Origin of the sequence: Paraglaciecola sp. 2405UD69-4 (assembly GCF_047525415.1) — a bacterium.
Classification (GTDB): domain Bacteria; phylum Pseudomonadota; class Gammaproteobacteria; order Enterobacterales; family Alteromonadaceae; genus Paraglaciecola.
This window is the reverse complement of sequence record NZ_JBLIXM010000005.1, coordinates 173,015-230,685: the sequence shown is the minus strand read 5'-3', so window position 1 is coordinate 230,685 and position 57,671 is coordinate 173,015. Positions and strand designations below refer to the sequence as shown.

Annotated in this window: 50 protein-coding genes (2 of these 50 running past the window's edge); 33 read left to right on the top strand and 17 right to left on the bottom strand. The window is 40.1% G+C overall.

Features of this window, described 5'->3' with window-relative positions; all coding sequences use genetic code 11:
- Positions 1 to 442, bottom strand: partial view of an Lrp/AsnC family transcriptional regulator gene (locus ACMUMK_RS16360; protein WP_414702220.1) — the 5' portion only. The gene continues 59 nt to the left of window position 1, outside the view; the window shows 442 of its 501 coding nt (coding positions 1-442); its start codon is at positions 440 to 442; the stop codon falls past the left edge of the window.
- A gap of 184 nt (positions 443 to 626) precedes the next feature.
- Between ACMUMK_RS16360 and ACMUMK_RS16355 the strand changes: the two genes are divergently transcribed.
- The 8 genes from ACMUMK_RS16355 (at position 627) to ACMUMK_RS16320 (ending at position 9,088) form a co-directional block, all read left to right on the top strand.
- Positions 627 to 1,916 carry a purine-cytosine permease family protein gene (locus ACMUMK_RS16355; RefSeq protein WP_414702219.1) on the top strand — a complete coding sequence of 430 codons (1,290 nt, stop codon included), beginning with the start codon at positions 627 to 629 and terminating at the stop codon, positions 1,914 to 1,916.
- A complete protein-coding gene (locus tag ACMUMK_RS16350; protein ID WP_414702218.1) occupies positions 1,917 to 3,497 on the top strand; it encodes a hydantoinase/oxoprolinase N-terminal domain-containing protein in 1,581 nt (526 codons plus the stop codon). It abuts the gene before it with no gap.
- Entirely contained in the window at positions 3,494 to 4,579 is a 1,086-nt protein-coding gene (locus ACMUMK_RS16345) for a DUF917 domain-containing protein (protein ID WP_414702217.1), read from the top strand. The genes ACMUMK_RS16350 and ACMUMK_RS16345 overlap by 4 nt, the downstream gene beginning before the upstream one ends.
- A 79-nt stretch (positions 4,580 to 4,658) precedes the next feature.
- A complete protein-coding gene (locus tag ACMUMK_RS16340; protein ID WP_414702216.1) occupies positions 4,659 to 5,156 on the top strand; it encodes a DUF4442 domain-containing protein in 498 nt (165 codons plus the stop codon).
- Positions 5,157 to 5,326: 170 nt separating this feature from the next.
- Positions 5,327 to 5,701, top strand: a complete 375-nt coding sequence (gene maoP / locus ACMUMK_RS16335; RefSeq protein ID WP_414702215.1) for a DUF413 domain-containing protein — start codon at positions 5,327 to 5,329, stop codon at positions 5,699 to 5,701.
- A 203-nt stretch (positions 5,702 to 5,904) separates the two neighbouring features.
- Complete coding sequence (locus ACMUMK_RS16330; protein ID WP_414702214.1) at positions 5,905 to 7,623, top strand: acetolactate synthase 3 large subunit; 1,719 nt, start codon at positions 5,905 to 5,907, stop codon at positions 7,621 to 7,623.
- Positions 7,623 to 8,120, top strand: a complete 498-nt coding sequence (gene ilvN / locus ACMUMK_RS16325; protein WP_414702213.1) for an acetolactate synthase small subunit — start codon at positions 7,623 to 7,625, stop codon at positions 8,118 to 8,120. Before ACMUMK_RS16330 ends, ilvN begins: the two co-directional genes overlap by 1 nt.
- A 371-nt stretch (positions 8,121 to 8,491) precedes the next feature.
- The gene (locus ACMUMK_RS16320) at positions 8,492 to 9,088 is read left to right on the top strand and encodes a hypothetical protein (protein ID WP_414702212.1); all 597 of its coding nucleotides are present in this window, start codon (positions 8,492 to 8,494) and stop codon (positions 9,086 to 9,088) included.
- Between the two features lie 72 nt (positions 9,089 to 9,160).
- Here ACMUMK_RS16320 and ACMUMK_RS16315 read toward each other — a convergent pair whose 3' ends face one another.
- Together ACMUMK_RS16315 and ACMUMK_RS16310 are read right to left on the bottom strand one after the other, a co-directional pair.
- Positions 9,161 to 9,736, bottom strand: a complete 576-nt coding sequence (locus ACMUMK_RS16315; protein ID WP_414702211.1) for a thymidine kinase — start codon at positions 9,734 to 9,736, stop codon at positions 9,161 to 9,163.
- Between the two features lie 127 nt (positions 9,737 to 9,863).
- Positions 9,864 to 11,798, bottom strand: a complete 1,935-nt coding sequence (locus ACMUMK_RS16310) for a putative bifunctional diguanylate cyclase/phosphodiesterase (RefSeq protein ID WP_414702210.1) — start codon at positions 11,796 to 11,798, stop codon at positions 9,864 to 9,866.
- A gap of 427 nt (positions 11,799 to 12,225) precedes the next feature.
- Between ACMUMK_RS16310 and lpxL the strand changes: the two genes are divergently transcribed.
- Both lpxL and ACMUMK_RS16300 read left to right on the top strand, forming a co-directional pair.
- The gene (gene lpxL / locus ACMUMK_RS16305; protein WP_414702209.1) at positions 12,226 to 13,158 is read left to right on the top strand and encodes an LpxL/LpxP family Kdo(2)-lipid IV(A) lauroyl/palmitoleoyl acyltransferase; all 933 of its coding nucleotides are present in this window, start codon (positions 12,226 to 12,228) and stop codon (positions 13,156 to 13,158) included.
- A 26-nt stretch (positions 13,159 to 13,184) separates the two neighbouring features.
- Positions 13,185 to 13,802, top strand: a complete 618-nt coding sequence (locus ACMUMK_RS16300; RefSeq protein ID WP_414702208.1) for a toxin co-regulated pilus biosynthesis Q family protein — start codon at positions 13,185 to 13,187, stop codon at positions 13,800 to 13,802.
- 49 nt (positions 13,803 to 13,851) lie between these two features.
- Here the strand turns inward: ACMUMK_RS16300 and glnE are convergent, their stop codons facing one another.
- Positions 13,852 to 16,764 (bottom strand): bifunctional [glutamate--ammonia ligase]-adenylyl-L-tyrosine phosphorylase/[glutamate--ammonia-ligase] adenylyltransferase, encoded by a 2,913-nt coding sequence (gene glnE / locus ACMUMK_RS16295; RefSeq protein ID WP_414702207.1) that lies wholly within the window; start codon positions 16,762 to 16,764, stop codon positions 13,852 to 13,854.
- Positions 16,761 to 17,090 (bottom strand): GIY-YIG nuclease family protein, encoded by a 330-nt coding sequence (locus tag ACMUMK_RS16290; RefSeq protein WP_414702206.1) that lies wholly within the window; start codon positions 17,088 to 17,090, stop codon positions 16,761 to 16,763. Before ACMUMK_RS16290 ends, glnE begins: the two co-directional genes overlap by 4 nt.
- Before the next feature lie 129 nt (positions 17,091 to 17,219).
- Between ACMUMK_RS16290 and trhA the strand changes: the two genes are divergently transcribed.
- A complete protein-coding gene (trhA, locus tag ACMUMK_RS16285) occupies positions 17,220 to 17,864 on the top strand; it encodes a PAQR family membrane homeostasis protein TrhA (RefSeq protein ID WP_414702205.1) in 645 nt (214 codons plus the stop codon).
- A gap of 108 nt (positions 17,865 to 17,972) precedes the next feature.
- Complete coding sequence (locus ACMUMK_RS16280) at positions 17,973 to 19,016, top strand: XrtA/PEP-CTERM system-associated ATPase (RefSeq protein WP_414702204.1); 1,044 nt, start codon at positions 17,973 to 17,975, stop codon at positions 19,014 to 19,016.
- A 424-nt stretch (positions 19,017 to 19,440) separates the two neighbouring features.
- Here the strand turns inward: ACMUMK_RS16280 and ACMUMK_RS16275 are convergent, their stop codons facing one another.
- On the bottom strand, positions 19,441 to 20,289 hold the full coding sequence (locus ACMUMK_RS16275) for a LysR family transcriptional regulator (RefSeq protein ID WP_414702203.1): 849 nt from the start codon (positions 20,287 to 20,289) through the stop codon (positions 19,441 to 19,443).
- A 145-nt stretch (positions 20,290 to 20,434) separates the two neighbouring features.
- Here ACMUMK_RS16275 and gcvT point away from each other — a divergent pair, with 145 nt between their 5' ends.
- The 9 genes from gcvT to ACMUMK_RS16230 all read left to right on the top strand — a co-directional run bounded on the left by gcvT (position 20,435) and on the right by ACMUMK_RS16230 (position 32,769).
- The gene (gene gcvT / locus ACMUMK_RS16270; RefSeq protein ID WP_414702202.1) at positions 20,435 to 21,514 is read left to right on the top strand and encodes a glycine cleavage system aminomethyltransferase GcvT; all 1,080 of its coding nucleotides are present in this window, start codon (positions 20,435 to 20,437) and stop codon (positions 21,512 to 21,514) included.
- 55 nt (positions 21,515 to 21,569) lie between these two features.
- Entirely contained in the window at positions 21,570 to 21,956 is a 387-nt protein-coding gene (gene gcvH, locus ACMUMK_RS16265; protein WP_414702201.1) for a glycine cleavage system protein GcvH, read from the top strand.
- Positions 21,957 to 22,097: 141 nt separating this feature from the next.
- Positions 22,098 to 25,004, top strand: coding sequence for an aminomethyl-transferring glycine dehydrogenase (gcvP, locus tag ACMUMK_RS16260; RefSeq protein ID WP_414702200.1), 2,907 nt, complete (start codon positions 22,098 to 22,100; stop codon positions 25,002 to 25,004).
- 830 nt (positions 25,005 to 25,834) lie between these two features.
- Positions 25,835 to 26,497: a TetR/AcrR family transcriptional regulator gene (locus ACMUMK_RS16255; protein WP_414702199.1), complete on the top strand. Its 663-nt coding sequence runs from the start codon at positions 25,835 to 25,837 to the stop codon at positions 26,495 to 26,497.
- Between the two features lie 4 nt (positions 26,498 to 26,501).
- Positions 26,502 to 27,584, top strand: coding sequence for an NAD(P)/FAD-dependent oxidoreductase (locus ACMUMK_RS16250; RefSeq protein WP_414702198.1), 1,083 nt, complete (start codon positions 26,502 to 26,504; stop codon positions 27,582 to 27,584).
- A gap of 80 nt (positions 27,585 to 27,664) precedes the next feature.
- Positions 27,665 to 28,528, top strand: coding sequence for a carotenoid biosynthesis protein (locus tag ACMUMK_RS16245; protein WP_414702197.1), 864 nt, complete (start codon positions 27,665 to 27,667; stop codon positions 28,526 to 28,528).
- Positions 28,529 to 29,116: 588 nt separating this feature from the next.
- The gene (locus ACMUMK_RS16240) at positions 29,117 to 30,454 is read left to right on the top strand and encodes a hypothetical protein (RefSeq protein ID WP_414702196.1); all 1,338 of its coding nucleotides are present in this window, start codon (positions 29,117 to 29,119) and stop codon (positions 30,452 to 30,454) included.
- A 604-nt stretch (positions 30,455 to 31,058) separates the two neighbouring features.
- Positions 31,059 to 31,427 (top strand): hypothetical protein, encoded by a 369-nt coding sequence (locus ACMUMK_RS16235; protein ID WP_414702195.1) that lies wholly within the window; start codon positions 31,059 to 31,061, stop codon positions 31,425 to 31,427.
- A gap of 19 nt (positions 31,428 to 31,446) precedes the next feature.
- Entirely contained in the window at positions 31,447 to 32,769 is a 1,323-nt protein-coding gene (locus ACMUMK_RS16230; RefSeq protein WP_414702194.1) for a hypothetical protein, read from the top strand.
- 117 nt (positions 32,770 to 32,886) lie between these two features.
- On the opposite strand, the gene nhaC is transcribed toward ACMUMK_RS16230, so the two are convergent.
- The 4 genes from nhaC to ACMUMK_RS16210 all read right to left on the bottom strand — a co-directional run bounded on the left by nhaC (position 32,887) and on the right by ACMUMK_RS16210 (position 37,878).
- Positions 32,887 to 34,305 (bottom strand): Na+/H+ antiporter NhaC, encoded by a 1,419-nt coding sequence (nhaC, locus tag ACMUMK_RS16225; RefSeq protein ID WP_414702193.1) that lies wholly within the window; start codon positions 34,303 to 34,305, stop codon positions 32,887 to 32,889.
- A gap of 378 nt (positions 34,306 to 34,683) precedes the next feature.
- Positions 34,684 to 34,932: a DUF2960 family protein gene (locus ACMUMK_RS16220; protein WP_414702192.1), complete on the bottom strand. Its 249-nt coding sequence runs from the start codon at positions 34,930 to 34,932 to the stop codon at positions 34,684 to 34,686.
- A gap of 475 nt (positions 34,933 to 35,407) precedes the next feature.
- Positions 35,408 to 35,791 carry a hypothetical protein gene (locus ACMUMK_RS16215; protein WP_414702191.1) on the bottom strand — a complete coding sequence of 128 codons (384 nt, stop codon included), beginning with the start codon at positions 35,789 to 35,791 and terminating at the stop codon, positions 35,408 to 35,410.
- Positions 35,792 to 36,153: 362 nt separating this feature from the next.
- Positions 36,154 to 37,878, bottom strand: coding sequence for a diguanylate cyclase (locus ACMUMK_RS16210; protein WP_414702190.1), 1,725 nt, complete (start codon positions 37,876 to 37,878; stop codon positions 36,154 to 36,156).
- Between the two features lie 489 nt (positions 37,879 to 38,367).
- Here ACMUMK_RS16210 and ACMUMK_RS16205 point away from each other — a divergent pair, with 489 nt between their 5' ends.
- From ACMUMK_RS16205 to ACMUMK_RS16190, 4 genes are all read left to right on the top strand, one after another.
- Positions 38,368 to 39,174: a hypothetical protein gene (locus ACMUMK_RS16205; RefSeq protein ID WP_414702189.1), complete on the top strand. Its 807-nt coding sequence runs from the start codon at positions 38,368 to 38,370 to the stop codon at positions 39,172 to 39,174.
- 103 nt (positions 39,175 to 39,277) lie between these two features.
- Positions 39,278 to 40,633 (top strand): amidohydrolase family protein, encoded by a 1,356-nt coding sequence (locus ACMUMK_RS16200; RefSeq protein ID WP_414702188.1) that lies wholly within the window; start codon positions 39,278 to 39,280, stop codon positions 40,631 to 40,633.
- 109 nt (positions 40,634 to 40,742) lie between these two features.
- Entirely contained in the window at positions 40,743 to 41,510 is a 768-nt protein-coding gene (locus tag ACMUMK_RS16195) for a hypothetical protein (protein ID WP_414702187.1), read from the top strand.
- A 231-nt stretch (positions 41,511 to 41,741) separates the two neighbouring features.
- Positions 41,742 to 42,485, top strand: a complete 744-nt coding sequence (locus ACMUMK_RS16190) for a class II aldolase/adducin family protein (RefSeq protein WP_414702186.1) — start codon at positions 41,742 to 41,744, stop codon at positions 42,483 to 42,485.
- Positions 42,486 to 42,542: 57 nt separating this feature from the next.
- On the opposite strand, the gene ACMUMK_RS16185 is transcribed toward ACMUMK_RS16190, so the two are convergent.
- From ACMUMK_RS16185 to ACMUMK_RS16160, 6 genes are all read right to left on the bottom strand, one after another.
- The gene (locus ACMUMK_RS16185; protein ID WP_414702185.1) at positions 42,543 to 43,190 is read right to left on the bottom strand and encodes a hypothetical protein; all 648 of its coding nucleotides are present in this window, start codon (positions 43,188 to 43,190) and stop codon (positions 42,543 to 42,545) included.
- A gap of 33 nt (positions 43,191 to 43,223) precedes the next feature.
- Positions 43,224 to 43,898: a HupE/UreJ family protein gene (locus ACMUMK_RS16180; RefSeq protein ID WP_414702184.1), complete on the bottom strand. Its 675-nt coding sequence runs from the start codon at positions 43,896 to 43,898 to the stop codon at positions 43,224 to 43,226.
- Positions 43,888 to 44,379, bottom strand: coding sequence for a DUF6644 family protein (locus tag ACMUMK_RS16175; RefSeq protein WP_414702183.1), 492 nt, complete (start codon positions 44,377 to 44,379; stop codon positions 43,888 to 43,890). Before ACMUMK_RS16175 ends, ACMUMK_RS16180 begins: the two co-directional genes overlap by 11 nt.
- Positions 44,380 to 44,389: 10 nt before the next feature.
- Positions 44,390 to 46,078 carry a DUF6152 family protein gene (locus tag ACMUMK_RS16170; RefSeq protein WP_414702182.1) on the bottom strand — a complete coding sequence of 563 codons (1,689 nt, stop codon included), beginning with the start codon at positions 46,076 to 46,078 and terminating at the stop codon, positions 44,390 to 44,392.
- A 215-nt stretch (positions 46,079 to 46,293) separates the two neighbouring features.
- Positions 46,294 to 47,784 carry a diguanylate cyclase domain-containing protein gene (locus ACMUMK_RS16165; RefSeq protein WP_414702181.1) on the bottom strand — a complete coding sequence of 497 codons (1,491 nt, stop codon included), beginning with the start codon at positions 47,782 to 47,784 and terminating at the stop codon, positions 46,294 to 46,296.
- Between the two features lie 192 nt (positions 47,785 to 47,976).
- Positions 47,977 to 48,750, bottom strand: a complete 774-nt coding sequence (locus ACMUMK_RS16160; protein ID WP_414702180.1) for a polysaccharide deacetylase family protein — start codon at positions 48,748 to 48,750, stop codon at positions 47,977 to 47,979.
- 218 nt (positions 48,751 to 48,968) lie between these two features.
- Here ACMUMK_RS16160 and ACMUMK_RS16155 point away from each other — a divergent pair, with 218 nt between their 5' ends.
- Both ACMUMK_RS16155 and ACMUMK_RS16150 read left to right on the top strand, forming a co-directional pair.
- The gene (locus ACMUMK_RS16155) at positions 48,969 to 50,018 is read left to right on the top strand and encodes a YHYH protein (RefSeq protein WP_414702179.1); all 1,050 of its coding nucleotides are present in this window, start codon (positions 48,969 to 48,971) and stop codon (positions 50,016 to 50,018) included.
- A 72-nt stretch (positions 50,019 to 50,090) separates the two neighbouring features.
- Complete coding sequence (locus tag ACMUMK_RS16150; protein WP_414702178.1) at positions 50,091 to 50,576, top strand: hypothetical protein; 486 nt, start codon at positions 50,091 to 50,093, stop codon at positions 50,574 to 50,576.
- 57 nt (positions 50,577 to 50,633) lie between these two features.
- Here the strand turns inward: ACMUMK_RS16150 and ACMUMK_RS16145 are convergent, their stop codons facing one another.
- Entirely contained in the window at positions 50,634 to 51,545 is a 912-nt protein-coding gene (locus ACMUMK_RS16145; RefSeq protein WP_414702177.1) for a LysR family transcriptional regulator, read from the bottom strand.
- A 255-nt stretch (positions 51,546 to 51,800) separates the two neighbouring features.
- On the opposite strand from ACMUMK_RS16145, the gene ACMUMK_RS16140 reads away from it, so the two are divergent.
- The 6 genes from ACMUMK_RS16140 to katG all read left to right on the top strand — a co-directional run.
- Positions 51,801 to 52,181 carry a DUF4260 domain-containing protein gene (locus tag ACMUMK_RS16140; protein ID WP_414702176.1) on the top strand — a complete coding sequence of 127 codons (381 nt, stop codon included), beginning with the start codon at positions 51,801 to 51,803 and terminating at the stop codon, positions 52,179 to 52,181.
- A 221-nt stretch (positions 52,182 to 52,402) separates the two neighbouring features.
- A complete protein-coding gene (locus ACMUMK_RS16135; RefSeq protein ID WP_414702175.1) occupies positions 52,403 to 53,005 on the top strand; it encodes a chromate transporter in 603 nt (200 codons plus the stop codon).
- A gap of 30 nt (positions 53,006 to 53,035) precedes the next feature.
- A complete protein-coding gene (locus ACMUMK_RS16130; protein WP_414702174.1) occupies positions 53,036 to 53,935 on the top strand; it encodes an EamA family transporter in 900 nt (299 codons plus the stop codon).
- A complete protein-coding gene (locus ACMUMK_RS16125) occupies positions 53,919 to 54,881 on the top strand; it encodes a GlxA family transcriptional regulator (protein WP_414702173.1) in 963 nt (320 codons plus the stop codon). Before ACMUMK_RS16130 ends, ACMUMK_RS16125 begins: the two co-directional genes overlap by 17 nt.
- 358 nt (positions 54,882 to 55,239) lie before the next feature.
- Positions 55,240 to 57,111: a GGDEF domain-containing protein gene (locus ACMUMK_RS16120; protein ID WP_414702172.1), complete on the top strand. Its 1,872-nt coding sequence runs from the start codon at positions 55,240 to 55,242 to the stop codon at positions 57,109 to 57,111.
- Between the two features lie 326 nt (positions 57,112 to 57,437).
- On the top strand, positions 57,438 to 57,671 hold the beginning of the coding sequence (gene katG, locus ACMUMK_RS16115; RefSeq protein WP_414702171.1) for a catalase/peroxidase HPI. Its footprint extends 1,926 nt past the window's final position; the window shows 234 of its 2,160 coding nt (coding positions 1-234); the start codon lies at positions 57,438 to 57,440; its stop codon lies beyond the right edge, outside the window.

Genomic DNA, 57,671 nt, shown 5'->3' with positions numbered 1-57,671 from the left:
AAATAACACGAGTTTTAAGTCGCTTTATGCCGAGTTTTGGATCAGAGCTAAGTGCGTTGCACGCTTGGTTCAGTGCTTTTATATCGGGAAAACAAGTAAAAGAAATATAATCAATATCATCACTCACCCGCACGCAGTCCATGAACTCGGGAATAGGCGTAATTGCTTCTTCAAATGCGGCTCTTCCAGTAACGGTATTGTCCTCTAGTTTAAACTCAACGTAAGCCAAAACATGCTCGCATAGCCTGTCTAGGTCCATTTCAGTCTGAAAATTGACAAAATATCCTGCCTCTTTCAAGGCCTTCGTTCTTTGAAAGCAAGCACTAGGCGATAGTGCAACTGCATCAGCAAGTTCTTGATTAGATAGATCGGCATTTTTATGCAAGGTCGCAAGTATTTTTTTGTTGATGGTATCTAGTTTTATGTTTTTTGATTTTTTCATGCTGGCAGTTAGTCGATACAAAATATCATTTTGATACAACTAGATAGATAAAGACAATGTTTAAATTTTGCCTAGCTTTTCAATAGAATATTTTTTAACAGATGCCTTAAGATAGATGGTGAAAAAGGTGCATTATATTTTCTAGTCTCTGTTGTTTGTTCCCAATCATAATTAAGGCGATATTTTGGAAAATCAAAATGAATATTCACAGGTAGCGGTAACTAAGGAGCAACTTGTTTCTTGGCCTAGAGTGGCTGCTGTTTCTATTATGGTGGCATTTTCTTTACCCACCTTTATTACAGGTATTGAGGTCTATCAAGGATTAACGGTTTCTGACACTGTCTGGGCGCTTATGATTGGCTCAATCATACTAACTGTGATTGGTGGCGTTATGGGAGCTATTGGCGCAAAAACACGGCTGAGCTCTTATTTATTGGTAAGACTAGCATTTGGCGATAGAGGAGCTGGCATAGTTAATTTGGCCTTTGCATTGTCCTTAATTGGCTGGTTTGGTGTGAATATCGACTTGTTTTCAAGTGCTGTCAGTCGGCTCGCATTGGATATATTAGGCATCTCGATCCCCGATTGGCCAATAGAGGTTGTCGCTGGGGTGTGTATGACCATCACGACTATTTTCGGGTTTAAGGCAATCAATCTATTGGCGTCACTCATGGTCCCAGTATTAGTGGTGGTAACGGCAATGATGTTTTGGTCGGCCCATAGTCAATTAAGCTTAAGTGGCTTTTTAAGCCTTGATAAGACGGCGACAATGAACCTCAGTGAAGCAGTTAGTGCGATTGTTGGTGCCATCATTATCGGTGCAATTATTCTCCCTGATATCACGCGTTTTACTAAACATTGGACGGGTGGTGTATATACTGCCTTTTGGGCATATATGGTGGTTGAACTGCTGGTGTTATTGGTGGCGGCTTTTGCTGCAGCAGCTATTGGACAAACGGAAATACTAGATTTGATGCTAGCTTTAGGGCTTGGCTTTGGGGCATTTGTCATCGTTATTGCTGGAAGTTGGTTACTTAACTCCCTGAATTTATATAGTACTGTACTAAGTGTGCAGGCTACTTGGCCAAAGGTAACGGGTCGTCTTTATACCTGTTTGTTCGGTATCGCGGGTATAGTTGCGGCATTTTTTGATATTCTCGATTTTTTTATCACTTTTTTATCTTTTTTAGCCGCAATATTTGTACCTGTATCCGGGATTATCATAGTTGACTTTCTGTTTGTAAGACGAGAGTTCTATCAACTTAGCTCATTAGATAAAAATGTAACATTCTCTCCATCCGCGTTTATTGCTTGGTTATTGGGAGCAGTCATTGCCGTGTTTAGTGAGTCAGAATTTATTCCTGCCTTGACCAGTATCACAGTACTGGATGCTGTATTAATCTCTGGAGCCGCTTATGCTTTGTTATGCAAATTTTTGCCTGCTCCTATTATAAATGAACAAGGAGAGGCCTAAATGCATATAGGTATAGATGTGGGCGGGACGCACACCGACGCAGTTTTGATTGCTGGGGATGAAATATTAGCTAGTACTAAGTCTCTAACCTCAGCAGATATAGTTACAGGTGTCGTTAATGCCCTTACTAAGGTGTTAGAAGACGGCGCGGCCACTGGTGTGCAAATTGACGCAGTAATGATAGGTACCACACAGTTTACTAATGCGGTAATTGAGCGCAGAGAACTGGCAGAAGTGGCTGCAATTCGAATTGGTTTGCCTAGTGGAGATGGACTACCACCAATGGTTGATTGGCCAGCGGACATAAAAGCTGCGGTTGGAAATCATGCTTATATGCTGCCAGGGGGATACTTGTATGATAACTGGCCACTAGCAAAATTTGATGATGGAAAGATTAATGATGTCCTCCATGATATTAAAAGAAAGGGCTTAACCCATATTTCTATCGCTTCTGCGTTTTCTCCGATGAATCCAGAGCCTGAAATATTTTTAGCGAAAAAAGTAAAAGAAATTATTCCTGATGCTCGAATAACTTTGTCTCACAATATCGGTCGTTTAGGTATATTGGAGCGAGAAAACGCCTCCATTTTAAATACTGCTCTTCTATCATTTGCTGACCGAGTAGTTGACGCTTTTTGCCTCGCAATTAGCAAGTTAGGTATGCAATGTCCTGTTTTCATTAGCCAAAACGATGGCACCTTAATGAATGCCAATTATGTTAAAAAATATCCAGCCCTGACCTTCGCATCTGGACCAACAAACTCGTTAAGAGGTGCATTTAAGCTCACCGGTTTGTCAAACGCTATTGTGGTTGATATCGGCGGAACCACTTCTGATATTGGTGTGTTACAAAATGGTTTTCCACGAGAATCAAGCGCTATCGTTGATATTGGTGGTGTAAGAACGAATTTTAGAATGCCAGATATAAACGCCATTGGCCTAGGTGGCGGCAGTTTAGTGAGCTCTGATGGGTTAACAATTGGGCCTCAATCAGTTGGTCATAAATTAGTGGATGATAGTTTAGTGTTTGGTGGTGATAGGTTAACAGCAACGGACTTGATTGTGGCTGCAGGGGGCAGTGATATAGGTGATAAAACTAAAGTCAGTCATTTGTCAGAGGCACTTGTTGAAAATGGAAAAAAGACTATTACCGAAATGCTCGACCGCGCCATAGATATGATGAAATTAAATAGTGAACCCGTGCCAGTAATTTTGGTAGGTGGGGGCGCTGTATTAGTCCATGTGCAGCTAAGTACAGCCTCAGAGATACTCAGACCTAAGCATGCAGAGGTGGCGAATGCTATAGGTGCATCCATTGCAAAAATTAGCGGTGAGAGTGAAAAAATGGTGTCTTATCAAAATGTGTCGCGGGAAGACGCGATAGCCCAAGTAACACAAGAAGCAAGTAAGCGAGCTATTGCAGCAGGCGCTAGTGAAAAGTCTATCGAAACGGTTGATATAGAAGAAACGGCTATTCCCTATATGGATGGATCGAGTACTAAATTAAGAATAAAGGTTATGGGAGACGTCGCTGCCTTAAGCACAGAACAAAATATTAAAGCTCAGGAGTATGAATCATGAAATTAGACGGATCTCACCTAGACGATTTAGCCCTTGGCGCCGTGTTTTTAGCCACAGGTGGAGGCGGCGATCCTTACGTTTCCAAGTTGCTAACCTCCTTGGCTTTTAAAAAATATGGCCCTGTTACTTTAATTGATGTGCAAGATTTAGATGACGATGCACATATAGTTACTATAGGTGGAGTGGGAGCGCCAACAGTAGGGTTAGAGCTGTTACCTTCGCATAATGAAGCTTTTGAAGCTCTAGTGGCTTACGAAAAGCATACCTCTAAAAAGGTCGATGCTTTGGTGTCCTTCGAGATTGGTGGCGGTAATTCGTTAGTGCCAATCCTAGCTGCTTTGGCTAAAGGGATTCCAGTTATTGATGGAGATGGCATGGGAAGAGCCTTGCCAGAGGCTCAAATGATGACTTACGCCATATGTGGCGCATGTCCAACACCCGCTATTGCTCTTGACTATGAAGGCAATGTTACTTCCTTTACAACCCAAGATACCCATACCTACGAGCGTCATATTAGGGGGCTAACCCAAGCTTCCGGTGGCATGATGTTAACGGTTGAGCACCCTATGACTGGTGCATTTTTGAAACATGCGATTATTCCCGGAACTATGAGTTTTTCTGTAAAGTTAGGGGCTTTACTAAGAGAAAATAGAGGCTCGGCTGACTTGTTACTGGCCCCTTTAAAAGCACTATTTAAAGAGTCGGTTTATGGTGAATGTCGTCTTTTGTACACAGGTAAGGTGACAGACAAACAAAACTCAATTGTGGGTGGCTTTGATGTGGGAGAGGTGAGTATTACCTCATTTGATGAGCAGCAAGCGCAAATGAACATCAGTATCAAAAATGAATATTTGGTTGCTAAGTTGGGCGGGAAAGTAGTCGCAAGCGTGCCAGATTTAATTGTAATTGTAGAGTATGAAACCTCTAACCCTATTAATGCTGAAAGATTAAGGTATGGACAGAGAGTGGCGGTATTTGCAATAGGTTGCCCAGCGTTCTACAGAAGCTCAAAAGCTTTAGATGTGGTTTCGCCAGCTTGCTTTGGATTTGATTTGGATTATGTGCCTTTGGCAGATATCTAAAGACTAGGTTTGCGTAAAGTCATTGCTTTTGCGGTAATACAAACCCATAATTGAACTGGTCTAACCAGAGGTGTGAGTCATGACAAGTATTAATCCGTTGAGAAAATTCGTAGATAGTGTCAATCAATATCCAACTTGGGTGAGCGCTAAGCTTATGACTTGGGTATTTAGGCATAAAGTTAAACTAGCAGGTACAACGGGGATTGAGGTGCTGCACACAGATGGTAAGTCAGCTACTTACAGGCAAAAAAATAAGAAAAAAGCCCAAAATCATATTGGTAGTGTTCATGCTGCTGCAATGGCCCTACTCGCTGAGTCTTGTACTGGATTCTTAGTTGGAATTAACTTGCCAGAGGATAAGTTACCACTAATTAAAAAGATGGATTTAAATTATGTAAAGCGAGCCACAGGCGACATGATAGCCGTAGCGAGCTTAACTGATGAGCAAATCAATTTAATGGCTACATCAGAAAAAGGCGAGGTAACTGTAAAAGTGTCAGTGCAGGATGCAACCGGCATAGAGCCAGTAATTTGTGAAATGGTTTGGGCATGGGTTCCAAAACGCGCTAAACCCTAATTACATCTTTCAAAATGTCATAAAAATTTAACTGGAAAGACTATTTTAATAGTTGACAGATTTTTGATTTAAATTATAAAGCAAGATACGAGGCTTAGTGTTTAGCCTCGGCTAAAATTTGCCCCTTTTTAAACCAATTATTTAAATGATTTTGATAGGTGTAGCTATCTATGACAAAACTTACCCGAGAATCTCTAGTAAACCGATTGTATAACGATCCTAAAAACTATCCATATGGCTTTTCCCGCTCAGGGGATTTTTCAATAAATGAAAGTAAAGCATTAGCTCAATATGGCGCACTTATCGCGGCTTTAGTGGATGGTAAAATACAACCAAGTACTCCAGAAGATGAGAGTTTTTTGGCTTGTGCTTTTGGTAAGCAAGCCCCAGAGACTCTAGCTGAAAAGGCTTGGGTAAAATACCAGAAGCGTATTAATCGCCCTAAGCTTGGTAATATTTATGGTGGACATAGGTCATCCGTTGAAATAGACGGTGAAAGTAGTGATGAGGACGACGATATTTCTATAGAATTAGATGATGAATAAGGTTATCCATCTCTGAATTTTTAGAATAATGTAAAATCATCCTAAAAAATCTGGTTTTTTAATATGCATTGAAATATTTATCCTAATTTTTGGGTATATAGGGATATGTATCTCACTTTTGCTGGTTTGGCTGTTTATTCTTTCTAATTGCTCACGTATAGTGCCTGCTTGATTTAATAACCTATTTTTTAGGAGATTTCGTTATGGAAATGATGTCAGGCGCTGCAATGGTTGTGCGAGCGCTTAAAGACGCTGGAGTTAAACATGTATTTGGTTATCCAGGTGGCTCTGTACTAGATATTTACGATGCTTTATACGTCCAAGATGATGTTGAGCATGTCCTAGTCAGACATGAGCAAGCAGCTGCTCACATGGCAGATGGTTACGCTCGTTCAACTGGAAAAACAGGTACTGTTTTAGTAACTTCTGGTCCTGGTGCAACCAATACTATTACCGGTATTGCTACTGCTTACATGGACTCAATTCCACTAGTCGTACTATCTGGCCAAGTACCGACTATGCACATTGGCGAAGATGCATTCCAAGAAACAGATATGATTGGTTGTTCAAGACCTATCGTAAAGCACAGTTTTCTAGTTAAACGCGCAGTAGATATCCCTGCTGCAATCGCTAAAGCTTATCACATAGCCAACAGTGGGCGTCCAGGTCCTGTTGTGGTTGATCTGCCAAAAGATATTGTTAACCCGTTAGAAAGTCATCCATATGAGTTTCCTTCTTCAGTGGAGTTACGCTCATATAACCCTACTTTGAAGGGCCATAATAAGCAGGTTAAGAAGGCTATCGAAGTGATGACAACAGCGAAGCGACCTGTAATGTATGTGGGTGGTGGTGCTGTGGCGTGTGAAGCGTCAGCTGCCGTTACTAAACTAGCCGAAACATTAGGTTGCCCAGTGACTTCTACTTTGATGGGGTTAGGCGCTTTTTCTGGTGTACATCCTCAATCCGTTGGCATGCTAGGTATGCACGGTACGTTTGAAGCGAACAAGACCATGCATAATGCTGATTGTATTATTGCATTGGGCGCGCGTTTTGATGACAGGGTAACTAATAACGTTGCTAAGTTCTGTCCAAATGCAACCATAGTTCATGTTGATATTGACCCAACTTCGATTTCTAAAACCGTTGCTGCACATATTCCGGTTGTTGGCTCTGTTGATAGAGTATTAGAGCAGTTCTTTGAAAAGCTAGAAGAGTTTGATTCTCAAGGGCAAGCAGAACGTTTGGCCGACTGGTGGCAAGAGATTAATCAGTGGCGTGCTAAAAAGTGTCTAGATTTTAAAACTGATGAATCGCAAATTAAGCCTCAAGAAGTCGTGCAATCACTTTATAAGCACACTGGTGGTGATGCATACATCACATCAGATGTAGGTCAGCATCAGATGTTTGCGGCTCTTTATTACCCCTTTGCTAAACCACGCCGTTGGATTAACTCTGGTGGTGCCGGAACTATGGGATTTGGTTTCCCCGCTGCGATGGGCGTGCAAATGGCTCACCCAGAAGCGGTTGTAGCTTGTGTCACAGGTGATGGTAGTATTCAGATGAATATTCAGGAGCTAGCCACTTGTTTACAATACAATATTCCGGTGAAAATCATATCTATTAATAACCGTGCATTAGGTATGGTACGCCAGTGGCAAGATATGATTTACAAAGGGCGCCATTCTCACTCATATATGGATTCATTACCTGATTTTGTAAAATTGGCTGAAGCTTACGGCCATATTGGGATTAGGGTTGATAAGCCTGAAGAGTTAGATGATGCCATGAAACGCTGTTTTGCTGAAAAAGACAGATTAGTATTTATGGACATCAGAGTAGATCAAAATGAACACGTATATCCAATGCAAATAAAATACGGTGCTATGGATGATATGCGTTTAAGTAAGACGGAGCGTACCTAATGAGAAGAATTTTATCTGTATTGATGGAAAACGAACCTGGTGCTTTGTCTCGTTTGGTTGGTGTTTTTTCTCAGCGTGGCTATAACGTTGACTCTCTTAGCGTAGCCCCGACGGATGACAAAAGCTTATCCCGATTAACCATAGTGACAGAAGCTGACGATAAGGTTATTGAGCAAATAACCAAGCAAGTGCATAAGTTGATTGATGTACTAAAAGTATCTGAGCTATCTGACGGTGTGCATATTGAGCGAGAGCTGATGTTAATTAAAGTTGCCACTCGAAATGAGTCAGTGAGAGCGGAAATTAAACGTAATGTTGATATTTTCCGCGCTCAAGTAGTTGATGTTGATACTTACAATTACACTATTCAAATTACAGGTACTAGCGACAAGTTGGATGCGTTTTCTCATACTTTGGGTCAATGTACTGAAATTATTGAGGTGTCTAGATCTGGCGTATGCGGTCTAGCGCGAGGTGAAAAAGCCTTAAGACCTTAGTTTTTTCGCTACAATTTTGTAATTTAAAAAGCCCGAAAGGGCTTTTTTTGTTATTAAACTACAAAAAACTTTCAATTTGATATGAAATTAACGTAAAAAATTCTCGTTTTTGTAAGTTAATTACAATATTTTAGTATTTTAATTGAATATGCATATTCTTTAATTGAATAATGGGTTTGTATTATTTTCTTTTAAAACAGTGGCTTAGGTCTTTTATTGTATTTGTAATTCATTAATTTACAAAATGTTAAACTTAGTTGCACAGAAATAAAACAACATTTTTCTGTAATTTAATTACAATTTGTTCATCGAGTTGAGACACAGAGCTCAGCCAACCAAATTATATGATTAAATTTACTAAGGAAATACAAATGAAAAAGTTACTTATCTCTGCTGTTTTATGTGCCACTACTCTATCTTTTACTGCAACTGCTGCTTTAAAAACCTCAAATAACTTGAGGTTTGTAGGCGACACTGAGTACGCCTCTTTATGTGAAGCTGCTGCAACTAATAATATCGACGCTTTTAAAAGCGATGTAAGACAACATGCTTTCAACTTAGGTAAGTCTCAACACAATATGTTAAAGCTTTTAAAAAGCTCAGAGAACTTCCAATGTGATGGACAAAGCGTATCTGAATTCGCCCAGTCTCGTGGTGCTGCAGATGTGGCTAGCTATATCTCAGGTGATTACGCTGGGCAACAACTAGCATCTGCTGACAAATATAAGTTTGTTGGAGACTCAAGCTATAAAAACTTTTGTAAAGCAGCGGTTACTAATAACGTTCAACTATTCAAAACTGCTTTATCTAGCAAAGTGGGAAGTCTTGGTGCTTCAAGACAAGAAGTAATGGATACTATTTTAGAAGCTGACAACATCACTTGTGCAGGTCAAAGCTTGACTGAATTTTTTGAAGCTCGCGGTGCTAGTAGTGTAATAAGCTACATTGCAGACAAAGTATCGAACTAAGCATTATCCGTAACTAGTTCTTCAAAAAAAGCAAACAGTGCGAGCTGTTTGCTTTTTTGTTTGCCCTAAGCGTTACCACACTAACTCAGCAAAGTGTTTTCTGCACATTGATTCGTATCTGTCATTACCACCGACTTCAACCTGCTCACCTTCTTTAACTGCTTGGCCATTTTCGTCGATTCTTACAACAAATGCCGCTTTTCGGCCACAGTGGCATATAGTTTTTAACTCAATTAACTTGTCTGCCCAAGCTAATAAATATCGACTACCCTCAAAGGTTTCTGCAAGAAAATCTGTGCGTAAACCATAAGCCAGCACTGGAATATTCATATTATCGACTACATAAATAAGCTGCTGCACTTGTTGCTTAGTTAAGAATTGCGCTTCGTCTATAAATAAGCAATCAATTGGTTTTTTTTCTAACAGTGCTTCAATTGTTTTTTGAATGTCTGTTTGCGGCGTGAAAAGGTTCGCACTAGATTCTAAGCCAATTCTTGATGCTACTTTACCTTTCCCAAATCTATCGTCTAAGGCTGCAGTGAATATTTCAGGGCGCATACCTCTTTCAGTGTAGTTATAGGCAGATTGTAGTAAGGAGGTTGATTTACCAGCATTCATAGCTGAATAATAAAAATACAGTTGTGCCATAAGGGGATCTCTTCGCAAAACTATTTTTGCGTTAGTTATTATTGAAATAGAGTCGTATTACTGAGGCAAAAATTAGGGGGCCTAAACTTGCTCAAATACCTTTGGGGCTTTTATTGTGAGGTAAGGTCTACTTAGTAATTAAGGTGTTCGCTTTATCGCTTTGCCAGCTGGCAAGTGCATCGCTTTTCATAGGTTTAGCAAAATAGTAACCCTGCAAATAGTCGACCCCCATACCAGATAAAGCAATAGCTTGCTCTTTGGTTTCCACACCTTCTGCTATGGTTTTGCACCCTAATTCCCTAGCAATAAATAAGGTTGCCCGTATGATTGCTTCGCCTTTACCTTCAATATTGTCTACAAAGGTTTTGTCGATCTTAACAAAATTTACAGGCAGGGTCTGTAGTTGCGATAAAGATGAATAGCCAGTACCAAAATCATCGATAGATACAGCGATGTTACGGGCACGAATTTGTTCAAGTTGTTGTAAAATAAACGCTTGTTTTTCAACAAATGTAGATTCAGTTACTTCTAGGTGTAATCTTTCTGGCGGTAGTCCACTAGTTTGTAAGCAATTGTCCAACAGGCGTAAAAATCCTTTATCCATAAGCTGGATCACCGATACGTTTACTGAAACCGCAGCGTCTGGTGTGTCTTGCCAATGAACGGCGTCCATGCAAGCTCGGTTTAACACCCAAGCTCCAATTTCTTTAATTAGACCGGACTTTTCTGCTAACGGAATAAACACATCTGGGCCGATGAATTTACCATCTAGATCCCATCTCAGTAGAGCTTCAAAAGCCCAGCAGTCATAACCTTTTGCTTTTTGAATGGGTTGGTAGCACAAATATAGCTGTTTTCTCTGTATAGCGTGCTGCAGGCCTTCTAAAATGGTTTGCGATGCTAATATCCGATTTTTCACATCATTTGAAAACAATTGAGGTTTATTATTACTCGACTGTTTTTGTTCGCACATAGTGAGGTCTGCAAGTTGGATTAACTCTGTTGCAGATTGGCTATCATTTGGTGCCATTGCTATCCCAATGGATGCAGTTAAATGAATTTCATTTCCATGGACGTAAATAGGTTGGGAAATACTGCGGGTCATGGCTTGGGCTATGGCCAAAGCGGTAGTTGAATCGCTGTAAGGTAAGGCGACTAAAAACTCATCGCCATTCCAGCGACCTGCTCTGTGGTTTTCTGAAAATGCAGAGATTCTTTCTGTCACTTGTATTAGCACACTATCGCCAACTTGATGGCCCATAGTGTCATTGATATTCTTAAATCCTATTAAATCGATAAAAAGTAGTGCTAAAGGTCTATCTTTTTCAATAGCTTGGGTGATTAGCGTTTCTAAATTTGTTGTAAATGCCTTACGGTTATCTAACTGTGTCAGTGAATCAAGGTTACTCAGGTTAGATACTTCTTGGGTTCTTGCTTCTATTTGTTGTTCTAAGCTAAGGTTTACCTGATTGAGAGCTTCTGTGGTGTCAGTTAATTCAAGGTTTATTGCCGCATAGCGATCTTTTTCTTTTATGAGTTTAGTCACTAACTGCTGATTAACATTCTTATTATATATTGCTTGAGCGGTGAATCGAGAATTTCGAATACTGTATATCACCATGACCAAACAATAAGAAAGGCTTAGGGTCCCTAAATATAGTTTGTGCTCTTGTTCAGATAAAATACCTAGTATTGCTATAGGTATCAGTAATATCCCTGAATAGCTGATAGCAATAAAGCGACTAGCCGAAAAAACAGATGCAGAGGCTCCAGCTAAAGAAGAAAGGATAACAATGACGTATGTAAATTCAGCTATTTGCATACTTTCGATAAACAATATGGCGTACATTGACCACATCAAAGCGGTTAATACTGTACCTACCGCGTAGCGCTGAATGCCTAAAAGACCTATGTCAGAGCGTTTGGTATTCTGAGGTTTCCATAAAATGGTATCTCCTAGTCGGCAACCCAGTATCGTAATCATACCGAATAGCCAGTATAGCTTTTCTTCGTTTAAGGTCTCTTGCCCAAACAGTACTATTAGGACAATACTAGCTGCCATGTTAGTTAATATGCCTAAAACACCATTGCTATATAAACTATTTGCTGCATCCAGCTGTAGCCTTTGTTGGAGTGATGTGTCTGTGTTGATACCAAAGCCCTTTTGTAAAAACCTATGATAATTTTAAAGTTCTATAACATTAAGATAAAAGTAACAGTTTGACTGTTGTTTTGTACTTACTTGATACAACTTTAGTCTAATTTTTTTGGCGTAAAATCTATTTTAGCAAGGGTTAGTATTAATCCCCATAACTAATTTAAGTTTGTTACTTATTATCCTGTTATAAGGCTAATTTTTATTATACATAATTGTATAATTGCAACTTTTTGAAGTGAGTTAAATTTTCTATTATTTGTTGTCACTACAGCTATGGAAGTAGGTTAAAATACTAAGATACGTTGTATTTGAAATTGTAAAGAGGTTAGCTTTGCAGCAGAAAAAAGTGGTCGCCCCTGAGTTTGAACTTTCTTTTTTAGGACCTAAATATTGGCCAACTTGGTTCAGTGTTATTTTTTTATATTGTATTTCGTGGTTACCTTATTCTGTACAAAAGCCAATAGGTAAGCTTTTTGGAAAAGTGTTAAAACTAGTAGCTAAAAAACGCTACTTGGTTGCTAAACGTAATATTGAATTGTGTTTTCCTGATTTAACGCCAGAGCAAAGAGCGCAAATGCTCAAGGAAAACTTAGATAATGCCGGCATGGCTTTACTAGAGACTGGCATGGGATGGTGGTGGCCTGATTGGCGCGTAAAGAAAATGGTTGAGTACGATGGCGTAGAATTGATTGATGAGATCCATGCCAAAGGAAAAGGTGTTTTAGGATACGCAATTCATAATATGAACATTGAGTTTGGATGCCGAATGTTAGGAATTGAAAAACCATCGGTGGTCTTTTATCGCAAACACAACAACCCGTTAATGGAATACATGCAATACCATGGAAGAAATCGGGCCAATAAATACATGATCCACAAGCGCAATGTAAAGGGGTTAATACAAGCGCTAGACGAAAAAGAGTTGTGCCTGTACTTGCCAGACCAAGACTATGGCCGTAAAAAGTGTGAGTTTACCCCGTTTTTTGCTGTCCCAGAAACAGCCACAACAACGGGTTCTTTGCTGTTTGCAAGCAGCGCAAATTGTGAAACTGTTTTTTTCGTTTCTATTAAGACTAAAACAGGTTACAAAGTAAAAGTCCTACCTGGACTGGAGAATTTCCCTTCAGGTGACGATAAATATGATGTAGCCCGTATAAATCAGATGGTAGAAAAAATGATCATGTTAGCGCCAGAGCAATATTTATGGATGCATAAACGTTTTAAAACTCGTCCTAATGTTGATGATCCATCTTTATACGATTAGAAAACAACTAAGAGTTTTTGATAACCATGGGTAAAACAAAAAAGTCGTCTAGTTCTTTATTTTGGCTTAAGCATGTTTTTCTTGCTATTGGGATACTTGTTATAGCCGGAATAGTGCTTTTTATGCAGCAAACAAATTTGAATCGAGTAAAACCGGAAGGGGATACTGGTGGCAAGTCAATTGAAGAGAATATGAGTAACTTTTATGCCGATTACCGTCTCTCGTCTCGCCACCCTAAAGAAGATGAGTTAGGAGATTTTGTTATAGAGGTGAATACCTCTGAAAAGCCACTGAGTGAACGTTTGAAAAAAATGGAGAGCCTGCAGAAGCCCATCTCTAGCCGTTGGGAAGGGGAGTACAAACACCGCACATTTAAAGTAGGCAGCACCTTAAGAACCGCTATTACAGATTATGCCCAGTCTGAAGGGATGCAGGTAATATGGGAGCTTGATAGAGACTTTATTGTAAAACATCATTTCCAGCTGGATGATTCAATATTAGGGACACTAAAAATGATCGCTACTGCCATCGATGCTGAGTTTGATGGTGAAGTAAAAGCCTTTATGTGTCCCAAACAAAGATCATTAGTTATTACCGCTAAAAACAGTGACTTTTTAACACAGCAATGTACCAAAGCGAGATAATATTAAATCCATTAAACATTTGGCTGAGTGCCTAATTACTTGTTGGAATTCATATAAGTCGCTGTAGATACTTATCCCAAATTCTTTCTACGTTAGCTTGATGCTCGTTAAGCTCAGTAGTCGTTGCAGCCCACTTTTCATTTTGTAATGCTAATCTATGTGTCGTATTTCGATAGGTTAGGTAAGCATCTGTGAGTTGAGACGCTTCCTGCTCTGTTAACAAGCCAACCTTGCTAAGGGCTGCAAACAGGTTAATGTTATCTGTCCAGTTTGCTAATTTTGCATGCTCGGCAGTATGAGCCAACACCATAAATTGGGTAATAAACTCAATGTCGGCTATGCCACCTTTGTTCTGTTTTAAGTCGAGTTGTGTGGCATTGCCTGTTGCCAAGTGCTCACGCATTTTTTCACGCATTTGCACGACATCTATGGCCAGCTCTTTGATGTCTCGTTGCCGAGAAAGGGTATCAAAACGTATTTCACTAAACTGGGACTTTAAATCGCTGTCTCCATAAATGAAGCGAGCTCTGCACAAGGCTTGATGTTCCCAAGTCCAAGCATTCTCCAGTTGATAACTAGCAAATCCATCAATATGACATACTAATAACCCGGCATTGCCAGAGGGCCGTAATCGCATATCGACTTCGTATAACAAACCTAAGCCTGTTTTTATGGTGAGAATGTGCATGATCCTTTGCGCTAATTTAATATAGAACTTAATGGACTCAATTGGCTTTTCACCTTGGGTATCTAAATTTCCAGCACAATTATGAACAAAGACTAAATCTAAGTCAGAACCATAACCCAGCTCCCATCCCCCTAATTTTCCAAAGCCAATAACAGCAAACCCTTTATTGTGCATTGCTAAGGGGCCTTTTATTTGGCAAACCGGGGCTCCATGCTTAGCTACAACTTGCACCCAGGCTAAATCTATTGCCTGACACAAGACTGACTCTGCTAATTGTGTTAGATGGTCACTAACCTTTGTGATAGGTAACACGCCCGTGATATCAGCTGCCGCTATCTTAAGTTGTTGACTGAGTTTAAATTGTCTTAAGGTTTCAAGTTGTAGCTCTAAATCTTCTGGTTCAACACGTAAGAGTGTTTCTCTTAATAACTCTTGATATTCCTTCAATTGAATTGGTTGATACAATTCAGCAGGATTAATCAGTTCGTCAAGCAGTAAAGGAAAGCGGGCGATTTGTGCCGTTACCCAAGGGCTTGCAGCACATAATTTTATAAGGTGGGTTAACGCACCTAGGTTTTCTGATAATAATTGTAGGTAGGCGGTACGGCCCATTATTGAGGTAAATACCAGCAACAGCCTTTGTAATAATGCTATAGGATTGTTACCGTCACTTTTTTGCAATACAAGATTGAGCACAGATGGCATCAATTTATTTAACGTATCTAGGCCTCTTTGTCCCACCCGCTTTTTAACTAAATTAAGCCTAAAATCTGTTAATTCTTTATTAAGTGACTCACTGAGTTCCAGCCCATCGCCATCTTGGGAGGCCATATTCCAATGCTCAAGTAAGGTGTGTACTTCTTTGTTATCTAGCTCTAGTAACCACAGGTCAACGGCTACTTGATGGTGCTCGTCTTCGGACTCTTCAGTTTGAGTGTCTGTTTCTCTTATTAATAGCGAAAACTGCTGATGAACATGCTGAGAATGAAGCTTAACCTCGTTTAAAAACTCCTCATAGCTATTCATATCCATCACCCAAAGTAACCTAGCTTGATCTAAGGGATCGTCAGGTAGTAATTGGGTTTGTTTGTCAGCAAATTGTTGCAGGCAATGCTCAACCTTTCTTAACCATAAATAGCTTATTCTTAATTGTTCGGCACTGTCTGATGGTAAAATAGCCTCTTGTTCTAGAACGGTTAACGCCTGCTGCAGACTTTGAACCTGCAAACTGGGTATTCTGCCGCCGTTAATCAACTGCAAGCTTTGTACAACAAACTCAGCTTCGCGGATCCCGCCTTCACCTAGCTTTATATTATTTGTTAGCCCTCGCCTGCGAACTTCCTGTTTTATTAAAGCCTTCATACTTCTTAGAGAATCTATGGCACTGTAATCAAGGTAGCGACGATAAATAAAAGGTTTAAGAATGGCATTGAGCTCTTGCGTGTAATGGCAACTTGGGTTGAGGATCCGCGCTTTGAGCATTGCATAACGCTCCCACTCGCGCCCTTGCTCTTGGTAATAATCCTCTAGCGCATCAAAATGCATTACTAGAGGGCCGCTATCTCCAAAGGGTCTTAAGCGCATATCTACTCTATATACCTGACCATCCGCAGTAATTTGGTCTAATGCATGGATAAGCTTTTGGGCAACCTTAGTAAAAAACTGCTGGTGCTCTATAGATTTTTGTCCCTCTTGGGTGTGACCTTGAAAGGGGTAGCTAAAGATCAAATCAATATCAGATGAGAAATTTAACTCGTATCCTCCTAACTTTCCCATACCTAAAATTAGCATAGGTAGGGCATCAGACTCTCCCATTGGAGTGCCAAAGCGTGTTTGTAAAAATTGATAAAACCAGTCACTTGTTTGGACAATAAGTTGCTCTGCAAGTACAGAGACTTGTTGCAATGACGTCTCAATAGTTTGAAGGTTTAATAAGTCATTCCAACAAATACACAGCATATGAAAGTTACGAAACTCACGTAGGGCTTTTAGTAATTGCGTCTCATTTTGAATGTCTTTTATAGTGTCCTTAAGTAACTGCTGAAACTTTGCTGAGTTAATTCTGCCTTGTTGTTCAATTAAGAATGTCACTAACCATTGGGGATGGCTTTGGCTGTATTTCGCTATAAAATCGCTTAGTGCAAATGCAGTTTTGATGCTGGGTTTAAATGCTACCAGTTGCTCATTGAAATTGACTGCAGTGCTAAAGTCTTGCCATCTTTTCTCTGCCAATGAATGCAACTCACCAGTTAGCTCTTTAGATACATCTTTCATAGTGTGTTTAACTCCTTACATGGCAAAGGACAGTCGTTAGATAGTTTTAAATTTTGAATAGGGGAGTCTATTAATTGATTGTTCACTAGCTTTATCTTATTGGCCTTACTTAATTTCTTTATCCAAACCTCTGTTTTTAACGCTTCTGAATGGCTTGGAATTTTGCAATAAAATTGTAATTTCAGCGGCCCTTTACCGCGTAAAGCTTTAGCGCATTTGGCGCCATTAGCTTGATGTTCATTGAAGCGCCGAACTAGATCTGTAGATATCCCTGTATAGTATTGGTTAAGTTTGTTTTCGATAATATATACATACCAATCTGTCACTGAATACCTTCGCTTAAAACCTTTAAAGAATAAGTGTACTTTGTATAGCGTATAATTTGCATAAATATTGAGTGTGCAAATAGCGCCACAAATATTATGATAAACGCCCACAAATTTTCAGTAAATAACATGACATCTTTTGCTCCTCAAGCTGCAGCAACCTACTCTCGGGTTGAAGAAACTCTCCATGCAATCACCCATGGTGTAGGGTTTATTGCCGCTTGTGTCGGCTTAATCATGATGTTGCAAAAAGTAGATGGGGTAATTGCACAATTAGTATGTGCAGTTTACGGCGTATCTATGATGCTGATGTTTTTGTCATCCACTTTATATCATTGGGCGAGCTCCGTTAGCTTAAAGGCTAAACTAAAGGTATTTGACCACGTATCTATTTATTTGTTGATAGCAGGCACTTACACACCTTATACGGTTTTTGCCGTTGGTGGTGAAATTGGGATCTTAGCCAATAGTATTATTTGGGGGCTAGCTGTTATAGGGATAGGTTGTAAATTCTTTGCAAGCCGACGTTTTCCTAAGCTGTCTTTAGTGACCTATTTGTTGATGGGGTGGCTGGCAATATTTTTTGCTTACCCTTTATATAACGCCATAGAAACCAAGGGATTTTGGTTACTGCTAGCAGGGGGGCTTTGTTATACTTTCGGTGCGGTGTTTTACGCGGCCAAACAGTTTCAATTTACCCACCTTGTTTGGCACATTTTTGTGATGGCAGGGTGTGCTTGCCATTTTTGGTCAATTTACCAATTTGTAATCTAGTTGGTTAGCTGACACTTTTCTCAAGGTAATTAATTGCTATGCATGAGTTACATCGCTTAAGCTATTGGTTAATTATCTTTTTGTAATATCGGATTGAGCGATTTAAATATGTATGAAAGCTTTTATGGACTAAAGTCTAAACCTTTTCAGTTAACACCCGATCCTAGTTTCTTTTTTGGCAGTAAGTGGCACAAACGAGCCATGTCATATTTGCAATATGGGTTATCACAAGCTGAAGGCTTTATTGTTATCACTGGTGACATTGGAACAGGCAAAACGACAATCGCAAACAGTCTATTAGACGATATGCAAGAAGACATAGTAGCGGCGCAAATAGTATCTCCTAAGTTATCACCAGATGAACTCGTTAAAATGGTGGCCAGTAAGTTTAATGTAGCGGTTAAAGGCAGCAGTAAAACAGATATTTTAAATGATCTTGAACTGTATCTTATGGACTTACATAAAGAAGGAAAGCGTGCCCTATTATTGGTGGACGAAGCGCAAAATTTACCATTAGAGACTATTGAAGAGTTGAGGATGCTCTCTAATTTCCAGGCTGCGGGTAAGCCTTTGCTACAAAGCTTTTTGTTAGGGCAAGAAGAACTGCAACCCATACTTAGGGCGCCGAATATGGAGCAGTTTAGGCAGCGTATTGTAGCGTCTTGTCATTTAGCACCATTAACTGCACCAGAGTGCCAAGCGTATATTGAGTACCGTATGCAACATGCGGGATGGAGTGGTGAAACCTTGTTTTCTGAGGGAGCCTACGAGCGTATTTATCAATTTACCCATGGTGTACCTCGTAAAATTAATACCTTAATGGACAGAATACTGCTATTTGGATTTCTTGAAGAATTAGAAACTTTAGACGAAGAGGCTGTAGAAAGTGTCATTAAAGAAGTTTCTCTTGAAATGTTTCAACCAGAAAAACCGGCAGCATCCTCAGCAACATCGCAAAGTGCCTCGGGAATTTTAGAGGCAAAAACAGAAGATGGGCAAACCAAAGACGTAGAGTATTACAAAGCCATGCTTACGGAGTTAGTAGAGGCATTAGATAATGCCCTTAGTCAAAAAATAAAGTTAACTCGATACCTTGATCGCCTAATGATGAAAAAGTACAAAACCTATGTCAGGATGAAATCTGACGACTGATATTGGGTGATTCCAAGAAAACTTATAAATTAGTTCAAAAAATAGTTAAGGTTTTATGACAAAGGCCGATGAATTAATTGTACCAGTGGGGTAATATATTACACGCAAGTATATCAAATTCTATTATCGGTTCAGAAAAGATAGAGGCTTGCATAAACATTTATAAGTTTGGGAGAGTTCTATGAAAAACTTTATTGGGGATAGACGAGGATCGTCGGAACTAAACTCTAGTAATTTTACTCTCAAGGAACGACGTAAAGCTTATTATCATGGCAAGTATTATAGGAGAGAATTGTTTCTCCTAGTTTGCGTTACATGTGTGTTAGCATTTTTGCTGCAACAGAATACGTAGTATTGATTCTGTATTGAAATGCAAAAGCCGATTACTGAGTACTGTAATCGGCTTTTTTGTTTTAGCTTGCTGCTAGCGCATTAACCTAGATTGAATAAACTCAGCGAGTTTTGCACTGGCTTGAGGATGGGCCGAGTGGCCGCTAAACAAACAGATTTTGATTTTCCCAAGCTCCGGTAAACTTCTATGTTTAATAATATCCAATTGCTCTGGCACACTACTTTTAGCCAGTGCGGTGATCCCTAGACCTTGCTTAATCGCAGCGGTAATGCCAGTTAAGTCTGCATTAGTATAGCTAATTCGCCATTTTTGGGTTTGCTGTTTTAATTTGTTGATAACCCTGCTTCTATATACACAACCATCTGGGGCAAGCACTAAAGATAACGCTTGAGTATGAATACCTAAGGACTTATCGCCAACCCAAACCAAATCATCGTGTAAAAGAATTTGCCCTTCAAAAGACTCATTTGGGTCGACCAAAGCCATAATTAAATCAAAGGATTCAGAGGTATCTTTAGCTAATAAAGATTTACTTAACGCAGAGGTTACCTCAAGAGAAACATCTGGATATAACTTTCCAAACTCACCTATGATGTTAGGTAACAAGGTTGTCGCAAATTCACTGGGAATACCCAAGCGTAAACGGCCTTTTAATCCAGCGGGTTGAAACTGTTTAAATATATTGTCGTTTAAGGCCAACATAGTGCGTGCCTGTTGGTAAAGGGCAAGACCATCTTGATTAACCACCTGTCTTTGACCTTGTTTTTGAAAAAGTCGCTTGGTGAGCTGCTGCTCTAAACGTTTAATTTGTAAGCTGATGGCAGGTTGCGAGCGCCCTAACATTTCTCCTGCTTTTGCATAGCCTCCTAAATCTACTACTGCTACAAATGTACGCAGGTTGTCTAAAGATAGTTGTCTCAAGGGCAGCCCTTAATAAATAAGAGTTTCAAATGGTTTTTAATAATACATTAAAAATTTAAATGTATAGATTAAAACTTTCAATTTGTTGTGAATATTCTCAGTGCATATACTCGAATCAATCTCTTTACCTTGGATCTAACATCACATGCCAAATAAAACAGTTTTACATGCTAAGCACTTAGCCTCTGGAGCAAAAATGGTTGATTTTCACGGCTGGGAAATGCCAATCAACTATGGTTCGCAAATTGAAGAACACCATGCTGTAAGACAAGATGCTGGCATGTTTGATGTATCCCATATGACTATAGTGGATATCACAGGTAGCCAAGCCCAAGCATATTTACGTTTTTTATTGGCAAATGATGTGGCTAAGTTACAAGACAAAGGTAAAGCCTTATATAGCGGCATGTTGAATCAAGCTGGTGGCGTGGTAGACGATCTTATTGTTTATTATTTTGACCTGACTAATTATCGCCTTGTGGTTAACTCAGCCACCCGTGAAAAAGACATGGACTGGTTGCATGCACAAGCATCGGGCTTTGATGTCACCATTACAGAGCGACCAGAGTTTGCAATGATCGCCGTGCAAGGTCCTCAAGCTAAAACTAAAGCAGCAGCCCTTTTCTCAGCTGCACAAAAAGAAGCCGTGGCAGGTATGAAGCCATTTTATGGTGTGCAAGCTGAAGACTTGTTTATTGCCACCACAGGATACACAGGCGAGGCAGGCTACGAAATCATGGTGCCTGTTGATGATGCCGCAGACTTTTGGCAAAAGCTGTTAGACGCAGGCGTAGTACCTTGTGGTCTAGGAGCAAGAGATACTTTACGTCTTGAAGCAGGTATGAACTTATACGGTCAAGATATGGACGAAACAATATCACCACTGGCTGCTAACATGGGCTGGACTATTACATGGGAGCCAAGTGATAGAAACTTTGTTGGCCGCAGTGCCCTAGAGCAACAAAAAGCACAAGGCACTGAAAAACTTGTCGGCCTAGTGATGACAGATAAAGGCGTATTACGTGCAGGTCAAAAAGTTAAAGTTGCAGGTGGCGAAGGTATTATTACTTCTGGTAGTTTTTCGCCAACTTTAGGGCATAGTATTGCTATGGCTAGGGTTGCAGCCAGTGTTGAAGATACCGCTGAAGTTGAAATCCGTAAAAAGTGGGTTACAGTAAACGTGGTCAAACCCAGCTTTGTCAGAAATGGTAAAAGTGTCTTATAACTGTCATTAACAACAAGCAGTATTACATCAAATTAAATAAAAACTAGGAACTAAGATGAGCAATATTCCAACAGATTTACGTTACGCAAGTACCCATGAATGGGTTCGTCCAGACGGCGATGGTGTATTTACCGTAGGTATTAGTGACCACGCCCAATCATTACTGGGTGATATGGTGTTTGTTGAATTACCAGAAATTGGTTCAGAGGTTGGCTCTGGTGACGATGTCGCTGTTGCTGAGTCTGTAAAAGCCGCATCTGATGTATATGCTCCAATAAGCGGTGAAATTGTTGCCGTTAACGAAGAGCTAGAAGACTCACCTGAACTTGTAAACTCTGATGCTTATGGCGATGGATGGCTGTTTAAAATTAAAGCTGAAGATCCAGAAGAAGTTAATGCCCTGCTCGATGCTGAAGCATACGAAGGCAATATCGAAGAATAGTAATTGGCGCACCCAGTGCCCAAAGTTAGGTGTGCAGGTTAAGGCACCTAGCGCTGTTGTTCTGTTTTACACATTTTAGCCCTAAGGCCAAAGTGCATAAACTTTGGTCTACTGCCCCTTATTAGGAATTAATAGTTAGCCATGTCTGTCACTCACTCTCTATCTCAACTTGAACAAACCCAAGATTTTGTCCGTCGTCACATAGGTCCAAGTGACGCAGAAATGGCTGCTATGTTATCTGACATTGGTGCCACATCACTAGATGATCTCATGCAGCAAACAGTACCTGAGGGGATCCGCTTAGCCGAATCTTTGAAAGTAGGCGAGGGTGAAACAGAAGCTAACGCATTAGCTTATTTAAAAAATGTCGCCAGCAAAAACAAGGTGATGCGCTCGTTTATTGGTATGGGTTACTACGACACCCTAACACCTAACGTTATTTTGCGTAATGTTCTTGAAAACCCGGGTTGGTACACAGCATATACACCGTATCAACCAGAGATTGCCCAAGGCAGATTAGAAGCCTTATTAAACTTTCAACAAGTGACTATTGATTTAACAGGCATGGAGCTTGCCTCGGCATCTTTACTAGATGAAGCCACCGCCGCTGCCGAAGCAATGGGCCTTGCCAAGCGTATGTCTAAAAACCGTAAAGCCAACAGTTTTTATGTGGCAGACGATGTACACCCACAAACCTTAGACGTAGTGCAAACTCGCGCAGATATGTTCGGCTTTAATATCATAGTAGGTCCGGCAAGTGCCGCTGGCGAACAAGACGTGTTTGGTGCTTTATTGCAATATCCCGGCACATCTGGGGAAATTAACGATATTTCAGAGATTATCGCTGCAGTTCAAAGCAATAAAGGCATAGTTGCCGTTGCCGCTGATTTACTAAGCTTAACCTTGCTGACTCCTCCAGGTGAATTAGGCGCAGACGTAGTTTTAGGTAGCGCCCAACGTTTTGGTGTGCCTATGGGATACGGCGGTCCACATGCCGCATTTTTTGCTACCCGCGATAGCTACAAGCGTTCATTACCCGGCCGTATTATTGGCGTATCTAAAGACACCCGGGGCCGCCCAGCACTGCGCATGGCATTGCAAACCCGCGAGCAACATATTCGCCGCGAAAAAGCCAACTCAAACATATGTACCGCCCAAGTATTATTAGCCAATATGGCATCGTTTTATGCCGTGTATCATGGCCCAGTAGGCCTTAAAACTATTGCATCTCGGGTTCATAGATTTGCCGACATCCTAGCTGCAGGGCTACAAAAATCAGGCTTTGAACTGGTTAACAATACTTGGTTTGATACACTTACAGTGAAAGTAAGCGCTAACAAAGATAAAATCTTAAGCGCAGCTTTAGCTAGTAACTTAAACCTACGTAGCGACCTTGAAGGAGCCTTAGGCATTAGCATTGACGAAACCACTAGTCGCGAAGACCTACAAGCCGTATACCAAGCCTTTGTAGGAGCAAACGTAGAGCTAGATATAGATGCCTTTGATAAAGACATAGTTGCCAATGGCAGCCAATCTATTCCAGCTAATTTGCTAAGAACATCTGACTTTATGACGCACCCGGTATTTAACAGCTACCACAGCGAAACCGAAATGCTGCGTTATATCAAATCATTAGAAGACAAAGACCTAGCTCTAAACCACTCCATGATTTCACTTGGCTCTTGCACCATGAAGCTAAACGCCACAGCAGAAATGCTACCGGTAACTTGGCCAGAGTTTGGACAGTTACACCCGTTTGCACCAATCGAGCAAGCCCAAGGCTACAAGCAAATGATGGACGAGCTAAGCGAGTGGTTAATTGACATTACCGGTTACGATGCTTTATCAATGCAGCCAAACTCAGGGGCGCAAGGTGAATACGCAGGCCTAATCACGATTCAAAAATATCACGAAAGCCGCGGTGAAGGGCATCGTAATATTTGTTTAATCCCAAGCTCTGCCCATGGTACCAATCCAGCATCTGCGCAAATGGTGAGTATGAAGGTAGTAGTGGTTGCCTGTGATAAAGACGGCAACGTTGATTTGGCTGATTTACGCACTAAAGCCGCAGAAGTGGCAGACAACCTGTCTTGTGCCATGATCACTTACCCATCAACCCACGGTGTATACGAAGAAACCATCAAAGAAATGTGCGACATAGTGCACGAGTTTGGCGGCCAGGTGTACATGGATGGCGCAAACATGAACGCCCAAGTTGGGGTAACATCACCAGGCTTTATTGGCTCAGACGTATCGCACCTTAACCTACATAAAACCTTTTGTATTCCCCACGGTGGCGGTGGCCCAGGTATGGGACCAATAGGTGTAAAAGCGCACTTAGCGCCATTTTTACCAAACCATAAAGTGATAGGGGTAGAAAACGCAGGTGATGGCCAAGTACGTGAGCACGGAGCGGTATCGGCTGCGCCATGGGGCAGTGCTTCAATACTGCCAATTAGCTACATGTACATCAAAATGATGGGCAGCGCAGGCCTTAAAAAAGCCACCGAAGTTGCCATGCTAAATGCCAACTACGTAGCGGATAAACTATCAGCCCATTACCAAGTGTTATACCGCGGCCGCAATAACCGCGTGGCGCACGAATGTATAATTGATCTGCGCCCACTTAAAGAAAGCTCAGGGGTAACCGAAATGGACGTGGCCAAGCGCCTTAACGACTACGGATTCCACGCGCCTACTATGAGCTTCCCTGTGGCAGGCACATTAATGATTGAGCCTACCGAATCTGAAGCCAAAGCAGAGTTAGACAGGTTTATCGAAGCCATGGTGAATATTCGTTATGAAATCGCTAAAGTAGAAACGGGCGAATGGGACGCAACCGACAACCCATTACACAATGCCCCTCACACCTTAGATGATATTTGCGATAGCGAATGGACCCGCAGCTACGACAGGCAGTTAGCGGCCTATCCAGTAGAAGCGGTAAAACGCAATAAATTCTGGCCAAGTGTGAATCGTATTGATGATGTATACGGGGATAGAAATTTATTTTGTGAATGCCCAAGTATTGAGAGTTATCAAGATTAGGGGTGTTTAAAAAATTGATTGAGGCGAGCAGATAGCTCGCCTTTTTTATGGCTGCGCCATAGGGCATGCACTTCGTGCACTGGTTATGTGCTGCGCGCATTGAGACTATTCACTTCGCTCATTAAGCATGTGCTACGCACACACGGCATTCACTTCGTTCACCGCAATCCATTGCGGGTTTCAAACAGCATCCCTGCTGTTCGAGATACTTCTTTTCAACAGCCAAAAGAAGTATCCAAGAAAGGCCGCGCTCCAATCAAATTCCTGTTCCATAAAATAATAGGCTTTGATGTCGAGGCGGCAATAAGTAATCACATTAAGATAAGCCAAATACACGTCCGTGATGAACGTCACCCAATCTCAACATCCATGTTGAGCTGCTCAAGCTGGCAGAGCTACGCTCCTAAAAAACTCAGCTTTCCCCCTTGCTCGGCCACTCGACGAGCCAATTATGATATGGGGAATTTGGAGTCGCGGTAAAATCAAAAGCATGGCTTCGCCGACTATAGGGGATTGCTTTGCAATTAATTATCAATGATGCCCTGTTAACTCTGACTTGAACGTACTATTTAATTCCATCAAAACTCACCCTCGTTGTTTATATGGTTAAGCCAAAACCTCTGTGAAACATATTTGAACCAATATGCCACATAAGAAACAGGAGAAATTATGAAAGAAAGTAGATTGAAAATAAGGCTTGATGCTTCCCGTAACTCAACATCCTGGGCATAACCTTGTTGATCTAAGATTCTTAAATTAACCAACTGTTTAATTTAATTGTCCTGTACTGACTAAGTGTTTAATATAGTGCCTCATGAAATGAGGTGGTTATGAATAAAACGGTGACGAAAAAGGCGAATACGCGTTCTCTGCAACAACGCGCCCAAGAAACGAAAGCAAAAATACTAAGTGCGGCACTTTCAGAGTTTGCCAAATCAGGGTTTGACGGGGTATCGACTCGCTCTATCGCTACCAATGCAGGCGTAAATCATACTCTTATCTCTCACCATTTTGGTTCTAAGGATGCGCTTTGGAAGGCAACTGCAGAGTGGTTTTTTAATACCTATAACCAAGAGTTTCTTAACCGTCCTAAAGCATTAAATGAAGTAGATGCTACAGATAAGCTTCGCATCTATATCAGGGATTTCATCGAGTTCTGCGTTAACTTTCCTGATTTTACTCGTTTTATGATGCAAGCAAATCAGGGGGACGAAAAGCGTTTAAATTGGCTTGTTGATCGCTTCCTCAGTTCAGGCTCTGAAACTGAACTGGGAATCTTGCAACAGGCTCAGAAATTAGGACTCATTCTGAAAGGTGATAGCCTGCACATGCGTTACTTATTTATAGGTGCAGCTACATCGATTTTTACATTTGCACCAGAGTTCTCTCGACTATCCGGTAAGGACCCGTTTTCCCACTCCATGGTAGAACAACATATTGACTATCTTTTAGCTTTATTCAGTACTCAAGTGCCAAAACTTAAAGAGGTATGATGAAATGACTAAGAAACTTGTAATTGTAGGTGGTGGATATTTAGGAGCACAATTAGCTCAGACGCTTGAACATGATTTAGATGTGACTCTTATCGAGCAGCGTGACGCATTTGTTCATGTGCCAGCCATGATCCGAACCATTGTTAAACCCTCCATGTTAGATACGGTGTTGTTACCTTATGAGCAGCTTCTTACAAAAGGCACCTTTGTAAAAGCGAAGGTCACTAAGGTTGAAGAGCAAAGTGTGACACTTGAAGATGGAACAAAAATTAGCGCTGACTATATTGTGATTGCAACAGGCTCAACGAATAGCGCGTTTTTGAAACCGGCAGGCACGAGTATTGATGATTTCCGCACGGTTGTTGTTAATCTACACAATAAACTAGAAAGCGCACAATCTGTCGTGATTGTGGGGGCTGGAACCGTTGGTTCAGAAATGGCGGGCGAGATAAGTAGTGCCATGCCAGAGAAAGACATAACCTTAATATCGAGTGATTCAACTCTTTTTTCACAACTACCAAAAAAATTCGCTACTTCAATTATGTCGAAACTCAAAAACGCGAATATCGACATTAAATTCGGCGTTCAGGTTACGAACCTTGAAAGTACCTCAAATGCATACTCTGGGGCTCTTCATCTGTCAGATGGCACATCCATTGAGGCTGACCTTATTATTCCAGCGGTTGGGTCTCGCGCAGTATCGTCATTGGTTTGCGAGTTGCCGAATTCTGCTAAAAGGAAAAACGGCCAGGTTGATGTTGACGCTTACTTGCGCCCGTCGGCATACCCAAATGTATTCTGCGCAGGTGATGTTGCCAATTGCGGTGATGCAATGACGATTGTTGCTGTTAGCCGACAAATTCCTTGGTTAACCAAGACCTTTAAAGCGTTAGCTGCTGGAAAACAGTTAGAGCAGCTTAAGCCTTATTCTCCATGGAAAAAAGCGCCGTTGTTTTTGCCTTTAGGTCCAAGTAAAGGTAATTCCTACCTAGTTGTCGGTACGTTTGGTGACTGGGTTACAAGAAAAATAAAAGGTGAAAATCTTTTCATAGATAAATATAGAAAGCTTTTCCGTTTAAACCCATAGATGTAAATCGAAGTTATGAGCTAGGTTAATTATGCCAATTTACATCATTAAATATGACTGTATAAATATGAGAAATTAAGATGAATAAATCAACGTCAGGAAATAAGTTACATATTGCAAGATGGCTTTTGATAGGCCTCTATTTAATATCCACCCTAGTCTTTGGTGGTCAGATGGAGCACAGCACAGGGCAGTTGTTTTTACTTGGTTCTACCCTAGTATTAATGCACGCACCTAAAAGATATGGTTGGAAAGGTACATTCATATTTATCGCTACCGCCTATATTGTCAGTACCATTCTGGAAGATATGAGTATTCGTACGGGCTTCCCTTTTGGTAACTATCACTACACGCTTGGTGGATTACATATTGACCAGGTTCCTGCTTTGGTTGGCCCTGTTTACATAGCGGTCGGTTACATGTCATGGACAATTGGCTCAATCATTCTCGATCACGCTGACAAGCATCTGGATAAAAAATTCAACCTGATTGCATTGCCTGCTGTCAGTGCTTTTATTATGTGTCAGTTTGATTTAGTTCAAGACCCTCTCACCTCAACATTTGATGGCATTTGGATTTGGGAAAATGCTGGCGGTATCTTTGGTGTGCCACTGGTAAACTTTCTTGGTTGGTATCTGACCTGTTATCTATTCATGCAAATATTTGCAATCTATCTATCTAAAAATAGTCAAATCATTATTGAGTCAGGCGATACCGAGAAAAAGTCATATTGGTTACAGCCTGTCATTTTCTATTTGTTGATTGGGCTGTCTTACATCGGTCATTACCTGCATCAGGTTAACAGTGACGAAGTAATAACAGACCTGGCCGGGAATGTATGGGGCGTTGCAAATCTGCATGAAACGGCGGTTGGCATAATGTTATTTACTATGCTTTACAGTGTTGTATTAGCCACTGTTCGTTTATTTAAACCAAAGCAGTAGCAGTAAGGATTGTAACTATGGGGTGAGTTTCGTGAGCACGGAGCGGTATCGGCTGCTCCATAGGGCATAAGCTTCGTTTACAAGGCATGCACTTCGTGTACTGGGTATGTGCTGCGCACATTGAGATTATTCATTTTGTTCATTAAGCATGCGCTACGCACACAGGGCATTCACTTCGTTCACCGCAATCCATTGCGGGTTTCAAACAGCATCCCTGCTGTTCGAGATACTTCTTTTCAACAGCCAAAAGAAGTATCCAAGAAAGGCCGCGCTCCGATCAAATCCCTGCTCCATAAAATAATAGGCTTTGATGTCGAGGCGGCAATAAGTCGCATCCATGCTATAAAAGGTTGCCTTGTCCGAGCATCCTTGCTCGGCCACTCGACAAGCCAATTATGATATGGGGAATTTGGAGTCGCGGGTAGAATTTAAAGCATGGCTTCACCGACTGAAATATTAGGTTCTTAAGTAGTCAATTGTCATGGATGTTGTGTTAATTGTTCATAAAGAAGTATGAGAAAAATGCTTGTAACCTCAAAAATCTGGTAAGTTTGATAGATAAAAAATAAACGTTGTTAAGGAATGACATTGAAAGATAGGAACACTTATAAAAATACGGATACTTTTTCCATACAAGGTGAATTCTATCCCCCTGAGAATTATGAGGATAGAGTATCAGGTAGGTTACATTATGACCCGTATTGGGGAGCAAAGCTTAATTTTGTAACTAAGAGCGAGAAGATAGACTCACCTGTTTTACATGGGGTTTTAGAAGATGGGAGCATTTGCACCCTCTTCGGGCCCTTCCATATTGAAAATGGTAATCGGTTTAGAAATAGAAAACTAACGATACTAAGTGTAGATATGGTGTGTACTAGCCTATTGTTTGGAGAACACATTGACCTGACTAAAAAATTTACTTCTATTGACTTTAAGCCTTTGAATATGGAGGGGTTTTTCACTAATCAGGCAAACGCTTCTGGTACAAAAAGCAGAGATAGAGACTTTACGGAATATGAACTTGATAACTTTAGATTGAAAGTAACCTTTAATAATAAGCTTAAAGGTATTTCAAGTCTTAGTGCAAATCTGTATTCAGATACCGAATATGCTGAACAGCAATTAGATAAGTTAGATGAACACTTTAACTCTTTGACATATAAACCTGAACTTTGGATTCGGTTGGGCTATGAATCAATAATTTCTATCGAGTATGACACGGAAAAACTATTGAGCGAGTTGATCGCAGATATCTGTAATATATGTAATTTCTTTGCGATTTCTATACAAAGACCTGTTATTGCCGAAAACATTACTATCGAGTTCCAAGAAGGAGATAATAACCATAAAATTAAAGTGTTTCCCTCGGAGTATATTGAAGAGTCAACTTTACGAATTGCATTATCGGAAACACCACGTAACTTCGGTCCTGTAACACTTCAAAAGTTAGACCTTGGCAAAGTTATAAATAATTGGTTTAAATTAAGTTTTAATACCAGAACAATAGTGGCACAAGTTCAACGCAAGCGGGAGCTTCGAAGCATTGACGAAGTTTATGGTGGTATCGTTGTATTAGCGACACATCTTGAAGATATTCTTAATGAAGATAAGAAAAGTAACGCCAATATAAAGCTTAAAAAGTACGACTATTCCTTACATAAGTATGGCAATGAAATATTGCGAAAAAAATTAATTGCTTTAATTGGTGACCAGAAACAAAAAACCTTGGGTGAACGGATTGGTCTGCTCAGGGGGGAAATAGCACATGTAGGCGTTAGACAAAGACCTATTACTGCTAGATTAGGAATTATGGATCTAATTGAAGTTGAACATTTACTTAGAATAGTAGTTTGTGCATTTCTTTTATCTAAATCTGGCGTAGATAGCCGCTGTGTTGATGAATATTTGAACTGCCATACGCAATGATAATGAGTAAAAGGGGGCTGATTCAAATTAAAAGTGCCCTGTTGAATTAAACCAATTCAGACCCAAATGGCCATCATTCTTGGCCATTTTTCTAAGAAATATAATTCTACAAAATCTATTTTTACAATAATCGAGGTCAGAACAAGGTTAAATTGCGAACCAAAGGTGTCAGATACGATGATTTTGAAGAGCAGTGCTATTTAGCTGGAGGTGGTGATATAAAATCTAAGGGTTTTAAAGGGATAATCTAAATCAAGGTCTCTGATCCTATTGATTCAAAAATCATTTGTAAATCAACGATACGTAATATTTAAGAGCCAATGTTAAAAATAAGAGAACATCCAAATTTAGCTTCAGCTTAAAGAAGCTAGTATGGATGTTTCCCTCAAAAAAATGAAAACGTAGTTAATTGGTTAACTTCAATTTTTGTTCAGGCATAAAGTCATGATAAATATTTGCTCCCTAGTGGGAGGAAAGAAGACGTTCCAACACATATCATAGAAATCATTTTGTTTTTCTCCCTGCCAAGTTTGATTACGCAAAATGATGTTCATTTACCAGAGTATTTACGAAGACACATTTAATCATAAAAAGGAGACTCATTGTGCAACCTGAAGAAACAACAAAGTTAAATGGAGAAGTATCACCCAGTGATGATGCAGAAATAATTTGTAAGTGGCGATTATTTAAAAAAATAGATGAATCAGGTTCAAATATAGATCGTCGTAATTTTGAACCAATTACAGAGACACTTTCAGGTTCAACTATTACTTTCGAGAACATTGATAAAGATAAGTCTTATAGACTTGATCTTAGAGTCAAAGGAAAAGGAGGAACAGAATTCACAAGAAAGCTAACCTCAAACTCGCATAAAGTCGTACCTAATGGAGAAAAGAAACACAAAATTTCAGGCTCTTCGGCTGTAGTGGGAGCAAATGCAGTTCTGTGGCGTATAAAGCCTAAAAATGACTAACCATTGAAATGGAGTAAAAATGAATAAGTTACTATGGCTCTATTTTCTATTCGCATCTTTTAATGTGTTGGCTAATAGTGCAAACACCGAAAACGACCAACAAGGTTTAGGTACTAGTTCAATAGAAAACAGTTTTACCACAAAGTCTGGTTGGGAGTTAGTTGCTGGGAAAGATAGTCAAAAGGCAACTATAAAATACGCTACGAAAGGGGTTAGTGTAAAAATTGCGGCACCTGTAAACAGTAAGGAAGAAAAGACTCTAATATATAATTCTACGGATGCTTTTGTAGGAGCGACAAGTATAGCTCTTGCTTACAGGTATTCAAATGCAGAAATAAATTCAGAACTTACTGAAATGATTGATTTATGTCAAAAGTATCCTTCTCTTTTTACATTCGATGATCATAATACACAATCTGAGTATTCCAAAGAGCTAAAAACATATATCACACTGCTAAATGAAGATGATCCCAACAGTGTTCTAATAATCAGTAACTTATTGAAAATGTCAGATGAGCTTGAAACAAATTCACAGGAAAACCTAGCCAAATCTTTGAGAGAAATCGCAAAAGAAATTTCTAGAAATAATCCCCCTTATCAAGTAATTATCAACAAACTAAACTCAATGAGTACAACCCCTTTTGATTTTGAAGAGATTTGCTCTGGAAAAGATGTGCAAGTATTGACTGCTGCCTTTAAAGAAGATGACGCAAAAAATCATGCTAAAGCTGACGAAATTTTAAAAAAATTTGCAGCTTCAAAATTAGGAATTACAAAACCATTTTGGATTTATGGTGGAGCAATCGAATATGGACGGCAAGACTATGAATGGTTTGATCCTCAGGTAGAAATAATAGCAGTAGACCCAGATAATTATAACCCTTTGCTTAAAGCCAAATCAGATGAAGAGCCAATAAGCATTGAAGCGAATGCTTCTTGGGTAGTACCTGGGAAGCTTCAGATTACGGGTTCGCTTGAACTTGAAAGAGCATACGAGGCTGCAGGGAGTAATAAGGCTCAAACCCGATGTGCCCAAAGTACTTCAGAGCTATTTAACGAGTGTGTTTCTGCCCTTCAAAGTATGCCAGAAAAAACATATAACAGAAATATAGGCTTAAATGTTATCTGGCCTATACAGTTATCCTTCTTAGGTATCAAAAAAGAAATAGTTCTTTCACCAACATTTACTTTTGACGCATCAGAAAGTGATAGGAGCTGGAAAGTTCCTTTGTTCATATTTGGCGACAAAAAATCTGTTCTGAATGCTGGTATTACATATGAATATGATAGCAGTGACAATGGCGATGAATTCTTCGGATTGTTTTTAGGCGGTTCACTTTAGTTTAAACCAAAAATCAAAGGGAGCAGAGACGATGATTAGGAATCTAAATCAAGATCTCTGACCCTATTGAAATGTGTTTTCAGAAACCCATTAGTGAAGGGGTAAACACTATTTTGATTACGTCCTTATTGCGTTTGTGGCTGATTGCCCCTCACCTTTGTTAAAGTTGAACAAGCCTAATTTTCCATAAATTAGTGTGATGGCAATCACCAATAGGTGGTACCACAAGAATGGTAAATACGAAACCGTAGCGACACCTAGGGTCGACGCCATGAAAATACCTCCGTCAGACCATGGGACCATGGGCGTTGGAATGGTTGCCCCCGCTTCAGTGTTGCGAGATAAAACACGTTTATCAATATTAAGGTGTCGGTAATTCTCTTTGGTCAGTGTGCTGGCTGTAATTATTGCCACGTAGGCGGCACCGCCAATCAAATTGCCCATGATACCTGCAATCATTGTTGCCGATGTTAAGCGGCCTATGGATGTTGCCCAGCGTTTGATACCCTTTGATACTGTATCCAGCACGCCCACGGTTTGCATCAAGCCGCCTATACCCAAGGCAAGAATGATGATCACTACCACGCTTGCCATCGATTGTATTCCACCGCGGTTAAGCAATATATTTAAAAAGGGAAGGTCTGATTCAATGGTATTGCCCGTAACTAGGCTACCAAATGCGGTATCGAAGTTGTTTGCTTCAAAAAGCATTGCCCATATCACACCAAGTAATGCACCGAAGAAAATAACTGGTACAGAAGGCAGTTTAAATATCAGTAAGGCAATGACGATAGCCGCTGGTAATAGCATGTACCAGCCGATAGAAAAATGTTGCTCCAAAGCCACAAGAACAACGTCAGTTTGATTACTGGATGAGTCAAAATCATAAAACAGCCCTACAGCTAAAAAGAGGCTGGCAGCTAATATAATTGCTGGAAAGCTTACCGTTAGCATTGATTTAATATGTTCAACTATATTTACCTCACACAGAGAGGCGGCCATCACTGTGGTGTCTGATAAAGGTGAGAGTTTGTCTCCCACATAGGCGCCACTAATGACAGCTCCTGCCACCAAAGGTAATGGCAGTCCGAAAGAGGCGCCAATACCCATCATGGCTACGCCCGCGGTTCCCGCGGTACCAAAAGATGTACCGGTTGCAAGTGAGGTGATACTACAAACAAAGAAAGCGCCTACAAGAAAATACTCAGGGCTCATTACCGATAACCCGTAATAGATGATATTGGGTACAACCCCGCCTGCAATCCAGCTACCAATGAGCGCTCCAACGGCAATGAGTACCAAAATAGCGTCTCCCCCTTGTGTAACGCCATCAATTAGGCCTTTTTGAAGAGAATGATAGGAGTGGCCAAGCAGAATACCCAGCCCGATAATACTAAACCAGCTAAACACCAATGGCACTTGAACAGGCACATTGTTAACAACAGAAAACAACACTATGCATCCAATGATGGTTAAAGCAAGAAGCATAATTTGGCGTAGTGTAGGGAGCGCAGGTGTGGCGTTTTGTGTCGGCATAGTATTGGTTACTTCTCATCGTTAACTATCACAATAACTGTGAGCTCAACCAAGATGGCGTGAGCGGGGTAAACTCGCTTTTGTGGCGAAGGGTCAAATTAAGTATTGGTGCAAAATAGTGCAGCGCTTGGCTTCATTGCTTCATTAATCTAGTAATAGATAGCAATAACATCTAGTTACAGAGCAATTTCGCTAGACATAGGAAGAACTAGCACAAAATACGCCACATCCTAGGTATGCATCGATACCTATTTTTCATTGCAATAATTAGAGCAGTAATAGAGGGAGAGTTAAATTTAATGGTTTAGCAATAAAAGGAGGGCAGGTCCAAATCAAAAGTGTGCTGTTGAATTAAACCAATTCAGACCAAAATGGCCGTTATTCTAAGCCATTTTTTAAGAAGTATAATTCTGTAAACCCCATTTTTACGAATTCGGTATCTCTAAAATTTCTTACTGTAGCTTTGTCTTTACTGATTGAGGCAATTTGCTGCTCGGTTTGCAAAAACCGGGTAAGGTCTATTCCTTCAGCATCGGCAACTGCCTCGTGCATATTTTGATGGTGGCTGTAAGAAAAACTGATTTCCTTAGCCACACCTTTAAACTTATAACGTACTTTATGGGCCATTTTCTACTCGGCTGGGTCGCACCACTTGCGAAAATTATGTAACCGCCATTATAAACGTAATTTGCGACGCATACTCAATTAGCTTAACAAAAAGTACTATCAGGGCAGAGTAGGGTTAAATAAACCAAATGCAATGCTCAATCACAAACAAAGAGCAAAAGAGGCTGAACTAGTAGCTTGTGAATTGCTAGCGCTTGCGCCCCAGAATATTTGATTCAGTAGTAGACTAATCACCAAATTATACTTGCTGATAAAACTAGCAAAGAGGCCGTATTTTTTAAACGATGCCAGAGCGGTGAATTAAATAAGATTTGAATTAGTAAATCATACCACGCTAATGGTTGGCACTTAATCTCAACATCCTTGTTGAGCTATTCAAGTGACATAACCTGGAGCAAAGACAGAATGAAAGCATAGTTTAAGCACTAAATGTGTGCTTAGTGCATGGTTTTTTCTGTTCATGGTTGCTCAACCATTATGAATTTTTATAATGCCAGCCAGGAACCTTGCTAGAGCAGACCCAGTCTTGCTTAGCTTTTTTCGAGCCGATGGCCTTTACGGAGATATAGGCATCAGTTACAAACTCATACTTTTTCTTTTGTTCGCCACCGCGAATATGGTCAGACCCACATTTTAAATCAGCACACCACTTTACATACAGGCGTTCATTGCAAACATTGCTGAGTATAATATAGGTTTTGTTGTTTTGTTCATAAGAGCCGTACTCTAAACATGGCCCTTTGCTATGTCTTCCATTCCAGCATCCATCATCGTTTGATGCTGACGCAGAAAGTGTGATCCCCCCTAACGACAACATACTTGAAAACAATACTATTCCTGATAATTTTTGAGTTAACATTTTGATTCTCCATTTAGCTTATGTTTTATACACGCCGTTTTTCTCACCCATTTTGAATGACAAAAAACTTGCGACAGCTAAATGGTGTCTCTAAGTTGCAAACACTCTCACTTTTTTCACCGTAATTCATTACAGGCTTTAAGTAACGTCTCCGTTATTTAGTTTAACAAAAAGTAATATCGAGGCAGAGCAGGGTTAAATAAACCAAAGGCAATGCTCAATCCCATATAAGACCGTCGCTTTTAAACCCAGCAGTAGAAGGGGGCTGGTATTAGTTTTTTTAGTTCCAGCTCTCTATAAGTAAACTAGTTTTTTAAATAGTAATGGGGTGACTTTTCTAAAGTAGTTCGAACCTATTCTAGTTAGCTATTTATGCGGTTTTTACCTAAGTCTTTTGATTGGTATAGGGCTTTGTCTGCGACTTCGAATAAGGTTTCGAAATCGTAGGCTTGTATTGGGGCGTTGGCTATGCCAAAACTGGCTGTGAGTGTAAATACTTGCTCTGCTGACTGATTGGTAAGTTCTATTTCTTTGCGGCAGCGTTCGGCGACTTTAAGGGCTTGCTCTATGTTGCAACCGGGCATAATAATGCCAAACTCTTCTCCACCTAATCTGCCTATAAAGTCTTCTGCTCTGCAGCCTTTTTGGGCAGCATTAACGGCTTTTTGCAGAGCTTGATCGCCTATTTGATGGCCGTGTGTGTCGTTAATATTTTTGAAGTCGTCTAAGTCAAAAATAATTAGGCTAATTGGGGTGCTAAGCTGTTCGGCTTCTTGAATATAGTTGGCTGCTGTTGTGGTGAAAAAAGTACGATTGGCAATGCCAGTTAGGCCATCTTTTTGTGATATTTTTTCGAGCTCCACGTAATGGCTACGCTTTTTATACAGCCAAAATGTCACTACTAACAACACCATAAATAGTGCGAAATATATCAGCTTACGTTTATAGGTTTCTTGTTGCGTTAACTGGGCTTTTGCTTTGAGTAACGAGTTTTCGGCGTCGAGTAACGAAATTTGGTTGGATTTAATTAGGTTGTCTTGCTGGGCTTTATGGATGTTTAGCATCTTTGTGTTCATGCTGGATAAGTTTAACGACTTGGCTTTTGCATAGGCTTTGTGTAAAGCCAGCGCTTGTTCATAGTTTTGTTGTTCTTCTGCGATTTTATAAAGCACTTCGTAAGCATCGATATCTGATATCACGGCGTAGTCTGCGTCTTTATCCTCACCTATTACTTTATATGCGTATTCTTGTGCTTTTTCATATTCGTTTCGTAAAAAGTATATCTTGCTTAATAGGGCGTAATATTCTTCAAGTAAAGGCGGGTATTCGGTGCTTTCAACTGCTTCTAAATGCTCTTGCAGTACTTCGAAGGCTGCGTCTATCTCTCCTTTGTCGTAAAGATAGGTTGCGTAATGGGTATAAATGGCGATGAGTCCAATGTGCTCTTTGGCTTTTTCACAAAACCTAATGGCTTCATTAAAGCGCTCTTCAGACAAAGATTTGTCTTGCGTAGACACTAAGGCAACAATGAGTTGCATATGTAGTAAACAGGTGAAGCGGGTGGAATGTTTACCTTTAATTAAAGAGTTGCCATAGCTTATGACTGTGTCTTTTTCGTCTATCGAGTTATAAAAGTTGATAATGGCGTTATGGGCTTGCTCTTTAACTTCTGGGTCTTCTACGCTGTCGATATGCTCAGTTATAAAGTCCATAGATTCAAATGCTCCAGCCCAGTTTTGGGTGGCGGCATTGATTGCTGCTAATGCCCCATGGGATTGAAACCTATATTTAAACGAATAGTCATTGCTTGTGAGCTTTTTGTAGTCCTCGGTGGCTGCTAGTAAGTCGCCAGCTACGAGTTTTAGATAGGCTGCGGTGTAATCATAGAGTTCTAAATCTTCTCCACTTAAGCTTGCTTTATCTAGGCTATTAAAAAGCTGTTTGGATTTTTGTGGGTTGGAGCTACGTATTTTGTATGCTTCTTCTAGAGTACTATTTGAGCTCTGTGCGGCATAAAGTAATGAAAAAGTACTTAATGAAACCTGCAATAAGATAAAGCATGTAATCCATTTAAATATGCTGTTCATAAAACTCCGTCGGTTAAAATACTTATCTATTTCAGTATCTTATGATTGTATCTCTAAGTAGAAGCAAGGTTTTTAGTGTCTCATTTCACTATAAAATAATCAGTCTATAAGTAAAGTATGTTTCTAACACTAAGGTTTGAAAAGCTATAAGTAGTACTACTTTGTTCACTCTTCATATACAAACTTGCTTCCGCGTTATGCCTGCTAACGTCATAGGTTACAAGGGCCGGCAGCTTGAGTGCTGGTTTATTTGGGTAACTCGATTAGCTGCTGTTCAATGTTAAATCAAAGCGTTTATGTTATTGATTTAAAAAGTATAGTTTAAAATTTCAAAAATATTCCACTGAGTTGTTAAAGGCTTGCTTAGCTAATTTATCAGTTTATTTGGCTTACGTGTTTTAATGGTATAGTGAGTAAAGTCTTCTTTGTTTAATGGAAGTGATTGATTTAGTTGTTCTTAATAGAAATTTTTATACAAGGATAAGTCAGGTGTTTAAGGCAAAGTTACAAAGTGTTAAATGGGTAATATACACAAGTATTGTGCTTTTTTTGTTTAGCTGCGGGACTAAAGATTCTACAAACGTGGCGGTTGAAGATATATACGCTAGGGTAGCGATAGATGTAAATAACAGCGGCACAGCTAAGATACGTATTGATCTAAAAGAAGGTAATTTTATTGGTGAGTCTTTAGATTTAACGGGTAACGATACGTTACAGTTGAGCTTTAATGGTGAAAGTATTGCTATTAAAAAAGATAACGATTTATTTGATATTGATTATGAAGCTAGTGTTGAAACCCATGGCTTAAGCGGTGTTTTTTCTTTTGGGTTTGTTAGAAACAATCAAACAGTTGTAGCTGCAGAAGCAAATTTAAGCCCTAGTTTCGATATATTAACTCCTACTAAAGGCAGTGTGTTTAACAGTAGTGACAGCCTAGTCGATATAAGTTGGAGTAACCCTAATCAGGCTGAAGTGGTTGAGCTTCACGGCACCTTAACCTGTGACACTATTGAAGATGATTTAGACCTAGATACAGACAGTGAGAACGAAGAATATAGATTACAAGATACTGGGAGCGACAGCCTGCCACTGTATCATCTTATTAGTAATCTTATTCTTGAGGTGACGCTAGAAGATGAAGAGATTATCTCTAGTAACCCTTGTGATTTGAGCTTTGACCTCGCTAAGGTTCACGAAAAGCCTCTAACTGGTTTTATGAGTGGAAGCACAATACGCGTGAGTCAAAATAGAAGTTCTTACACCTATAAAGTGACAGGGATTGAGAGCAATAATTAAAGTTTCCCCAGTTGTAGTGATTTTAAATTGGCTTAAAAGCAAAGCTTTTCTGAGATTAAAAATCAGGCTATCGTATTTGTAAAATAATAATAAAGGGTACATCATGCTGAAATATCTAATTACTTCCATTTGTGTTTTATTTTTACCTCCTTTGTTTGCAGAGCAAACTGCATTAGTTGGTGGCAGGTTGATAGACGGGTTTGGTCATCACCCCATTGCTAACAGTGTGATCTTAGTTAAAGACGGCATCATTGAAAAAGTTGGCACTGTTGATTCTGTGGAAATACCAAGTAATTACACAGTAGTGTCAACTGAAGGTATGGATGTTCTTCCGGGGTTATGGGAAAGCCATGCCCACTTAATGTTGGTTGGTCATGCTGATTATGGACATTGGCAAAAAGAATATACAGATAAATTAAGCTCAGAAATTATGCCCGCCAGTGCACAGCAGCTTTTATTGGCAGGTGTCACAAGTGCTCGAGATTTAGGGGCTCCTCTTGAAGACTCAATCACAATTAAAAATAAAATTGCATCAGGTGAGATACCTGGCCCTCGCTTGTACGTTTCAGGACCTTTTTTACAACATGAACCTTATCCAGGAACTGAGCATTACAGATGGGGGATTAATGGGGTTAGTGATGCTAAACGTAAAGTAAATAAGCTGGCAGATGCTGGAGTGGATATTATTAAACTTATCGATCACGATATGATGAGTTTAAAAGAAGCACAGGCCATTGTTGATCAAGCCCATGCACGTAACTTAGTGGTTGTAGCTCATTCTCATAAGCCTGATGAAATTCGCCGAGGGTTACAAATTGGGGTTGATAACTTTGAGCATACTGGGCTGACAACCGCGCCAGAGTACCCAGAAGATATCATGCGTATGTTGAAAGAGCGCACCGCAAAAGGCCGAGTCGCCGGTGGGCCGTTATATTGGACGCCTACAGTAGAAGGCTTGTGGAATTACGAAAACACGGTAGCAAACCCAGAGCGTTTAGATAACACATGTTGGCATAGAGGCCTTGAGCCAAGCACGGTAAAAGATGTTAAAGCATCATTGAGCAATGTTGGCCAGCTAGAATATATGCAATTAACACCTTTACGTAAGCCCACTTTAAAGAAAAAAATACAACAATTAAAAGAGTCAGGGGCGGTACTTTTAGTTGGGACCGACAGTGGTATTCCTACTAAATTCCATTGCCAAAGCACTTGGAATGAGCTTGCAATTTGGGTAGAAGAAATGGACATCTCACCTATGGATACCATACGTGCAGCCACATATTGGCCGTCGGTATTGATGAAAGTCAGCGATAAGAGTGGCACCATATCTGTTGGTAAGTACGCAGATATTATTGCCGTTAAAGGTGATGTGTTGCGGTATATCAATCTATTGCAAGATGTAGACTTGGTTATGAAAAACGGAAAAATATACAAGCAAGACGGAATTCCTAAAATTTAACTAGGGTGTTTTGTTAGCAAAGTATTGAGTTACGAGGTTACTCTACTGGGTTACTTATATGTATTTGGGTCTATTAAACATTTAAATGTCGTGAAGCGAGGAGCTATTTATGGAGTCTAAAAATAATAACTCTCCAGATTACTCTCAGTATAGCATTGCCGAACTTGAAGACGTTTTAGCTCATATTGACCAAGTTAAATACCCAGAGCGTTATACCGATGCTAAAGCATCGCTCGCCGATAAATTAGAAAAACGAAAAGCGTTATCTGCTTCCGATGAAGACAAACCATTGATCTTACCTCCCAAACCAAAGTGGGCAGAACTACACCTTATGACTCGGGTGATGGTAGTGATTTTTACTGGGCTGAGTATTGCTATTTTACCGACTATGTTTACTGAGTTTATGACAAGTAAAAGTTGGGCTAAATATAGTAGCTGGCCAACTTGGATTATGGCATGTTTGCTTGTCACCGGTTGGTTCGTGAGTCTTCAAGTCGACGCTAAATATCGCCAGAATTTAGTGGCGAGTAATCGTGGTAAGTTAGGTGTTGTCGTCATGCCTATTGTGTTAATTGCATTCAATTGGTTGTTTATTGAAAAGGCATTACCTTCTTATTTACATTCTTTATCGGCACAAAAAGAAGTGCAGTACTATATGAACTACCGCAAACAAAGTGGTGAAAAGTTTTGTCGTTATCGCTTAAAGGTTTTAGAGTCTGACGACTTTGAAAGTGGCAATTTATGTATAAGCGAAAGCCAATTAAATAGTCTGCCAGAAGCAGGAGAAATTCATATTACTGGTTCACGCAGCCAGTTCGGAATCGTTGTAAATAGCTTTGTTCGCAGTCGTATTGGGTTAGTAAAAGGTTACGAATAAAGTTCAACCTTGAAGGTAAATGTTGGCGCTAAGACTATCTAAAATAAAATGTATAGGACAATCTTCAACGTAAACAAACCGCGCGCTTATTGTAGTATGTTCTTCTGACTAAGCAATATCTGAAAGCATAAGTAATATGCGCTTTAAGGTATTGCTTAGCGCTTCTTTTTAATCATTTTACACAAGATTATTAATGCAATTTTTTATTAAAGCCATTTTGAGATTTAAGCTATGAGTAGTAAAAATATACAAACTGAAACCGAGTTACGCCGTGATTTAGCGGCTGCTTATCGATTAGCTGCCATGCTAGGGTGGGAAGACACCTTGTATACCCATTTTTCAGTTAGGCTGCCTGGGCCTGGAACACCGCGTTTTTTAATTAATCCTTTTGGGCTTATGTTTGATGAAATCTGCGCCAGTGATTTAGTGGTGGTGGATGCTGAGGGCAAAGTGTTAGAAGGCAATGCTGATTATAATTTAGCGGGGTTTACCATTCATAGCGCTGTGCACATGGCCCGCGACGATGCCCATTGTGTGATGCATACCCATACTACAGCGGGTATGGCCTTAGCTGCCTGTGACGATGGCTTATTGATGTTAAACCAAATCAGCACTGAGTTTTACAATCGCCTTGGTTATCATGACTATGAGGGTGTAGCGTGGAATTTAGAAGAGCGTAAACGTATTCAAAATTCATTAGGGGATAACATAGGTTTAGTGTTGCGAAGCCATGGTTTGTTAACTGTAGGTGAGAGCGTTGCTGATGCTTTTCAAATCATGTATTACTTAAATCGAGCTTGTGAGATCCAGTTGGCTGCAGCGCAAATGGGCAGTTTGTCAAAAATGAATACTATCTCTGATGAACTGTCCCAGTATGTTTGTTCTCAATTTAAGAAAGTCGAGCACGAGCGCCATATAGTGTGGCAGGCATGGTTAAGAAAATTAGAGCGAATAGACCCCAGCTATAAAAATTAAGCTGTGTTGGCCACAGACAAGCTATGTTTGCACAGTGGTAAGTAGCCCATTTTATATCTAGCTTGGCCCGTTGGTTGGGGCTACTTTTTTGCCGTTTATGGCGCGATACATTTCTTTATGGTCGTGCCAATATCCACTTACGGTTAGCCTTACGGTAATTGGGCCTTCTTCAATATTCATAAAGTAAAAACCGTGGTATCCAGCAAAGGGGCTAGTAAAGGCGCCACTTTGCTTTGTGCCTTCACCCCTTGAGTAAGCCATTTCGAAGCTTTCGGGGAAATTAGCTGCGTTTTCGCTCGTAGGGTGGCCATGAAAATCATAATAGACCCCTTCTTCTTTGGCATTGAGCACTTCCCATGTATAAACAAAAGTTGTATCGGCTGCCATAGCAAATTTATGTTCTACTTCTCCTAAGTCGTCAATTTCTATATCAATAATTTGTTGTTTAAAAGGGGCGTCATGTAACTGAATTAAGCCTTGTATCGGCTTATTAATGCGCTCAGCTGCGGGATCATAACTTTCTATATTAAAAGAAAGGGCAGGGGTAGCATCAGAGGTTTGTGTGCTAGGTTTGGCTAATGCTAAAAGTCCTAGCTTTTCTCCTAGCCCTGTTGGGTCAATACCATATTCTGCCGGTAATATTGCGAATAAAAGCAGTGCGCCACCGCAAAATGCACTGAGTAATACTTTTTGAAGAGCAGACATTAACAATCCTCTTTGTGATTAGTAACCTGTAAATCAGGCATAGAGAAAACCTACTAGTTGAAAACCAAATATCATCAACCCAGATGAAAAAATGATGCTATTTGCTGTTTCAGAAGCCTTATCAAATTTAGGCTGGCGACGTAACCAAGATATAACCACAAATAAAAGTAGCAAAGCCAAAACCTGACCGACTTCTACCCCTAGGTTGAAGGCTAACATATTGGCTATTAACCCATCTTTAGATAGGGCTATATCTTGCAGCTTAGTGGCAAGTCCCAAACCATGCACTAGGCCAAACCCAAACACCATGACTTTAGGGTTTAAAAAGTGCGCAGAGTATAGGTTTTCTAGTGCTTTGTAGCATACCGATAGGCCAATGATTGCATCGACTAAAAAAGGGTTAACTGATATGTCCAATAACACGCCACTTAGCAGTGTTATTGAATGGCCAAGGGCAAATAAGGAAACAAATAGTAGGACTTGTTTGAGTCTAGCTAGAAAGAAAATCACTGCCGCTAGATAAAGTAAATGGTCATATCCTGTGACCATATGCTTGGCCCCTAAATATAAATAGGGAATAAAGTGAACCCCAGAGATCCCCGTTAAGAAACCTTGGTTTTGCTGAGCCAAGCCATGGGCAAGTACTGGCATGGCAGCAAGTAGGCTTAAAAAAACGAACCCTAATAAAAGGCGAGGTTTATTCAACATAAGGAATTAAACGGCCCAGAATGATAACCAAGGTCCAAGATATGAGAGACAACCAAGCTACCAAATGGGCCTGTGTGGGTAATTGGGTTGTTGTAGGTTTACTTGTCATTAGCGGTTTTATGGCTTTTAAGAAATACAGTGTATTTAATCCTGCGACTACAATAACCGCCATCTTAGCCCAAAATGCGATGTTAACTAGGTAGCGGTCTGAGTCTCCGATGACAAATAGTGCCCCAGATATAAAGTTGATGCTAAAACCTGCTATGGCAAACTTAAGAAACTTATCCACTAGGTTAAGAGGCATGTTTTTGGCAAAGCCTAGCATTCTTAAATCCACAATTATGAGTGAGCCAAACAGCAAACATAGTCCTAAAAAGTGAGCCATTTCTAGTGCAGGAAACACAAAAGCATTGTCCATTACAAAGCTACTAATTGGACTTTGATTAAGTATGTCTATTATTTTATTTAGTAAATTATTCATGGAGCTCTCCTTAAGACCAGTAGCCAATAAGTCGCCCAGCAATAATGGCTGCGACCCAAACTATCAGAGTTAAAGCGGCTATTTTTGTTTGCTTAGGGGCGGTGCTAGTGGCTGGCTTCATGCAAAGTTTAACTAGCCACCAAGTTAAGCCTAATCCAATGAATACTAGGAGTAATTTAATTCTAAAGGCCCAGTTCACGTAGAGCTCTGTGGCGTTACCACTAAAAAGTGCTATCCCAGAAAGCAGATTAATAACAAATCCTCCTTGGGCAATTCGCCAATATGGTGCCATGGCAATAATGGGTATGTCAGCTGCAAAGCCAAGAACTCTAATTAGTAACATTAAAGAAACACCCACCAAGATACCCATGCCAATTGCATGTAATGTTAGCGCTATTGGATAACCCCATTGGGTACTAGAAACCGTTAGACCAAGGCCTGACTCTTCAAGCCAATTTAGGCTTTTAGCTGTGCTTGCAGACAGTTTAGTGTCTGTGTGGTGGTTGTTTTGAGGGGTATTTTGAGTGCGCTCTGTGGTTAGGTCATCACAAGCATAGGGTTCGTATGAGTCCTCGGTAAATGTCACCTTATCAGAGCCTGTGATGGGTTGCTCAAGGTTGACTGGATCTACTAGCGTATATTCACGGGTGAGTACGGTTTTATCTTCATTTAACGTGAAGCGCTCAGTAATGGTTAGTTGTGAACTGTTTTTTGCAGGCGACGGCGGACCCATTCGGCCTCTAGCACCATCGGGACGAGGAGGTCTGTCTGCATCTGGCCTTGGTGGGCGCTCGCCTTTTGCTTTTGCATCTCCAGGCCTTTCTCTACGCTCACCTTCTAGAGGTGCCATTATCCACCCTTCATCAAATCCTGTGGTGGTGACGACTAGGGTGTCTCCTGTCCATTTTCCCGTTGAAAACCCAGCTCTACTGGGCTGATAATCATCTGGCATACTTGTACCATCTAAGTAAATGGTGCGCTGTAAATTCATAAAGCCATAGGTCAGCTCAATTTTGGTGTGGGTTTGCTCGATATGGTTAACCATTTGATCAAACCACCAATCCATAATGATATTGGTGGGTTCACAATGAAATCTAGGATTTTGAGACGAAGCCGCGTCTAGTACTGCGGCCTTTCCTGCCTCAGTCAGAATGATTGGCGAGTTGCCACCTGCTCCTGGGGGCGCTCCTCTTTCGCGGACCATAGCCCAATTGCCATTAATATTTGGGGAGCCATCACTTAGGGTGGTTTGCCTAGTAGCTTTGCTTGATTGGGTATCCTTTGACTTGGTATCTGAAACTATGGTGCCCTTGTCTGTAAAGGTGCTGTCACGTGAGGCAGTGATACCATTTTCAAAGGTGATTTCGTTCATATAACAGGTGGTAGGATCTTTTCTATCAGGAGAGCCAAGTATGCTGATATGACTGCCTATTTCGAACAGCTCTGTAGTCCATCCGCGGCGTTTTAGTAAGGAGCCTGATTGCAGTTCGCAGCGCATATTGGTCACGCCATTATTGTCATCTTTTACATCGAAATACACATAAGAGTGGGGATTCACAAGGCGAACACGAGTAATAGAACCGCTGACGACGAATGTCTGACTGGTGTCAAATTGGCCGCTACTACCATGATGTGCGAATGCCGACAGTGGCGATAAAGCGAGTAGTGTTATGACGATTAGGCATCGTAGATTACACATGTTTTGGATCCTTAATAAATATCTCAAATTTGTTTGGTTATGTATTAAAAGTAACTGTTTTTTAAGGCTTTACTGCTTATAGATAAAGACAGGGTTGTAACTTATGGCTATGGTACAAAGGGATTAAAAAAAGTTTGTGCAAATAATTAGACCTTTACTTGATAGCTAAAAATCCCCCTCTATCGCAATATCTCACGTTAGCTTACGGGCTAGGGCTAAGAGCTTAACTCGCTATAATTAGACATCACATAGGTATTTCGCCCTTGCTCTTTAGCAGCATACAAGGCTGTGTCTGCAAGCTGATATAATCGCATGGCGTCGAGGTTGTCGCTTTGTGTTTTGGTACACGCGCCCATACTAACGGTTAGATATGGCTCGATAGGAGAGGCTTGATGGGGAATATTAAGTTCAGCAATTGATGATTGAATTTTTTGCATTATGCCAATAGCAGCCGCAGAGTCGGTATTTGGCAAGATACAAAAGAATTCTTCGCCGCCCATTCTTGCCACTATATCGTTGGTTCGTAGTAAGTTTTTATTTATGGCATTTGCCACAGACACTAAACACTCATCACCCATTAAATGACCGTATTCATCGTTGTATAATTTAAAATAATCGATATCAATAGCAATTAAGGTTAATGGCGTGCCATTGGTTTTGGCTGATGCTAGGGCCTGTTTGATGGAGTCATCGTATTTACGGCGATTGGCAATTTTGGTGAGGGGGTCAATTTTAGTTAGGTTATCTAACTGCTTATTTAACTCAGCTATGGTGTGGTTTTTACTTTCTTTTTCGGTGTTGATTGTGCCTATTATGAGTGCAGTACTACAGGCGGTAAAAATATATATTTGCATGTAGAAAATAGCATAGCTTAAATCGTTAAACATGAAGATGAAGGGGCCAAGTTTAACTGTGCTATAAAAACCACAGGTTAGAAATACAACTGTTATCCAAACAGATGTGATGTAATGGTTAAATCGTAGCGCCACCCACATAGCAACGGGAAATAATAAAAATATCAAGCTTACAGTGAATTTATTGTAGTGCTCTCTACCAAACACTTCGACCAGAATTAATAAAGTTGATAAGCATAAAATCCCTAACTCAAAGACTTGCTGCTTTTGGATGTGCAAAGACAAGGTTTTATTTTTAAATGAGCTAAAAATATGAAAAGCAGTGAGGGTAGAGGCAAAAATACTCACGGTATTCCCAACAAACCAAATTAAAGAGCGGCTCAATACTGGTTTAATATCCGAAATAACCCAAAGAGCAGTAGCGCCTATAACAATATTCAGCAAGGCACTGAGCATACATAGCACAGTCAAAAACAGAATATTTTGTCGTAAGTCGTTGAAAGTTACAGGCTCTTTGCAAAGCTTTTTGAAAACAATGATGGTTAGAACAACGCTCAATACATTGGCTAATAAGAAGGCTATTTGATTGCGATCAAAGCTACCGAAGTGAGAATGAACTCCGATAAAGTAGGCTATCATGATACCGAGCGCTAAATGGGGCCAACGCTTAGGCGAGCAAACTAAGAATAATGCCGTCGCTATGCCATTTCCTAACCAAAGGATGGCGATTTCGCCTACCATGAAAAATGCACCGCTGAGGTAAATCATGGCGACATAGCTAAGCACCATAAATGCAAACACAGCGATATTTAATAGCGAAAAGAAAGACTTACAGCGACTGATTATTTCCATTAATTAGCTCTATTCAATCATTAAATACAAGTATATTTATGTCGTAACACTAAGGCTAATGTTAAGAAACCTTACAATTTGTAGTAGACCGTTTAGTTAAGTTTTAACCACGTTATCAGTATACTAATCGTTATTTTTTTGTACGTCACCCTATGTTTTGCAGATATTGACCAAGATACTTTGAGTTAGGTTTTATTGTGCTTTTAGCTTTACTTGCATAATGTTTCGATATGTATCTACCCAATACTTATCTTTATTGGTGAGTAAATAGTCCAGAAACTTGTTATGTTCATCCTTACTAATAGTAAGATAATCCCCTCCGACTCCATGGAATAGCACATTTATTAACTTCACGTTTTTAGGCTGTTTTTCTATAAAATCAATAATGTCTTGGGCACCAATGTTATTGGGGGCTATGATCCTCGCAAAGTTTGGATCTTCTAGCCCTTTAATAGCAATAAACTGTTCACTTACTGCTTCTATATAGTTGCCATCTTTCGCTAATTGATCGCCGCAAGGAGGGGTAAAAGTACGCACAGATTCACCATCTAATGCATTTAGCAAGGTGTTGGCTACTGTGACTTCATCTACTATGGCACGGACTAATTTGTCGTCTAGGTTCTTATGGGGTGTCACCCAATCACGATATGGCTTAGATTTTTTGCATGCATGAAACAAGGTGTGGTTACCTAATTCATGTCCATTTTTTGCAAGGTTTGCCCAGTCATTTAAACGCTTCTTAAAGGTTACTGACAGGGGGACAACATAAAAAGAGGCTTTTAAATTTCGCTGGTCTAGGGCAGGTATCGCGTTATCTAACTGGGATTGTAAGGCGTCGTCGTACGACAAGCTAATCGCAACTTTATGATTATTTGGCCATAATGTTTCTGCTTGTACTTGGCTTAGCACACTAGTGGAAAATTGTAATATTGCAGTTAAAGCCAAGTTAGTCATCAGTTTGAGCATTATGTTTTCCTAGTAGGGCTGCTGTTGGTAAGTTTTGCACTAGATAACCGCCAATACATTAGCACAATGGGCCGCTTGCTTCTGCGCCTTTCACTCACTCTATACTTTAGTAAGCTATCCGCTTCCTCATTTTATCCACAATTTTTTGTTTTTAATCTTTTACAGTGAACCTCAATGTTTAACTAGATTGTTTTTTATTCTTGTTTGGAGAGAGTCCTGTGGACAATAGATTAACTAAAATCACTGCTTTGACCTTAATCATGTTTATGTCGGCCTGTGGTGGCAGTAATAATGATGAAACGACAACTGTTGATGAAAGCCTTGTTGATAGTGAAAGTGATGAATCCAGCAGTGATACGGACGAGTTAGTTGTAGATGTAGATGCAACCTTATTTTTAACGGGTGATAACGTCAGTATCAACACTGTTTCTTGTACATTAACAGATGGCTCTGAAAGTTTGTGTTATGAAATTACCTCAAAACATACGGCTACCGAACATGATATGGGACCTTGGTGTCCTGAAACCATTTATGACACGGCTGAAAAAGGAGGTTTGTGGTTCGATAAGGGTGAAATTAATGATTTAGATGGTGAATTTATTCTCAACTTAGCCACTTTCTACGATGATCCTGGGTTCAAAATGTATGAGGATGATGGCAGTGTGCGCAGAATGGAGACGGCAGAGCAATGTGCCCAAGGTGCGGATCCTAATATTGAAGATGAGTTTACCAATATGTGTGCACAGTGTTTACCTGAATGGGTGAGCACAGAGGTTTCTTATCTCATTCCGATTACGCCAGTCAAGCAAAGTGAGCCTGTAGAGTTGAGTGACGGGCCAACACTTGAGGTCGCTGGGGTTGAATATGGTCCTTCCGTGAGGGGCTTGGCCTTTAATGGCGTGAGGTTCGATCACCCTGCTGACATAGATATCATCCTTGCTGGATATCAAATTGCGCCAGTGGATGATGCTGGTGGACATGTTAATAACAGTTTGGGGTATCACTATCACGGAGATACAGGCATGACGACCCGAATAGAACAATCAGACGGACATTCAGCCATGATTGGCTATGCGCTCGATGGCCATGGGCTATATGCTAAATTAGACGATGATGACAATGAAGCTACCGAATTAGATGAATGTCGCGGCCATTCTGATGAAACCCGAGGTTATCATTACCATGTATTGTCTCTTGAGAGTAATGAGTTTTTAGATTGCTTCTACGGGGCATGGGCTGAAGATGAAGAAGATAATGGCCCTCGTTAGCTTTACATATGACTTCCCCAAACGGGAAGTCGTGTTTAGCGAAGCCTCTATAGCTAGCTTATGGTTACCAAAGTGAAAAAATTAATGCTCTTGTTGTCCTTGTTTTGGTTTTCTTTTGGCGCTTATAGCCATGGTTTTGATTACTCTGTGGTGCGGCTGATAGAGCAAGACAATGACAAATGGCGTTTGGTTGTTGTGTCATCCCTTGATGCATTTCGTAAAGAAGTAAAGCAGCACTTTGCTGATAGTCCTTACACGAGTGTCGAACAATTTAATGCACAATTACTTTCTCATATTAATGCGACTTTAAAAATAGCAACAAAAGATACTGAGGTTTCCTTAGGAACAGGAAAGGTCCAATTAGGCCATGAAACTTCGATAATATTTGATGAGGTAGCATTACCTAAAGGCGCACAAGCCATGACGCTAATAAATGGGGCCCTAAAAGATATTTACCGGCACACCACCAAGTTGATTGTTGCTGAGCAAGGCCAAGATGGCGTGACCTTTATTCTTAATAAGAAAAACAACTTTACTGCCAACTTCTCAGTTCAGTGAGCCCCTTTGATTGTATTCATGTGGGCTCTGTAACCCTTATATGACTTCGAATGAATACTAATTTATTTCCATTTTAGGACTCATTTGAAGGTGCTCTATAAAGGCGCTAACGTGAGACGGTAAAACCCGGTCTTTCATATATATCAAGTCAATACTTGCAGAAATAGTTTGGGATTTTGGCAGTATTTCAGCGACCTTACCTTGTTTAAGCTCATCTGCAAATAATGTTGCGGGAACATTAGCAATTCCCGCCCCCGCCATTACAAATTGCTTGAGTAGTCTGACATCATTTGCTGCGATTGATGCAGATTTTGTGGCTAACTGTTTCACGAGTTTTTTATCGTTTTTACTGAGCCATGTTTTTAGGGAGGGGCAATCTGCATGGTAATCAATAATCTCGCTATTGATGACATCTGTGAAGCAAGTAAAAGGGCCATGATTTTTAATGAAATCAGTACTGGCAAGGGTGATAAATTGCTCTTGTTTAAATGGTGTAACGTTTAATAATTGTGGTTCTGACGAAAAAACAACTATTCCTAAATCAGTATCATTGTGAATAATGTTTTGTACTGTACTTGCGTCATCTTGTAATAGGATTTCCACGCTGACTTGTGGATGTTTTAGTTTAAAGCTCTCTATTAGCGGCGCTAGTACTAGGCTAGCAAGTTCTAGAGTTGTCCCTAACTTAACATGGCCAACTACTACAGAATGTTTATATTTAGCATCAAATATATCTTGCTCTAACGCTGTAAGGTGCTTCTCCGCTGTTTTAAGTAGGGTCTTCCCCTCTTGTGTTAAATATATTTTCCTGTGTGCTCTTTTAAACAAGAGCACACCTAACGCCTCTTCTAGTTTTTTTACTTGATAAGAAACTGCTTGTTGAGTGAGGTGAAGCTTATCGGATGCTTTGGTGACACTTTGATATTTAGCTACCTGCACAAAGGTGGCTAGGTTATTTAGGTTTCGCACCTTGAGTCCTTATGAAAACGAGTCGTTATACTTCAAATTTAGCACAAATTTTTTTTAACTATTGCTAAAAGTAAGCTGTTTTTAATTTGTTGATTTGCTCTTCATAATCCCTGTGATTCATGCTTTTCATTACCTATGAACAGCAGAATAAAGGCGTAAGCCTTATCTAGAGCCGAGCAAACTTAAGGTTTTAATGTAACAAGCGTTTTTGTTTGCTTGTGGCGTATATGTTTGAAACACCACTAGGAGTCTTTAATGAAAGCTGTCACAGGTAATTTACAATGGGTATTAAGATTGGAGGGGCTTGGGGTATTCGCTGCGTCTCTTATAGTTTTCTCAGGTATTGATGGGAATTGGCTACTTTTCTTTGCAGCTTTTTTAATACCAGATATTACTTTATTGGCTTATTTGGTTAATAAAAACATGGGGGCACTTTTTTATAATCTTAGCCACTCCATTATTGGGCCTATGTTATTAGTTAGCTTTGCCCTTTTATATGACGTGCCAATTGGTTTGACTATTAGTTGTATTTGGCTTGCTCATATTGGCTTTGACCGTGCCCTAGGATATGGGCTGAAGTATCAATCTGATTTCAATCATACACACCTTGGGATCATTGGGCGTAACAAGTCCTGAGGTATAAAAATTAAGTGCTTTTGTTGATTAGCTGAAAAAATAAACCTAAAGCAAGGGGGGACAGCGTATTCTCTAAAAAATAATGATATTAAGGTTTTTGGCTTGTTTACTTAGCCAGGTAAGAGCCGTCCTTTTTGACCCGCTGTTGGTCCTCATTCGCCCTTATGTATCTTGGCGTATTTTCTTAGACTAGGGTTACATTGTAACTCTTAGGAATATACATGTTAATACACAACTGGGCGATTTTGGTCGTCGTAAGTCTTTTTGCTTTTTCAACTCAAGCTACTGATATAAAAGAAAATAATGCTATTGAAGTGGCGGTTAAGCAGGCAAGTGAAGCGGCACCTGAGCATATTGTTAAAAATGCGAGTTTTATGAGATTTGCCCATGGGAAATTTAACATAATTAAAGCCGGAACTAACGATTTTACTTGCTTAGTAGTCCATGAGCCTAATGGCCGTTATGAGCCTTCTTGTTTTAATAAACCTGCGATGAAAAGTGTATTTTTTAGCTACCAGATGCATATGAAATACTTATATATGGGGTATGATGCAAAGCAGACTCACCAAAAGTTAGTCCAAGCTTTTCAGCTAGGTGAATTGCCAAAACCAGAAACAGGTTCCTTGGTATATATGATGTCCAGAAATAACAGAAACTATGTGCATCATACTAAAACCTTGAGAAAAGGCGTTCCACACCAAATGTATTTTTATCCCAAGTTAGCGGATGAAACCTTTTCTCTTGGCGGGCATTCAAGTAAACATTGGCCAGCTCTTTGGCAGGGGTTCCCTGCTATGTCTGCGTTAATAGTGCCAGTTCAATAATTGTGGTTTAAAAAGATAGCGGAGAGAGAAATGTCAAATAAGGATATGTTGCTAGCCTTATGTATCGTGACCATATGGGGTGTTAACTTTGTAATTATTGCTTGGGGCCTAGAGGGTATGCCGCCATTGTTGCTAGGTGGTATTAGGTTTTTAATGGTGGCCAGTATCGGCTCACTGTTTTTTAAGCGACCAGCCATTCCGATTAAATGGTGGGTGGCGTATGCCATTCCCATCAGTTTTTTACAATTCGCTTTTTTGTTTAGTGCAATGGCCTTTGGTATGCCAGCTGGACTGGCATCGTTAGCGCTTCAAGCACAAGCTTTATTCACCTTACTTTTTGCTTTTCTAATACTTAAAGAGGCGATTAAAGGGTATCAAATTGTGGCAATTGCAGTGGCAGTAATGGGGCTGAGTATCATAGCTTTTAGCAATAATACTGAAACCATGACGGCCCTTGGATTTGGGTTAACTATGGCAAGTGCCGCAAGTTGGGCACTTGGTAACATATGTAATCGCACCATAAGTAACCGTGGCTATAAGGCTAATGTAAACCTTATTATTTGGAGTGCTTGGGTACCGCCTATCCCGTTTTTTCTATCTAGTTGGTATTTTGAAGGCTCTGATTTAATTATTTCCAGTTTAGTTAACTTTAGTTGGCAATCGTTGGCATCTTTAGTGTATTTGTCTATTTGTGCCACCATAGTGGGTTACGGTTTGTGGAGTTATTTATTGTCTCGTTATCCAGCGGCGCAGATTGCGCCTTTATCTTTAGGGGTGCCAATAGTAGGGATAACCTCGGCGAGTATTTTATTGTCTGAGTCAATATCACAAATGCAGTGGATTGGCGCATCTTTGGTATTAACCGGGTTATTAATGAATACGTTTGGTGGTCGCCTAAAACGTAGGGTGCCTGATGCAAAAAGCCTCTAAAAACATCCACATTTATGTGGTGTTAATACCCAGTGGTTTGTTGTTAGATACTGTTGGCCCCGTAGAAGTATTTAACTATGCAAACCGAATCGCAGGTGAAAGGTTTAGCATTCATTATGTGGGGGCCGACCCAAATATCAGTAATTCTGTTGGTATATCCATTAAGGTGGCACCTTTACCAGACTATATCGAGTCTTCAGCTTGGGTGCTTGTCCCAGGTATGCTGGGCGAAACCATAGAGCTTGAAACAAAAGCAGTACAACAAACCTGTGAATGGTTACAGCAGCATAATTTTCAAAAACTTGTATCTGTGTGTGGCGGTTCTTTGATCCTAGCTAAAGCGGGGTTATTAAGCAGTAAAAAGTGTACAACCCATTATATGCATATTGAGCAACTGGCGGGTTTAGTAGGTGCTGAGCAAGTGTTAGAAAACCGCTTGTTTGTGCAGGACGACAATGTTTATACCAGCGCCGGAGTTAGTGCCGGTATTGACTTAGCACTGTACTTAGTTGAACAGGAGTTTGATGGCCTAGTGTGTGCAAAAATTGCAAGGCGAATGGTGCTTTTTACTCGCCGGGGGGCACAAGATCCTGCAGAGTCACCTTTGTTGGAGCATCGCAATCACCTCAATCAAAAAGTGCATCAAGTACAAGATTTGATTTTGGCAGAGCCTGCTAATCAATGGAGCTTAAGTCATCTTGCTAGTCAGGTACACTGCAGTGAGAGGCACTTATCACGTATTTTTAAACAACATACAGGTCTGAGTACCAAAGCTTACCTTTACAAAATTCGCTTAACCATAGCAAAAGGTCTACTGAATACCTCTAACTTACCTATTGAGCAGGTAGCTAGCCGCTGTGGTTTTAATGATCCAAGGCAGTTTCGGAGGTTATGGGCTCGAGAAAATGGCCACTCTCCCTCTGTTTATAGAGCCAAGCAAACTTAAGTATTCCTCTTTTACATTTCAGCCTTTTAAAAACGACTCAAGGATAGAGATTAGTCTTGGCAGCCATTAGCTTTGTGATGTGCTGCGATTACATGCCGATATTTATTAATGCAGCACAAGCTTGCTTATGTATGGGCCGATAATGATTTCTTGATATGCTTTACTGGTAAAAGGTTTGGTAGTAATGTCAGGTAAAGTCACGGTTTTAAAATGTTTAAGGTTGTTCGGCATGGTAAGTGTTTAGTTTGTAAATTACCCCAGCCTGCTTTCAAACAAGTAAGTGCATTAATGTAAACAGTGATGGAATGTATTCATGAGTGGATGTAAGTTTTTAAAAATTGTCGGAATTCTGATTTTTATGAGTTTTCAGAGTTCAGGACAAATGCTTTCAAAACAAGGGTTGCTGCAGTTTCAGTCTGACTTTGTTGAACTTGAAAAGCAAATTAACGCTCGCCTCGCCGACAGTACCAGGAATACGCCCGCTTCAGTAGAGCTTTATTTTCAAAAAGCACAATTGTACATGATGTACAAACGAGCGGACTTGTTAGACCCCTTATTGAGTGAAATTGAACCTCAAGTATTTGCTCAAGATGACTTAGTGATACACAGTCAATGGTTTTTATTAAAGGGTATTCAAGATTATTTAATTGGCAAATACCTACAAGCCGATGAAAATTTCAAACTGTCTCTGATGGCACTCAAAGAAGAAAATCATCAACAAGCATTTGTCTACCTAGAAAACTTTATTTTGCTGTATCAAGGGATTAACCGAGTTTATCTGCAGCAGTATGAAACAGCTCTGAATGGATTGACCGATGTTTATAAGCGGGCAGAAAAAAACAATTGGCCAATTATTCAAGCAAGAAGCCTTATCTTTATAGGTGATGCAAACTACGCCTTAAAGAACTATGAACAGGCACTGGAGTACTATCAGAATGCTTATGGCACTTATCCTCTAGAGGCTAAAACTTATCGAGCAGAAGCGCGTATGTATGAAGCTCAGATGGTAAACATTGTTGGTGAGCGAAGTGTTGCATTTCAGCAGCTAGAACAAGCAATGGATGTTTTTATTCAAAACCACGATGCTACCCGTTTAGCCGATGGTTTTTTACTTAAGTCCTATTTTTATAGCAAAGTCCCAGACCATGACAAATCCCTATACTGGATTGCTAAGTCAGTTGAAAAACGAGAAGAGTTAGGCAATCCAATTGAAATTGCTAATGCTTATGTGCATTACAGTTATCAATTAGGGATAGATGGCCAAGAATCCCTAGCGTTAGAGTATGGACTTAAAGCGGCAAATTTAGCAAAAGAGCATGAAGATGTAGCCGGGCAGTGGGATTCATATGGCAACTATGCCAATTTATTGAATCAAGTCGGAGATTACAAGCAGGCATATCAATACATGCAATTGAGTGAGCGAGCACTATTGAAGAAAGCTCGGTTAGATATCACCTCTCAAACAGCCACATTAAATGCAGAATTTAATTTACGCCGTGAACAGTTAAAGAACGAATTTCTAGATAAGCAAAGTGCATTATTAGAAGAACGCAATGCTTTGTTAAATGAACAATTAGTTTTGGAGCAACATCACAAGCAACACCAAAGCTGGTTGGTTACTTTTTTGTCTGTGGCTTTGGTGTTTTTTTCTATCATGTGTATCACTGTTTATAGTCTGTATCGAAAAAACAAGCTACTGGCAAGCCGTGATCCCTTAACGAATTTACTTAATCGTCGTAGTATTTTAATTAAAGGTAACCAGGCTCTAGCAAGTAGTGATAGACATGGTTACCCCTTGAGCGTGCTGATGTTAGATATAGATCACTTTAAGTTAGTAAATGACAATTATGGCCATGACGTAGGTGATAAAGTCATTAAATATGTAGCTGATGTGAGTACAACTTATTCAAGGACATCAGATTTTGTAGGGCGTTTGGGAGGAGAAGAATTTTTAATTATCTTACCCCATGCCGATGAAAGTGGTGCGTGGCAATTTGCACAATCGCTTTGTCGTAATATATGTAAAGAAAATAAAGATGAGATTAAGCCAGTTACAGAGGTCACTGTTAGTATTGGTATAGCCACAAAACATGTGAATAGTGAACAAGCCCACAATAGCGCGGTCGATAGAGACTTCAATCAACTAATTCGAGAGGCTGACATTGCCTTATATTGTGCCAAAGACCAAGGGCGTAATCAGGTTCAGGCTTATCATACAAACCAAGTCTAATATCGATTTACTTAGCGTAACAAAGCATGGGTTTGGGTAGGCAAGCCCATGAAATCATTTGTCCCCCCTAAATATGTTTTGTCATAATAATCTTAATTATATTGTTTAAACTAAGTACGACTAGTTACCTGGTGAGTATTCATTTAACTGTATTGGCACTTTTTTAAAATCTAACCTATATAGAGTGGGTCTTAGGTTGATATGGAAAAGCTATTAAGTAAATCTATATTAATCGTTTTAAAAAATGCTTGAACTAGGTAATAGTCTTGCCCATAGAGGCTGATAATTCAGTTAAATTATTCATTCGAAAAGCAGGAGTTGTAGATATGTCAAATAGCAAATGTCCAGTTATGCATGGTGGTGCAACAAAAAGTAATATGTCCGTAATGGAATGGTGGCCAAACGCCCTAAACCTAGATATTTTGCATCAGCATGATAAAAAAACTAACCCTTTAGGGGACGATTTTGACTACAGAGAAGCGGTTAAAACCCTTGATGTGGAAGCACTTAAAAAAGATATGCATGCCTTAATGACAGACAGCCAAGCGTGGTGGCCAGCA

Excerpts from the sequence above, each read along its gene's own strand:
- ACMUMK_RS16125 (WP_414702173.1), top strand. The coding sequence starts at position 53,919 with ATGCAAAAAGCCTCTAAAAACATCCACATTTATGTGGTGTTAATACCC.
- ACMUMK_RS16200 (WP_414702188.1), top strand. The coding sequence starts at position 39,278 with ATGCTGAAATATCTAATTACTTCCATTTGTGTTTTATTTTTACCTCCT.
- ACMUMK_RS16120 (WP_414702172.1), top strand. The coding sequence starts at position 55,240 with ATGAGTTTTCAGAGTTCAGGACAAATGCTTTCAAAACAAGGGTTGCTG.
- ACMUMK_RS16210 (WP_414702190.1), bottom strand. The coding sequence starts at position 37,878 with ATGAACAGCATATTTAAATGGATTACATGCTTTATCTTATTGCAGGTT.
- ACMUMK_RS16330 (WP_414702214.1), top strand. The coding sequence starts at position 5,905 with ATGGAAATGATGTCAGGCGCTGCAATGGTTGTGCGAGCGCTTAAAGAC.
- ACMUMK_RS16310 (WP_414702210.1), bottom strand. The coding sequence starts at position 11,798 with ATGGCAGCTAGTATTGTCCTAATAGTACTGTTTGGGCAAGAGACCTTA.
- nhaC (WP_414702193.1), bottom strand. The coding sequence starts at position 34,305 with ATGCCGACACAAAACGCCACACCTGCGCTCCCTACACTACGCCAAATT.
- ACMUMK_RS16340 (WP_414702216.1), top strand. The coding sequence starts at position 4,659 with ATGACAAGTATTAATCCGTTGAGAAAATTCGTAGATAGTGTCAATCAA.
- ACMUMK_RS16165 (WP_414702181.1), bottom strand. The coding sequence starts at position 47,784 with ATGGAAATAATCAGTCGCTGTAAGTCTTTCTTTTCGCTATTAAATATC.
- ACMUMK_RS16280 (WP_414702204.1), top strand. The coding sequence starts at position 17,973 with ATGTATGAAAGCTTTTATGGACTAAAGTCTAAACCTTTTCAGTTAACA.
- gcvT (WP_414702202.1), top strand. The coding sequence starts at position 20,435 with ATGCCAAATAAAACAGTTTTACATGCTAAGCACTTAGCCTCTGGAGCA.
- ACMUMK_RS16160 (WP_414702180.1), bottom strand. The coding sequence starts at position 48,750 with ATGCTCAAACTGATGACTAACTTGGCTTTAACTGCAATATTACAATTT.
- ACMUMK_RS16350 (WP_414702218.1), top strand. The coding sequence starts at position 1,917 with ATGCATATAGGTATAGATGTGGGCGGGACGCACACCGACGCAGTTTTG.
- maoP (WP_414702215.1), top strand. The coding sequence starts at position 5,327 with ATGACAAAACTTACCCGAGAATCTCTAGTAAACCGATTGTATAACGAT.
- ACMUMK_RS16185 (WP_414702185.1), bottom strand. The coding sequence starts at position 43,190 with ATGTCTGCTCTTCAAAAAGTATTACTCAGTGCATTTTGCGGTGGCGCA.
- ACMUMK_RS16345 (WP_414702217.1), top strand. The coding sequence starts at position 3,494 with ATGAAATTAGACGGATCTCACCTAGACGATTTAGCCCTTGGCGCCGTG.
- ACMUMK_RS16175 (WP_414702183.1), bottom strand. The coding sequence starts at position 44,379 with ATGAATAATTTACTAAATAAAATAATAGACATACTTAATCAAAGTCCA.
- glnE (WP_414702207.1), bottom strand. The coding sequence starts at position 16,764 with ATGAAAGATGTATCTAAAGAGCTAACTGGTGAGTTGCATTCATTGGCA.
- ACMUMK_RS16230 (WP_414702194.1), top strand. The coding sequence starts at position 31,447 with ATGAATAAGTTACTATGGCTCTATTTTCTATTCGCATCTTTTAATGTG.
- ACMUMK_RS16195 (WP_414702187.1), top strand. The coding sequence starts at position 40,743 with ATGGAGTCTAAAAATAATAACTCTCCAGATTACTCTCAGTATAGCATT.
- ACMUMK_RS16245 (WP_414702197.1), top strand. The coding sequence starts at position 27,665 with ATGAATAAATCAACGTCAGGAAATAAGTTACATATTGCAAGATGGCTT.
- ACMUMK_RS16315 (WP_414702211.1), bottom strand. The coding sequence starts at position 9,736 with ATGGCACAACTGTATTTTTATTATTCAGCTATGAATGCTGGTAAATCA.
- ACMUMK_RS16300 (WP_414702208.1), top strand. The coding sequence starts at position 13,185 with ATGGGTAAAACAAAAAAGTCGTCTAGTTCTTTATTTTGGCTTAAGCAT.
- gcvP (WP_414702200.1), top strand. The coding sequence starts at position 22,098 with ATGTCTGTCACTCACTCTCTATCTCAACTTGAACAAACCCAAGATTTT.
- ACMUMK_RS16140 (WP_414702176.1), top strand. The coding sequence starts at position 51,801 with ATGAAAGCTGTCACAGGTAATTTACAATGGGTATTAAGATTGGAGGGG.
- ACMUMK_RS16250 (WP_414702198.1), top strand. The coding sequence starts at position 26,502 with ATGACTAAGAAACTTGTAATTGTAGGTGGTGGATATTTAGGAGCACAA.
- ACMUMK_RS16130 (WP_414702174.1), top strand. The coding sequence starts at position 53,036 with ATGTCAAATAAGGATATGTTGCTAGCCTTATGTATCGTGACCATATGG.
- ACMUMK_RS16180 (WP_414702184.1), bottom strand. The coding sequence starts at position 43,898 with ATGTTGAATAAACCTCGCCTTTTATTAGGGTTCGTTTTTTTAAGCCTA.
- ACMUMK_RS16135 (WP_414702175.1), top strand. The coding sequence starts at position 52,403 with ATGTTAATACACAACTGGGCGATTTTGGTCGTCGTAAGTCTTTTTGCT.
- ACMUMK_RS16190 (WP_414702186.1), top strand. The coding sequence starts at position 41,742 with ATGAGTAGTAAAAATATACAAACTGAAACCGAGTTACGCCGTGATTTA.
- ACMUMK_RS16220 (WP_414702192.1), bottom strand. The coding sequence starts at position 34,932 with ATGGCCCATAAAGTACGTTATAAGTTTAAAGGTGTGGCTAAGGAAATC.
- gcvH (WP_414702201.1), top strand. The coding sequence starts at position 21,570 with ATGAGCAATATTCCAACAGATTTACGTTACGCAAGTACCCATGAATGG.
- ACMUMK_RS16215 (WP_414702191.1), bottom strand. The coding sequence starts at position 35,791 with ATGTTAACTCAAAAATTATCAGGAATAGTATTGTTTTCAAGTATGTTG.
- ACMUMK_RS16170 (WP_414702182.1), bottom strand. The coding sequence starts at position 46,078 with ATGTGTAATCTACGATGCCTAATCGTCATAACACTACTCGCTTTATCG.
- ilvN (WP_414702213.1), top strand. The coding sequence starts at position 7,623 with ATGAGAAGAATTTTATCTGTATTGATGGAAAACGAACCTGGTGCTTTG.
- trhA (WP_414702205.1), top strand. The coding sequence starts at position 17,220 with ATGACATCTTTTGCTCCTCAAGCTGCAGCAACCTACTCTCGGGTTGAA.
- ACMUMK_RS16320 (WP_414702212.1), top strand. The coding sequence starts at position 8,492 with ATGAAAAAGTTACTTATCTCTGCTGTTTTATGTGCCACTACTCTATCT.
- ACMUMK_RS16255 (WP_414702199.1), top strand. The coding sequence starts at position 25,835 with ATGAATAAAACGGTGACGAAAAAGGCGAATACGCGTTCTCTGCAACAA.